Here is a 52880-nt window from a genome sequence, read left to right on the forward strand (position 1 = left end):
TTTTATTTTTGTTAAAATTTTTAAACCAGATAAAATCGACTTGACTCCGCGGCCTGTTTCACATAAATAAGTGTCTCCCGATGAGGGCAGTTAGCTCAGCTGGTAGAGCACCGCCTTCACACGGCGGGGGTCACAGGTTCAAGTCCTGTACTGCCCACCACGGAGCGGTAGTTAAGACGGTTATAACGCCGGCCTGTCACGCCGGAGGCCGAGGGTTCGAGTCCCTTCCGCTCCGCCAGCATATCAAGCGCAGTAATTCCGAGCAGTTTCGGTTTACTGCGCTTTTTCTTTTCCTCTTCCCCTGTTTGCCGGCCACCGGTATGGCGGCCCGCTCTTTGTTTTGCCCCTCCTCAAGCCCTGCCCGCATTTGTTTTTTTGCCGATGCTGGCGCGCGGGCTTCCCCCCCCCCAAAAAATTTCAGGGCATTTTGCATTTGAAGTACCGCGCCCGCGCCACCGCACGCGCCCTGAACATGGTGTCGCCGGTTCTTTCGTGCCCGGCTTCCCTTTTTCAGGGCTGTCGCGCAGGCGCCGCCGATTTCTGACAGGCAATGCGCTTTCATGTTGGCATTGCTGCGGGACGCTTTTTCTCGATTTTCATTGTTTTGTTGGCGGCAAGCGCTTGACGCGACTCGGCGTCAGGCGTATCAATCGGTAGCACGTTTTTATTTTTAGTAGCATATATTTCCCGTATAGTAGCATGATTTTTATTTTTGTATCACAAAAATGCAAGCGTGCTGTCCGGGTCGGGGCATAGACAGGAGGAATTTATGGGCAAAAAATTTGTTCTTGGGGCAAGCCTGGCCGCTGCTCTGACGCTGGCGGCGGGGCTGGCCTGCGCCGCCGCCCCGGCAACGCAGGGGGCTGGCGGCGACAAGCCCAATCTGACTGAAGGCAGCCGCACAGCATATACCTTGCCGCCGGTCACCGTATACGGCGTGGCGGATCAGCCCCCCGCAATCCCGGTGCTGACCCGATTCGGCACACAGTACAATGCCGTCACCGAAGAGCAGATAAAGCTGCAGGGCTCGCTGGATTTTTATGACGCTCTGCGCAATGTGCCCGGCGTCATGTTTCAAAAAAAGAACGTCATTGGCGGCCAGACCAGCCACAGTTTTTATATGCGCGGGCGCGGGGCCAGCCATCCCGGCCCGGATTTGCATATCCTTTTTGATGATGCGCCGCGCAGCGGCGTGCTGTACGGGCAGGCGCTGGCGGACGGCGTGCCCGTTTATGCCCTGGGCGGCATGGAGGTGTACAAGTCTCCCCAGCCTTCTCGTTTTGGCAGCGGCTACGGCATGGTCAATTTCATCCCCAAGTACATGGCCGAAGAAGGTTATGAATTTCGTGTGGGCTTTGAGGGCGGCAGCTTTGGCACCTTTGCCGAAAATGTGGGCCTGGGGGCCAAAAAAGACAATGTGGATATTTATGCGGCCCAGAGCTGGATAAGCACTGTGGGCCATGAGGAGCATACCGCCGCCCACCAGGCCAGCTATTACGCCAATCTGGGTTTCACCTTCAACGACAACTGGAACCTGCGCCTGCTGGCCAACAAGGTGGAGGCCAAAACCCAGTCGCCCACACAGCCCTATGATGACGGCAGGTATTGGCAAAATATCGAAAGTTTTGATACCAACACCAGTTTTGCGACCCTGACCCTGAACAACGATTATGGCGCGGCAAAGGGATATCTGAAAGGGTACTACAACGATACCCTGTTTACCCTGCGCGGAGAGGAGAACGGGGCTGCCAGATCTCGCCAGACCAATGTGCTTTATGGCCTGCGCGGGCGGGAGACCCTCAATCTCTGGCAGGGCAGCGAAATAGTCCTGGGGTGTGATCTGGACGTGAGCGATCTGCACAACCATCAAAAGAACAATGTTACCGGCAAGGATCGCTCCTGGGATTTTCCCACGCAAACCCTGGTGTCTCCCTATCTGGCCGTCAGCCAGACGTTCGGCGCGGATGACGGTTTTCATATCACCCCTTCGGCGGGCATCCGCTACTACGCCAGTGACCTTTTTCAGGATTACGCCTCGCCCCAGGCCGGTCTGGTGGTGGGCTACGACAAGACCAACCTCAGCTTCTCCTACGCCCGCGGCGTCAATTACCCCAGCCCCGTGGTGCTGCAAGGGTTTCTGGAAGACAAAGACCTGCCGGGCTGGCTGGACACCAAGGACATCAAGCCTGAAGTGGTGGATCATTACGAAATCAGCCTGAGCCATGTGCAGCCGGACCGGTTCAGCCTCAGCGCCACCTATTTTCATGATGACGGCCGGGACAGGCTGCGGGCGTATATGTTTGGCAATCTCTCTCCCGCCAGCTATGCCGACTTCTTCACCTCCTCCACAGCCGAATACAAGATTGACGGCCTGGAGCTGGCGGGCAGCCTGACGCCCCTGGAAGACCTGGAGCTTTTTGCCGGGGCCACCTGGCTCTGGGCCACAGCCAAGGGGGATGACGGCGTCACACGGCACAAGATGCCCTATATGCCCAGCTTCGCCTTGCAGGCGGGCTTCAAGTGGCGCTTTTTGGACGACTTTCTGCTGAGCGGCGATTATCAGCACCTGCAGGGCGTGTACGCCGGCACAACAGCTCGTACATCCCGCCCCAATGCGCCCGCCAGCAATTTCAGCGCACTCGCGGACAACGACAGACTGCCGGACATCAATGTGGTCAACCTGCGGCTGGATTACTTCTTCAGCTATGACGACCTCCATCTGGAAGAAGGGCGGGTTTTCGTGGCCGTCAACAATCTGCTCAACTGCCAGTATGGCTACGCCATGGAAAAGCAGGGCACTGACCATAAACTCTATTACATGCCCGGAACCTCCTTCATGGCCGGTTTTGAGCTCAAGTTTTAGGGTCTGTCGGGATTGGCCCGGCAGGCTCTGAATGGCGCAGACCCACGCCACATGGCCCCGCGGTTCCGCCCCGGACCGCGGGGCCCAATCGCAAGGATGCACTATGCTGAAAATGAACCCGCAGGATACGGCGCGCCGCGATTTTTTTGATGCGCATGCAAAGGGATGGGAAGAACGCAACTACCCGCCGCGGCTGCGCCTGCGCCTGGAAGCCATGCTGGAAAGAGTCAGTCTGAGCGAGGGCATGACCGTACTGGATGTCGGTTGCGGGCGTGGCGTCCTGCAGCCGTATTTGCGCCAGCGTGTGGGTGCGACAGGCCGCCTGGCGGCCCTGGATTTCTCATCGGCCATGCTGGAGGGCGCGGCGCAGCGGTATCCCTTTGTCTGGCCCTTGCTGGCCCGCGCCGAGCGCATCCCGCTACTGGACGGCTTTGTGGACGCGCTCATCTGTTTTTCAGCTTTTCCGCATATTGAGGACAAAAAGGCCGCCGCCCGCGAGTTTCACCGCGTGCTCAAGCCCGGTGGCCGGGCGTACGTCATTCACCTGGAAGGGCGGGAAAAACTCAATGCCATACATGATCGCCATGATGCCGTGCGCGGGGATCACATGCCCTGCATCAACGGCATGAGGAGCATCTTTGGCCAGGCGGGCTTTGGGCATATTGAGAGCGATGAAAGCGCGGATCACTATTACTTCTGCGCTCACAAAGAGGATTAAGGTCAGGCCCCATTACTGCGCTGTCGCTTAGGGGCGCTGCCGGTTCTGTTCCGCCACAATTATCCGTCAGAAACGGCCTTTTTACAAACAAAACCCATAACGCATTTTTTAATGAGGTCTGAGCCTGAAGATGCATATCAGAAACTTTTTGCCGTACGCGCTTCTGCTGCTGGCGCTTTGCTGGGGCGGCAACGCCGCCGCTGAAAAACCGCTGAAAATCATTGCCGGCACGTCGCTCATTGAGGATATAGCGCGCGACCTCAGCGGCAGTACGGCTGAAATACTCACTTTGGCGCAGGGTTCCAACTGTCCGGGCCATGAAAACTTCAAAACCGGCGACTTTGTTTTTGCCGCTGAGTCCGACATTTTGCTGCTTCATGCCTTCCAGCGCGACATGCCGCAGGTGAAGACCATGCTGGAGGCGGTGAAAAACAAAGGCTTGCGCGTGGTCTTTGTGCCTGTGCGCGGCAGCTGGCTTATCCCTGACAATCAGAAAGAGGCTTCGCGCCATGTGGCGGCGGCTTTGGCGAAGGCGGCGCCGCATGAGGCCGCCGTCTTTACGGCGCGCTTGCAAAAACGCCTTGCGCGGGTGGACAGCCTGGGCGCGGAGTGCCTGGCCATGCTTGCGCCCGTACGCGGCAAGGCCGTGCTGGCGTCGGCCATGCAGGCGGAATTCCTTGCCTGGGCCGGGCTGGATGTGCTGCGGACGTATGGCAGGGCCGAAGACGCCGGCACCGGGGCGCTGGCTCAGGTATTGCGGGCCGTGCGCGGCAAAAAGATTTGCGGCGTCATTGACAATAGGCAAAGCGGCGGCGAAGCCGGTCTGCCGCTGGCGCTGGAACTGAAGACGCCGCATCTGGTTTTGTCCAGCTTTCCCGGTTCCGGTCAGGACGTGCCGGATTACTTCAGCCTGCTGCGAGTCAATGCGCAAGCTCTCGCCCGCCTCTGACGCGCCTGTTCTGGCTGAGTTGCAGCATGTGATGGTCAGGTATGGGCAACGTCATATCCTGCGCAATGTCAGCCTGAGCATCCGATCCGGGGAGTTCTGGTCACTCATTGGCCCCAACGGCGCGGGCAAGTCCACCCTGCTGGGCCTGTTCAATGGTTTGACGCCCTGCCGGGAAGGGCATGTGACATATGCGGGGCAGCGCGTCACGCCGCGTAATGCCCGGCAGGCGCGCCTGAAAATTGCCCAAGTTTTTCAGGTGGCGGATATTGACCCCAAAATGCCGCTTTCGGTGTTTGAGTCCGTACTGGGGGGAACCTATGCGCGTCTTGGCCTCTTTCGCAGGCCGGGCGGGCGTGAACGCTCTTTGGCCCTGGCCGCGCTGGAGACTGTGGGGCTTGCGAAACTGGCGGGGCGGCCTTTGGGCCAGCTCTCCGGGGGGCAGCGCCAGCGGGCGGCCCTGGCCCGCGCCCTTGCGCAGGAGCCGGAACTGCTCTTGCTGGATGAACCCACCGCCGCGCTGGATTGGCAGGCGCAACGCGATATTCTTGACTCCATTGCCGCGTTGCGCCATGACCGCAGGCTGACTGTTCTGATGGTGACCCATGATCTCAATGCGGTTTTTCATCTGGCCGAAAAGGTCGCCATGCTGCGCGATGGAAGCATGCTCTGGCAGGGTGATGCCGCAGCCGCCATGCGGCCGGACTTGCTGGAGCAGCTCTACGGAGTGCCTATCGTCATAGCGGATTACGGCGAGCGTAAGGCGGCGCTTTTCTGAAAAGGACGCGAGCGGTATGGACGGTTTCCTGCAATACGAGTTTCTGCAACGTGGGCTGCTCATGGCGCTGCTGGGCGGCAGCGTGTGCGGGGTCATGGGCGTCTTCGTCGTCTTGTGGCGCATGAGCCTTGTGGGCATGTGCATCTCGCACGCGGCCTTTGCCGGCGCCTTGCTGTCCCTTGTGTTCGGCTGGCCCCCGCTGGCGGGCGGCGTGGCGGCCAGCCTGGGGGCGGCCGCCGCCGTGGGGCCGCTGGCTGAACGCCCGGGCTTCAGCCTTGATACAGCCATGGGCGTCATTTTTTCCGTAGTCATGAGCCTGGCCATGCTGGCCCTGGGCCTTTTGCCCGGCGCTCGTGCGGATGGCCTCAACCTCATCTGGGGCAGCCTGCTGACTGTTGCCATGGCTGATCTGTATATCATGGCAGGAACAGCCACCCTGCTCTTTTCCTTTATCTTTTTGTTTTTCAAGGAAATACAGGCCATCATCGGACAAAAGCAGTCCGCTCTTGCCTCGGGCATTCCCGTTCGCGGAATATATTACGCCTGTCTCATCCTCATGGGGCTTGTGGTTGTTTCCTCCCTCAAGGCCATTGGCGGTTTTCTCATCTTCTCGCTTATTGTCGCCCCAGCCGCCACATCCCTGCAACTGACATACAGCCTGCGGCGCATGTTCTGGTTATCGGCCGCATTGGGCGCGGCGGCTTCAGCATCCGGCCTGTGGCTGTCGTTTCATTTTTCCGTGCCGCCGGGCGCGAGCATTGTGCTGACAGCCGTGTCAGGTCTGATGGCGGCCATGCTTTTTTCTCCCAAAAAGCGCGACAGAGCCGCATGAAGCGCGCATTGCCGTGCCCCCCCGCGCTCTGGGCGGGGCATGAGGCGCCGCCACCTCGCGCGCGCCGGCAGGCTGACGTTTTGCCACTGGCGGAGGCAAATTCCCCCGCCGCTTTTGCCCATTGGCGGCGTGGTCTGCTGATTTCGTTTGTTCTGCACGTCGCGATACTGGCCTTTTGCCTCCCGCATGGCGACGTCAGCTCGGAAGATGGCGGGCCGGTTCATCAGCTTGCGCTTGTCAGTATCTCCGGCAAAGGCAGTCACGCCGCGTCTTCGGCGTCGCAGGCAAAAGCGCCACCAGAACCAGCGCCGGCAATGCAGCCTTCCCCTGCGCGCCACAGGCGGCAAAGCCCCTCGAAACAGAATCGCGTGCGCCGACAGGGGGCAAAGCCTTCCGCCGCCCTGCCCGAAACTGGCGCCACTTCCGCCAGCGGGGCATCCGCGCAGACAGCGGGGCGGGTCCCATCACAAGGCGATATCGGAGGAGGCGCGGGGGGCGGCGTGGATCATGAAGGCGTTTTCGCCCCCGGCCAGCTGGATCATCCTCCCACGCCGCTCAGGCGCGTGCGTCCAGAGTATCCGCCAGAGGCGAGAAAAAAGAGAACGGAAGGTCGTGTTCTGGTGCGCATGATTGTGGACAGCAAAGGGCTGCCCACGCAATGCGCCATACATGCCGCAGCCCCTCCCGGCTATTTTGAGGCCGCCGCTCTGGAGGCCGCCCGCAAGATGCGCTTTTCTCCCGGCAGAAAAGACGGGCGCGCCGTGCGCACAACCGTTTTGCTCCCTTTTGACTTCAAACTGCGGTAAGCGCTCTTCTGAAGCGGAGACGCCGGGTCAGCGCATTCGACGAACGGAGCGGGCTGGCATGAGCATTTCGCGGCGAGCTGCCTCGCCCTTCCCGTTGAACTTCCGGATTTTCCCCGGGGGCGGAATGGCCCGCGCCCGAGCGGCGAATGGCGGGGCCGCTTTCCGCCTCGAAAAGCGGCCCCGTCATGCCCGTGTCGTCTACAGGCCCTTGTCCTGCATCAGGCAGATCAGATCGCAGACCCGGTTGGAATAGCCCCACTCATTGTCATACCAGGCCACAACCTTGACCATGCGGCCGTCCTGCACCGTGGTATAGGAAGACTCCAGAATGGACGACGCCGGATTGCCCTTGAAGTCCATGGAAACCAGGGCCTTGTCGTTGTATTCCAGCACGCCCTTGAGATAGCCCTCGGCGGCTTCCCTGAGCTTGCCCAGCAGGGTTTCGGTATCGGTCCGCTTTTCCAGAATGCCGGAAAAATCCACCACCGACACCGTGGGCGTGGGCACGCGCAGCGAATAGCCGCTGAACTTGCCCTTGAGCTCCGGGATAACCTTGGCCACGGCCTGGGCCGCGCCCGTGGAGGTGGGGATGATGTTGCAGGCGGCGGCGCGGGCCCGGCGCAAATCCTTATGGGCCATGTCCAGAATGCGCTGGTCGTTGGTATAGGAATGGATGGTGACCATATTGCCGATCTGGATGCCGAATTCGCGTTGCAGCACCAGAGCCACCGGGGCCAGGCAGTTGGTGGTGCAGGAGGCGTTGGACACGATATGATGCCTGGCCGGGTCGTACTGCCCGTGATTCACGCCCATGACGATGGTGATGTCTTCTTCTTTGGCCGGGGCGGTGATGATGACCTTTTTGGCCCCGTTCTCCAGATGCACGCCCGCCTGCGGCGCGGTGCGGAAAATGCCCGTGCTCTCCACCACCACATCCACATCGTGCGCCCCCCAGGACAACTGCTTGGGGTCGCGCTCGGCAAAGCAGTGGATGTTCCAGTCGCCCACGCTCACTTCCGCGCCGTTGACCCTGGCGTCCAGAAAGGCCCGGCCATAGACCGAGTCGTATTCGGCCAGGTGGAAGTTGGTTTCAGCGTCGAAAAGATCGTTGATGGCCACCACTTCCACGCGATCCTTGTAACTCTTGTGCAGGGCGCGGAAAACCTGGCGGCCGATGCGGCCGAAGCCGTTGATGCCCACTTTGACTTTTTTCATATTCTGTATCCTCACGCTATAGAGGGAAGGTTCGGGATTGCCCGCCGCATGCGGAACGTTTTGCCGCTGACGGGGAAAAGCCCGCTTCATGCGGGATGCGCGGGTTCGCGCGCCCTGCGCCGCATGCGGCGCGTTCAGCGGCCCAGCAGACCGCCGCGGCTAGTCCTCGTAAACTGAATAGGCATGTTTCGCCATCAGCTCATAATTGTTTCGCAGGGCCTCATGCAGGCGCGCGTTTTCAATGGACAGGGCCGAAACGGCGGCCACGGCTTCCATGAAGGTCTGTTCGTCGGGGGTAAATTCCCGCTCCACATCGGAATAAACGCGAATCAGGCCGATGGCCTTGCCGCCCGCCATGAGCGGCGCGGAAAGCACCGAAACCAGGCCCTCCGCCTTGGCCGATTCGGGGTACTGAAAGCGACCGTCGGCCGTGGCGTCCTTGAGGTGAATGGTCTTGCCGGCCAGCACCTCGCTGTCCATGCCGCTGCGCTTGACCTCCACCGGGCCTTTGCGCATGTAGGTGGCGGAAAGGCCGAAGGCCGCGCTGGGCAGCAAAAAGCGGCCGGTGCTGTCCAGCAGGCGGATGGTGCTGGCCTTGCAGCCCATAGTGACGGCGGTCTGCTCCGTGATTTTATGCAGAACGTCCTTGGGTTCCAGACTGGAATTGATCACCAGCGCCACATCCCTGAGCGCGCGAAAATAGTCTTGTGCCATGTTTGCCTCCTTGAGGAAAACGGTGGGAACCGCGCCGCCCGCCGACGGCGGAACGGCGCGGACATGGTTTATGGTTCGGCGACAGCCGGAACATCAACAAGTATGTGCCATTTTTTTCAATCAGGCAACGCGGCGCATCCGTGCCGCCCCGGTCGGCGCATCCCGAAGCAGCGGCGCGGCGACAGGGGCCGCCCCCGACGCCAGCCCTGCCCGCGCCCGGGGTCAGGATTGCGCGTCGCCCGGCTGATTTTTGAGCGGGAGCTTGCCAGGGTTTTTCATGATCACCCGCCCTTCGATGACGCCGCCCTCTTCGGTGAGCAGGCTGGGCGTCTGCAAGGCTCCCTCCAGCACGCCGGAGGCATAGACCACCACCCGGCGCTTGGCCGTAACCTCGCCGGTGAAGCGGCCCGACAGCAGCAGTTCGCCCACATCCAGCGTGCCGTCCACCTGGGCGTCCTTGCCCACGTTCAGCGTGCCGTCGCTGGTTATTTCGCCGGTGTATCTGCCTTCAATGCGCACCGTGCCCTTGAAGGTGAGCTTGCCTTCATACACGGTGTCCGAGCCGAGATACGCTATTTCGTCCTTGCCCACGGGTACCCCCATTTCGCCATTGTTGCTTATCCTTTGAACATGAACCGCCGCATGGACACATTGAGCACAATGCCCAGCAGGGTGAAATTGACCAGCGTGGCGCTGCCGCCATAGCTGATAAAGGGCAGAGGTATGCCCACCACCGGCATCAGCCCGATAACCATGCCCATATTGATGAAAATTTGCCAGAAAAAATAAAAGAACACCCCCACCACCAGCAGGCTGCCGAAGCGGTCCTTGGCCTGTACGGCCGTGGAAAAGATGGAAAGCAGAAAAAGGCAGAACAGGGTGACCAGGGCCACGCAGCCCGCGAACCCCCACTCCTCGCCGAATACGGCCACGGCGAAGTCCGAATGGCGCTCCGGCAGAAAGCGGAGCTGACTCTGGGTGCCCTCTCCGAAGCCCTTGCCCCAGAGCTGGCCCGAACCGATGGCAATGCGCGATTGCAGGATGTGATAGCCCGTGCCGCGCGGATCGTTGCCGGGGTCCAGAAAGGTCAGGATGCGCTGGCGCTGGTAGTCGTGCATGCCCACGAACCACATGAAGGCCGCCGCGCAGGGCGCCGCCAGCAGGCAGGTTTTAAGCACATAGCCCTTGATTCCGTGAAACAGAATCATGCCGCCCAGAATCAGCAGTATCATCAGGGTGGTGCCCAGATCCGGCTGGGTGATGATCAGGGCCGAGGGTATCAGCCCCACGGCCAGCACGGCCATAAAATCCTTCCAGCCCAAAGCCCGTCCGTCGCGGGCCAGCAGACGCGCGGCCAGCACCAGCACGGCCAGCTTGGCCAGCTCCGAGGGCTGTATGCTCATAAAACCCAGCGAAAGCCAGCGCTTGGCCCCGTAAACGGTTTTGCCCGCCACGGGCACAAGAAGCAGCAACACCAGCGTGACCAGAAAAAAGGGCCAGGCCAGATTGCGCAACTGGCGGTAATCGAAGCTCATGGCCAGCAGCATGCAGGCCAGCCCGCACACGCCCCAGATCAGCTGCCGCTGGTAAAAGCCGGCGAGAGCCAGCCCATCCCCCAGCCGCGTGCCGCTGGCGGAGTACAGATTGCCCACGCCCAGAAAATAAAGCAGCAGCATGCAGGCCAGAAGGCCCCAGTTGATGTAGCTGAAAAGGCGCTTATCCATAGGCTTTCGCTATGTTCGGAGCACAGTAAAAAACTCCGCTTCGCGGTGTTTGCGCCGTCTAAGCCGCTTGCGCGGCTTGACGGAAAGACACGAAAAGCAGACGCCTAGCCCGGCTGCCGCTGAACGGCGGGAGGAGCCGCCGGGGGCGGCGCGCCCGCATCCGAACCAAAGAGATAGTCGTAAACCTTTTTGGCCACCGGCCCGGCCACGCTGGAACCGCCGCCGCCGTGCTCCACCATGACCACCACCACATAGCTTTTGCCGTTTTTGACCCCCCAGGTGGCGATCCAGGCATGGTCGCGCTGGGCGTACTCCATTTCAGAGGAGCGCAGCCGCCGGTCGCCGGCGGCCATCTTCAACTTGACCACCTGGGCAGTGCCGGTTTTGCCGCCCATGTCGGCGTCTTTGCGGCCCACCACCCGCGCCGTGCCCACGCCGGCGGTCTTGCGCATGGCGTCCACCACGAACCTGAAGGTTTCGGGCCTGGCCGGGACACGGCCGCGCACCTCGCGCGGGGCGTCGTCAAGCAATTGCGGCTTGAGCAGGTCGCCGCCGTTGAGCATGGCCGCCACATAGACGGCCACCTGCACCGGCGTGACCAGGGTGTACCCCTGACCGATGGAGACATTATAGGTTTCGCCGCGCACCCAGGGCCTGCCGAAGCGGCGTTTTTTCCATTGGCGCGAGGGCACCAGACCGGATTTTTCATGCGGCAGTTCAATGCCCGTGGGCTTCCCGAAGCCAGAAGCTTTGGCAAATTCCTCAAGTTTGTCAATGCCCAGGCGCTCGGCCATGAGGTAGAAATACACGTCGCAGGAATTGACCAACGCGCTTTCCATGTTCATGGAGCCGTGCCCGCCGCGTTTCCAGCAACGAAAAATCTGATTGCCCAGCTTGACCTGGCCGGGGCAGAACACGCCTTCGCGCGGGCTGATGCCGCGTTCCAGAAAAAGAGCGGCCATGACCAGCTTCCAGACCGAGCCAGGCGGGTAGACGCTCTGGATGACCCTGTTCTGGAGGGGAAAGCGGTTGCTGGTGCGCAGGGCGTCCCAATCCCGCTGGGAGATGCCCGCCGCGAAAAGATTGTTGTCATAGGCCGGGGAAGTGACCAGAGCGCGCAGCTTTCCCGAATCCGGCTCCATAACCACCACACAGCCCGCCGCGCCGTCCAGCGCGTCCCAGGCCGCCTGCTGCAAGCCCCTGTCCAGAGAGAGGCGCACTTCATGGCCGCCGCGCGGCTCTTCGCGCAGGCTTTTGCCCAGCACCCGCGCGTGGGCGTCCACCTCCACATCATACAGGCCCTTGCGGCCGCGCAACTGTTTTTCCAGCTTCAGTTCCAGGCCCTGCTTGCCTACCAGATCGCCCATGGTCAGCGCCGGATCATTGGCCATCTCCTGCTCGTTGGCTTCGGCCACATAGCCCAGCACATGGGCGAAAAGCTCTTTTTCGGGATAATTGCGCTTGGTTCGAACCACAATTTCCAGGCCCGGCCAGGCGTAAATTTCCGATTCAATGCGCGCCACCAGGTCAAAATCAATATCCGTGATCAACAGGAGAGGCTCAAAGGATTTCACCTTGAAGCGATCCTGCTGATATTTCTCCCATATCTGGGGCAGGGGAATGCCGGACCAGAGGCTGATCTGGGCCAGGGTGGCCGGGATGTCGCGGCAGTCTTCGCGCACCAGGGAAAGGCCGTAGGCCGTGCGGTTGTCGGCCAGCACCTTGTCCCTGTTATCCAGAATGCGGCCGCGCGGGGCGAAAATGCGCTCCAGACGCAGGCGGTTTTCCTGCGCCTGGCGGGCGAACTCCTCTCCCCGGTGAATCTGAAGATACCAGAAGCGAACCACAAAGACGAAGAAAAGCAGGCCCACCAGCACCTGCAGAAGTATGACGCCCCCGCGCGGCGGCTGATAGCCCTCGCTCTCCATCTGTATTTTCAGCCAGGAGCGGACGCCCTCTTTCTTGCGGGGCGGCGCGTCCGGCGTTTTGGGGGCGGAGGGGCCGTTATTTTTCTTCATCATCCCTGATCCAGTGCCGCGTGGCGATCAGCAAACGCCAGGCGAACGGCAGAAAGAGCGCCTGAAGCAGGCTTTTGTCCAGCGTGTCCCGCGCGTCGAAAGGCAGATCCTGCAGCGGGGCCATAAGCCAGGCGACGCCATAGCAGGCCGCGCCCAGACAGGAGGAAAGCAGAAAGATGAAAATAAAGTTTTCCACTTCAAAAAGCCAGCGGCCCAGCTTGAACAGCACGATGATCGTCGCGTACCAGACGATGACCCCGCCGAAAACCCTGGAACCCATGCCCTCTTGCAGCAGCACGAAGAGCGGCAGCAGCCAGAGCATATTTTTATAGTCCCGCTCCTGCAACAGCAGGATAACGCCCGCGGCCAGCACGTCCAGACCCGGCGCCAGGGCCTGCAGGCAGATGGCCGTGACCATAAAAAAAACCCACCAGCAGATATTGCGGAATTTGCTCATGGCGTTACGGCAAACGGCGAAGGCGGCCCCACAAAAACGGGCGGCGGCCCCTCGGGCTCGCCCGCCGGAGGCGCCATGCCCGTGGGTTCCAGCAGCAGCACTTCTTCAAGATGGTGAAGGTTCACCAGTGGTTCGGCGTCAATGGCCATGAACTGGGTATAGTCCGAAGGGGCGACGTTGAGCACGCGGGCCACGGGGATGCCCTTGGGATATTTGCCGTCCAGGCCGGAGGTGATCAGCACCTCGCCCTGCTTCACGTCGGCGTCTCTCCGAACGAAGTTCACTTCCAGCTTGCGGTTCGTGCCCTGGCCCACCAGAATGCCGGGCGCGCGGCTGTCTTGCGAGAACACCGCGATGCGGCTGCCGGGGTCTGTCAGCAGCAGGGCCGTGGCGGTATGGGCGCTGGCGCGCAGCACCCGGCCCACCAGCCCCAGATGCGTGACCAGCGGCGTGCCGGGCCGACCGCCTGTGGCATAGCCCCGGCTGATGGTGATGCTGTCCAGCACTGCGTTGGGGCCCATGCGCCCGGCCAGCACGCGCGCGCCCAATGGCCGCCAGCTTTCGTCCACCGGCAGCTGAATCAGGGCGCGCAGCCGCTTGAGCTCGGCCAGGTCTTCGCCATTGGCCAGCAGGCGCGACTCCAGCTCAGCCAGCCTGGCCTTGAGGCGTTCGTTCTCCTCGCGCACGCCCACCAGGTCGAAATAACGCGTCCAAAAGCCCGATGCCGTGTCCTCGACGGCGCGGGCGGCCTTGAGCACCGCGCCGCTCAGCTCCAGGCCGATGTTGACGGCGAGATTGTCCAGAGTGCGGGTGCGTTGATTCCAGGAATACATGCCCAGAAAAAGAATGAGCAAAACGCCCGCGAAAATCAGAATGCGCCGCAGTGTCACCAGATTGTGTCCGCCTCAGGCTGGATTGCATACGCGAACGACGTCACGCCGGAAGAGCTTCCGGCATGACGCCGCCCACGGAAAAAAAGTCGCGCGACCAGGCCCATGCGGCCGCGCCCGAACTCTGACTTCGCAAAAAAAAAAGCCAGAGCTACTTTGCTTTAGTCGATGCAGACTTCCTTGAGAATATGCAGATTGTCCAGGGCCTTGCCCGTGCCGACCACCACTGTGGAGAGCGGGTCGTCCACCACGGTGATGGGCAGGGAGGTTTCTTCCCGCAGCAGTTGATCCAGCCCCTTGAGCAGCGCGCCGCCGCCCGTGAGCACAATGCCGCGATCCACAATGTCGGCGGCCAGTTCCGGCGGCGTCTGTTCCAGGGCGATGCGCACGGCCTGCACAATGCTGTCCACCTGCTCGGAAATGGCCTTGCGCACTTCCTCGGAGGTGATGATGATATTCTGCGGAATGCCCGTGACCAGGTCACGACCCTTGACCTCGATCTGCTGCTCCGGGTCCAGGGGATAGGCCGAGGCGATCTTGATTTTGATCTCTTCCGCCGAGGATTCGCCGATGAGCATATTATACTTGCGCTTGACGTGGGTCATGATGGCTTCGTCCATCTTGTCCCCGCCCACACGCACCGAGCGTGAATAGACGACGCCGGAAAGGGAGATCACCGCCACTTCCGTGGTGCCGCCGCCAATGTCCACCACCATGTTGGAGGTGGGTTCCTGAATGGGCAGGTCAGCGCCGATGGCCGCGGCCATGGGTTCCTCGATAAGATAGACCTCGCGCGCGCCGGCGGACTGGGCGGACTCCTTGACGGCCCGCTTTTCCACCTGAGTGATGCCCGTGGGCACGCAGATGATGATCCGGGGCCGCACCAGACGGCGGGAATTGTGCACCTTGGCGATGAAGTGGCGCAACATGGCCTCGGTCACTTCAAAGTCCGCGATGACGCCGTCCTTCATGGGCCGGATGGCCCAGATGTTGCCGGGCGTTCTGCCCAGCATGCGCTTGGCGTCATGCCCCACGGCCAGCACCACGTTGTTGCCGCGCGCGTCCTTTTTGACCGCCACCACAGAAGGTTCGCGCAGCACAATGCCCTGCCCCTTGACGTAAACGCAGGTATTGGCCGTGCCCAGATCGATGGCCAGATCGTTGGAAAACAACCCCAGTGCGAAATCCAGAATCTTGGACATTATTCTTGCTTGCCTCGCTGTGCTGATATGCGCCCGCTCCCCACAAGAAGGGGAGGCGCCATTCCGAAACTGTAACTGTCGCCGCGGCAACCGTTCGGAGATGCTTTTATTGTCAGAGCTGAAAACTGTTCGGCTAAAACGGGCCTGAAGTCAAGATGAAGTGCGCGGGGTTCAAAATCTTTGTCCTGTCCGCCGGCTTCCGCGATCCGCCCTGAACAGCCTGCAACCCGCCTGCCGGGCGATGTATCATGCCGCGCCGGAATGGAGCGGGCGCGTATTTTTGCCGAAAATGCGGCGCGCGGGTGCAAAAAATTCCACCTGGCCCCGCCCCTGCCGAAATGGCCCGCCCCCGGAGCCGCCCCTTCGCTTGACCTTTCTTTTAGCCGGTACTATGCAGAAGCGCATCAAAACAGTGCGTTTTGCCACACGAGTTCACGGGGTTGCCGGGATGGGAATGGTCTGCTTTCTTGCGGCGCTGGGCCTGCTGGTTCTTGGCTATGCCGTATACGGCGCATTTGTGGAAAAGGTCTTCGGCATCGACCGCGCACGGCCGACCCCGGCGCAGACCAGGGCCGACGGCGTGGACTGCGTGCCCCTGCCCGCCTACAAGATATTTTTCATCCAGTTGCTGAACATCGCGGGTCTGGGGCCGGTATTCGGGCCCATTCTCGGCGCGGTGTACGGCCCGGCGGCCCTGCTCTGGGTGGTGTTCGGCAGCATTTTCGCGGGCGCGGTGCATGATTTTCTCACCGGGGCCATGAGCCTGCGCTACGGCGCGGTCTCCTACCCGGATGTCATCGGGCGCAATCTGGGCAAATACGCGCGCTGGTTCATGCTGATCTTCACCATCTGGTTCATGATTCTGGTGGGCGCGGTTTTCGTCAACGGCCCGGCAGGGCTGCTGGCCTTCAAGACCGGCGAGCTGCTGCGCTCCTGCGAGGGCGGCGCGGCGGCATTGCAATGGCTTGAGTCCTGCCCGGCGGCGGCCCTCTGCGCGGGGCCGGACGGCGCGGCCTCCACGGGCAAGGTGCTGGCCCTGCTCTTTTCCATCCTGATTTTCATCTACTATTTCATCGCCACCATTCTGCCCATTGATAAAATCATCGGCAGCATCTACCCCTTTTTCGCCATTCTGCTGCTGTTCATGGCCTTCGGCCTGCTGGCGGCCCTGCTGGTCAACCCCGACTACAGCATTCTGCCCCATCTGCGCCCGGCCGACTTCCTCACCAACATGCATCCCAGGGGCGCTCCGCTCTGGCCGCTGCTTTTCGTAACCATCGCCTGCGGAGCCATATCCGGCTTCCACGCCACCCAGTCCCCCATGATGGCCCGCTGCATGCGCTCGGAAGGGCAGGCCCGGCTCATGTTTTACGGCGTGATGATAGCCGAGGGCGCGCTGGGGCTGATCTGGGTGACCATCGGCCTTTCCTTTTACGGCGGCGACCCGGCGGCCCTGCTGGCGGCAGGAACCCCGGCCGTGGTGGTTTCCAGGGCGTCCGAGGGCCTGCTGGGCGGTCTTGCGGGCGGCACTCTGGTCTTTCTGGGCGTGGTCATTCTGCCCATTTCCACCGGCGACACGGCGTTTCGCACCGGGCGGCTGATTCTGGCGGATGTGCTGCATTGCGGGCAAAACTCGCTGGGCAGGCGCGTCCTGCTGGCTGCGCCCCTGTTTCTGCTGGGCATCTATTTCGCGGCGGGCGACTTCACGGCCATATGGATGGCCTTCGGCTGGACAAACCAGACGCTGGCCTGCGTGGCCCTCTGGGCCGCGGCGGTCTGGCTGCGGCGGCGAAAACGCCTGCACTGGGTGGCCACCGCGCCCGCGCTGTTCATGACAGCCGTCTGCGGCTCCTATCTCTTTTATTTTGACAAGTTCCCCTTCCGCTGGTCCATGACGGCTTCGCTCTGGGCGGGGCTGGCCGCGTCCGCCCTCTGTTTCGCGCTCTTCCTGCTCAAAGGCGGCGTCATGCCGCCGGGCGACGAGGCGAGATTCTGAGACCTCCGCATGACCTGAAAGGCCCGCGCGGCGGCAAGCCGCGCGGGCCTTTGTCTTTAGAGCATTTGTGCTTGAAAATATTCATCTTCAGTCACTTCGCCGCCATCATTTCGCGTCCGGAACGCGTCTGGCCGCTCATTCGGCGCGGGCTCCAGCCAGCGATGTCGCCAGGGCGGCCTGGATAATTTCATTACCAAACCGCTCTAGAAGCCGCTGCGTTGTTCTGCGGACAAATCGGCTCCATTTGGGGAAAGACGCGTCAGCTTCCCCATTAACCTGGAAAGGCAAATTCCCCTCTTCACGACTTGCGGCCGGCCTTGCTCCGCAAGGGTAAAAAAACGTTCTAATCAGCGTTTTCTTTACTTTCGCGCTATGCCGCTGTATTGAGTGCCGACAAACCCTGACGCGCCCGCATGGGCATAGAACACGCCGACAGGCGGCGCGCGTTTCGCGCCAGCCGTCAGCGGCGACATTTTCGCCTTGAAAATGCCCTGAACGGCCTTCTCTCACCTTAAATGCCGGTACGGTGTTATGCCACGCACGTCCGCCCCCGCGCTTGCTCAGTCCGGTTCAGCGCGCCGCCGCTGGTTCTGGGATGCATTGTGCCTGATGCTGGCGGCCTGCTATGCCTGGGCCGCCCTGCAGGGCGTACTGACCATTTCCGCCGGAGGCGCGCATCTGGACAGCGATCTTGCCACCTACGCCCAGGGCATGGCCGGGGCTGCCCATCCGGAACTGTTCGCCGCTGACCCCGTGTTGCGCGAAATCACGCCGGCCAACAGCATCTGGAATCTGGAACGCTTCGCGGCGGGGCTGCTGACTCCGGGCGACGATTATGTGCGGGGTCTGTTCCGGGCCGGGGCCCTGGCTGTTTTTGTTTTTTACGCGGGCTGGTATCTGGCGGGCCGCCGGCTGTTCGGCAGCCCGGCCTTGTCCGCTCTGCTGCCCCTGCTGATGGGCATCACCGTCTGGGTGGGTTGGGGCACATTCTGGGGCATCGCGCACTCAGATCCCATTCCGCGCGTTTTTTTCGCCTCGCTCTGGCCCTTTCTGCTGCTGGCGGCTCTGGCCGCGTGGGAGCGGCCGGTTCTGAGGCCACTGGCCATGCTGGCCGCTGGCCTGTGCATGTGGGTACACGGCATCAGCGCCCTGAATACCGGGGCCATGTTCTTTCTGGCTTTTGCCCTGCACCGCCCGCAAGGGCAAAGACTGCGCGCGCATCTGGGCAACTGCGCGTTGTGCCTGGCGGCCTATTTCACGCCGGTGCTGGCTTTTCTCTGGCCATCGCTGACTCAGGCCCAGGCCTTCAGCCCGGCGGACATGGCCGTTTTTCAGGAATTGTTCAGCCTGCGCTGGCAGGAGGATTACGGCCGCCTGGGCGAACGCCTGCTCCAGATGGTCAGTTTTTCCAATCCGGTATTGCCCCTGCTCTGCGGCGGGCTGGCGGGCTGGCTGATGGTGCGGCGGCGCGGCGGTGAACAGGCGCGGCGCCTGGCCGCCATGTATCCGGCCTTTGTGCTGGCCCTTGCGCTGGTTGTGCTTTTTTCATGGGCCGAATCCCGCTTTGCGCCGGAGATCGGCCGCCTGCCCCTGGGGCATGAGTTGGTGCGCGGCCTGCGTTTTCTGACGCCGCTTTCCTGGCTGATGATCGTGGGCGCGCTGGCCTGTTTCTGGCCCGGCCTGCCGCATGCCGGGCGCGCGGCGCTGGCCGGCTGCGCCATGCTGACGGTGCTGCTGCTGAGCCATGACCGCCAGCACATGGCCGCCCAGTATACGCTGTCGCGGCTGACCGGCCTGCCGCTGCCGCTGCGGGATGACGCGATGGACGCCCTGCGTGCCGCCGCCACACGCCGCGAGGCCCTGGACGTTCTGGCCCGGCTTGTGCCGCCTGGCGAAGCGGTGTTCAGCGACAACGACGCCGACGCCATGGCCGCGCGCTATCTGGCTCTGCGGCCCGCGGCGCATGCCTTCAAGGACGGCTATATATTTTTCTACAACAAGGATGTGCGGGGCTGCCGCGACTGGCTGCGTTACCATGCCCTGATGCGTCAGAGCCCCACGGGATATCTTGACGCCTGGCTGGCTTCGGGGGCGCCCTGGCTGTTGAGCCGCCGTCCGCAGGACAGACCGCTGGTGGAGCCCCACGGAGACGTGCTCTGGAAAAGCGGGGGCTGGTTCATCGCGCGGCGGCGCTGAACACGCGTTTCGCCTGCTCAGGCCTTGGGCTTGAGAATGGGCCCTGTGGCCTCGCCCAGCAGGCTTTTATCCAGCATGGCGCACATTTTCTGGTATTTTTTGTTCAAAAAGCGAAATTCTCGCAAGCGGGCCGCGAAAGCCGGGCCCGCCGCCCGCACGCGCTGCTCAAACAAATCACGCGCAAAGGCGTAAAGCTCCATGTCGGCGCTGTTCATATCAGCGGCCAGGGCGCGGTCCTCGTCGGTGATTTCCGCGGCGGCGCCCGGCCGCAGCATGTTCCTCCGTTCATAATAAAGCTTGCTCAGGCCGATTTCCCCGGCCAGCAGCAGAAGGCTTTCGTCAAAGCGCTCCTGAATGCCCACAAGGCAGAAGCTTTCCCGCAGGTGCTTTTTGGCCAGGGTCAGCACCTCGTCCATATCCCTGTCCTGCGCGAACACGCCCGCCAGGCAGTGACTGACGAAGTTTTTGCCCCGGAATTTCAGCAAGGGAGCGTCGCTGGCAAGATATTCCTGAAAGCTGATCCCGTTTTCATTGAGATAGGCGTAAAGATGATTGGAGGGCCAGGTTTTCTGAAAGACGTATTCCGAAACAAGGCGCTCCAGAGGGTCGCGCAACAGGGTGAACATGCGCAGCGGGCGGCCGTACAGCCGGGGCGGCTCGAAACTTTCAGGATTCAGATGCCCCTCAATGAGCCGGATGCGCTCCAGCACATCGGCGTCCAGCATGCGGCAGCGCTGGTAGTCCTCTCTGGCATAGACGCTCAGGACGGCTTCGGGCGGAAAATTTTCGCGCAGAATGGCGTTCAGCGTGGTGCCGGCCGTGCGCGGCAGGTGCAGAAAAAAGAGAATTTCATCCATGAGGGCTCTCCGAAAAACAGTATACGCCGCTTGCGGGCCGCCCCGCAAGCGCTCGGCCTTGCACTTGCCTCCGCCGCACGAATCCGGCATACTTTCGTTTCTGGAACGCCTTTCACGCTTCCCCCCTGGGCAACGCATGAAAGGTATTCGCAAAAACGCGGTTTTTTGACTCGTTCGCGGCGCTTTGCGCGCCTCGCCGGACTTTCATCCGGCGTGAGAGGTCATTTCAGACCAATTTATGAAATAACTTCTGCACTCCGGTTTTCACGCCGACGCGGAGGCGCCCATGCGGCCGGAACTTCTGCTCTTCGACATAGGCAACACCTCCATCAAGGTGGGGCTGGCCAATGAGCGGCGCGTGCTGACCTCCTACACGCTGCCGGCCAATATCGGACATACCCCGGACAGCCTGGGGCTCACCCTGCTTGGCCTGTTGCGGCATGCCGGCACGGAGGCGGCGAACCTTCAGGCATGCGTGGCCTCATCGGTGGTGCCGGGTTTTGACCCGCTGCTGCGCGAGGCCGTGGCCCGCTATCTGGACCGCCCCCTGCGCTGCGCGCCCGATGACCTGCCCATTCCGCTGGAAAACCGTTATGAACGGCCTTCCGAAGTGGGCGCGGATCGGCTGGTGGGGGCCTTCGCCGCCCGCCGTCTCTGCCCGGACGCCGCCTCTCTGCTGGTGGTGGACTTCGGCACCGCCGTGACGTTCGACTGCGTGAGCGGCCAGGCCTATCTGGGCGGGCTGATTTTTCCCGGCCCGGCCACGGCCCTGGCCGCCCTGTCGCGCGAGGCCGCCAAACTGCCCAGGGTCAATCTGGATATCCGCGCGCGGGAGCCCGCGCCGGGGCGGGACACCACCACCAGCATCCAGCACGGTCTGGTGTTTGGTTTTGTCTGCATGGTTGAGGGCCTGAGCCAGCGGCTCAAACGGCAGATGCCCGGCCCGGTCAAGGTGCTGGCCACGGGCGGTTTTGCCGCTTCCATCGCCAGGGTGAGTCCGGTCTTTGACCAGGTGCTGCCAGCCCTGCTGCTGGAGGGCCTGCGGCGTCTGTATTATGAGGAACGGGACAGTCTCTGAGGCCGCCGCGCGCCTTTGGCGCGCCCGGATCGACATGCGCATGCACCATAAAGATACGCAAAGGAGCTGATATGAGCAGCATTGCCTCTGTTTTCGGTCGTGAAATTTTGGATTCGCGCGGCAACCCCACCGTGGAAGTGGAAGTCACCCTGGAGTCGGGCATCAACGCCCGCGCGGCCGTGCCGTCCGGCGCATCCACAGGCAGCCGCGAGGCCCTGGAAATGCGCGACGGCGATAAAAAACGCTACGGCGGCAAAGGCGTGACCAAAGCCGTGGAGCACGTCAACGGCGAGATAGCCGAGGCGCTGCTGGGCATGGATGTCTTGCGCCAGGTGCAGATTGACAACAACCTCATAGACCTGGACGGCACGGACAACAAGTCCCGTCTGGGCGCCAACGCCATGCTGGGCGTGTCCATGGCCTGCGCGCGGGCCGCGTCCTCTTTTCTGGGCCTGCCGCTTTACAAGTATCTCGGCGGCATCAACGCCAAGGTGCTGCCCGCGCCCATGATGAACATCATCAACGGCGGCGCGCACGCGCCCAACAATCTGGACATTCAGGAATTCATGATCATGCCCGTCGGGGCCATGACCTTCCGCGATTCCCTGCGCATGGGCGCGGAAATCTTCCACGCCCTTCAGCAGATTCTGAAGGCCGACGGCCATGTGACCAGCGTGGGTGACGAGGGCGGCTTCGCCCCCAATCTGAAAAATCACGACGAGGCCTTCACCTACATCATGCGTGCCATTGAAGAAGCCGGCTACAACCCCGGCGCTGAAGTGGCCCTGGCCATTGACGCGGCCTCTTCCGAATTTTACCAGGACGGCAAATATGTGCTCAAGGGCGAGGGCAAAACCTTCACCAATGCCGAAATGGGCGAATGGCTGGCGGAATTTACCCGCAAGTATCCCCTGATCTCCATCGAAGACGGCATGGCCGAGGGCGACTGGGACGGCTGGGGCATGCTCACCGCCAGCCTGGGCGAAAGCGTGCAGCTGGTGGGCGACGATGTGTTTGTGACCAATCCCTCCATTCTGGCCGAAGGCATTGCCGAGGGCGTGGGCAATTCCATTCTGATCAAGCTGAACCAGATCGGCACGGTAACCGAAACCCTGGACACCATCGAGATGGCCAAGGAGGCGGCCTACACCACCGTGATTTCGCACCGTTCCGGCGAAACCGAAGACAGCTTCATCGCTGACCTGGCCGTGGGCGTCAACGCCGGGCAGATCAAGACCGGCTCGCTCTGCCGTTCCGAACGCATGGCCAAGTACAACCAGCTGTTGCGCATTGAAGAAGAGCTGGACGACGCGGCCGAGTTCTTCGGCCCCATGCTGGCCGAATATTACGCGCCGGGCGGCAACAAAGACTAAACTCCATCAGGCGTCCCGCGTCGCTGGCCGGCGCGGGCCGCCTCACCCTTCCAGGGAGATCGGTCGCGTGTGCGGAACTCTTGCGCCAGCGCAGGCGGCGGGGCATTTTCAGCGTGAAAATTTCCAGTATCATCCGTTTTGAACCCCAAGGCCGGAGAAAAGCATGCTTCTGATTGACGGCAAGGAGACGGCCCGCGTCATCCGCGCGGAACTCAGGGAAGAAATCAGCGCCGCCCGCGCCCGGGGCCGCCGCGCGCCGGGCCTGGCGGTCGTTCTGGTGGGCGCCGACCCGGCGTCGGAAGTCTATGTGCGCAACAAGGAACGGGCCTGCGCCGAGACGGGCATTGTTTCCTTTCCCTACCATCTGCCCGCGGGCGTCGGCCAGCATGAATTGCTGGCCCTGATCCATGAATGCAACGCCCGGCCGGATGTGGACGGCATTCTGCTGCAACTGCCCCTGCCAAAGGGGCTGGACGCCCAGGCTTGCCTGCTGGCCATTGATCCGGCCAAGGATGTGGACGGCTTTCACCCCGAAAACGTGGGGCGGCTCTCCCTGGGGCTGCCGGGCTTCATTTCCTGCACGCCCGCCGGCGTCATGGAGCTTTTGCGGCGCTACGACCTCTCGCCCGCGGGCAAAAAGGCCGTGGTGGTGGGCCGTTCAAACATCGTGGGCAAGCCGCTGGCAATGCTTCTGGCCCGGCCCGGCGACTACGCCAACGCCACGGTGACGGTTTGCCATTCGCACACTGACGATCTGGCGGCGGAATGCCGCAGCGCGGATTTTCTCTTTCTGGCTGTGGGCCGCCCCCGTTTCATCACCGCCGACATGGTGCGCGAAGGCGCGGTGGTCATTGACGTGGGCATCAACCGCACGCCCGGAGGGCTTTGCGGCGACGCGGACTTCGCGGGCGTGAGCGCCAAAGCCCGCGCCATTACGCCGGCGCCCGGCGGCGTGGGGCCCATGACCATCGCCATGCTGCTCAAAAACACCGTTCAGTCCTGGCGCGGCCGCACGGCCTGAAAGCCGCGGCCCGCCGCCGGAAGGAGGAATCATGACCTTTGTGGAGGCTGTCCGCGTCTGCCTGAAGGATAAATACTGCTGCTTCCGGGGCCGCGCTTCGCGTTCGGAGTTCTGGTGGTTCTCGCTCTGCATCGGCCTGATCAATTTCGGAGCCACGCTTCTGCTTTCGCCCTTGCCGCGCGAAACAGCCATGGGTCTGAACTTTCTGGTTTCCCTGGCCCTGCTGCCGCCCAATCTGGGGGTTACGGCGCGCCGCCTGCACGACCGCAATCTGCGCGGCTGGTGGCTGCTGATTCCCATCGTCAGCCTGCTGCTCTGGCTGCTGGGGCGGGGCGCGCCCGGCGGCGAGGCCGGCCCGACGTCGACGCTGCTCTCGCTGTCCATGTGTCTCTGTTATCTGGCCATTCTGTCCATGCCGGGCACGGCGGGCCCCAACCGCTTCGGCCCGGACCCCCTGGCGGCGGAAAAGCGCGGGGCCGAATAACCCGCGCGGCCTTGCCTTCCGGCCCCCTCTTGCCAGAACGGACGTCTTGGCGTATGGCCCGAAATCATCTCCATGCTGTGAGGATACCCATGTACCGCAATGCGAAAAATATCGGCTATTATATGATAGGCAAGGGCGCGCTGGCCCAGCTGGGCGATCTGCTGAACTCCCGCCGCGAAGCGCAGGACGGACCGGCCGTTTTTTTTCTGGATCATTGCTTTGAGGGCAAGAATCTGGCGGATCGTCTGCCCGTGGAACAATGGGATCTGGTGGTCTATGTGGACACCTCGGACGAACCCACCACGGACAGCGTGGACGGCTACGCCGCCAGGGTCAGAGAGTTTCTGGACGGCAAAACCCCCTGCGCCCTGCTGGCTTTCGGCGGCGGCTCCACGCTGGACACCTGCAAATGCGTGGGCAACCTGCTGACCAATCCCGGCAAGGCCGAAGACTATCAGGGCTGGGAGCTGGTCAGGCATCCCGCGCCCTACAAAATCGCCGTGCCCACCCTCTCCGGCACGGGTTCGGAAACCTCGCGCACCGGCATCATCTGCAACGAAGCCAAAAATCTCAAACTGGGCATGAACAGCGATTACACCATGTTCGATCAGGTGCTTCTGGACCCGGACCTGACCGCCAGCGTGCCGCGCAACCAGTATTTCTACACGGGCATTGACACCTACATGCACTGCTTTGAAAGCCTTTCCGGCTCCTACCGCAATGTGGTGGTGGATTCTCTGGCTGAAAAGGCCATCGACATCTGCAAGCGGGTCTTTCTCTCCAGCGACATGATGAGCGATGAAAACCGCGAACTGCTGATGATAGCCTCCTTCCTGGGCGGCATGGCCGCCGGTTTTGTGGGCGTGGTGCATCCCGTTTCGGCGGGCCTGAGCATGGTGCTGCGCATGCGCCACGGCCTGGCCAACTGTTATGCCCTGTCCGTGCAGGAAGACATCTATCCCGCGGAATACCGGGATTTCATGACCATGATCGAGCGTCAGGGCATCGACCTGCCCAAGGGCATCTGCCGCGGCCTCACCGACGCGCAGTACACGGCCCTGTATGAAGCCAGCATCGTTCACGAAAAGCCGCTGGCCAACCGTCTGGGGCCGGACTTCAAAAAAATTCTCACCAAAGAAAACGTCATTGAGCGTTTCAAAAGAATGTAGGCGGCGGCCCCCGGCGGGCGCAGCCGGCCATGACGCGGGAGCGGCGGCGTGCGCGCGCTGATGGTGCTGGGCAATTGCGTGGCGGAACGCCTGGCCGGGCTGCTGGCCGGGCACGAGGCGTTGCGCGGAAAATGGCATGTCCTCCCCGCGCCTGTGATCCAGCGGGTGCGGGTCGGGGCTGAAAGCGACGCGCTGGCCGCGCGGGCGGCGCGTTGCGATATGGTGTTCAGTCAGCCCCTGTTCAGCTATGGCGCGTGCAATACCGCGCGCCTGCGACCCCTGCTGAAAGAACGGCTGATCACCTTCTCCGCCCCCAACTTCGAGGCGTATTTCCCCGATGTGCTGCATGTGCCCGGCGGGGGCGCTGAAGAGCGTTTTCCGCCGCCGCTGGAATGGCACAGCCGCGTCATTGTGCAGTGCCGTTCCGCCGGCCTGCCCCTGGAAGAAGTGGCCGAAGTGTACATCAACCACGGGCTGTTCAGGGCCCCCGCGGCGCGCCGGGCCCTGGAGCGCACCTGGGAGGTATACGCCAGACGGGAACAGGACGTGACGCTGGGCACTCTGGAGCTGGCGCGCCGGGAATACGCCCGCGAGGCCCTGTTTTACACCTGGAACCACCCCGGCGAGCGCATGCTGGCCTGGCTGTTCGCCGGCATGCTGGGCGCGCTGGGGCTGGGCGTCACGCGCGAAGCGGCCCTGCGGGAAATACGCAACGGCCCCTGGAGCTTCGGCTTCAACAGATGGCCCATCATCACCCGTCATCACAACCTGTTTGCCTTTCCCGGGCGGGAATGCTTTCATGTGGGGGGAAAACAGGTAAGCATTGAGGACGCGGCCGCCGGCTATTACACCTATTATGATTTTCATCCGCATGTTTTTGAAGCCGCGTTGCGCGCCATGGCGGGAAAAACAGGCGAGCGCTCCGCCACATGAAATGTTTCGGAGCCACAGGCAGGCTCCGCCGGGCAGGGCCCGCCGCGGAACAGACGGCGCGCCTTCGTTCCCGGCATTATCCGGGAGGATTCGCATATGGACATCAAGGTCAATTTCAGCGGACGCGCCATCCGCTATACGGAAGAGGAAATCGCCGTGGTCGTGGAGGCCATGCGCAACGCCGATCCTCTGACCCAGGGGCGTTACATGCGCGAATTTGAAAGTAAATTCGCGCGCTACCAGGGTGTGGCCGAGGGCTCCTGCTTCACCACCATGAACGGCTGCGCGGCCCTTGAAATGTCGGCCCAGCTCTGCCGCTTCAAGCCGGGGGAGGAAGTGGTCATTCCCTCGCACACCTTTACGGCCTCGGCCTATCCCTATCAGAAAAAGGGGGCGCGTCTGGTCTGGGCCGATGTGGATCCGCTCACCCGCGTGGTCACCCCCGCGAGCATTGAAAAGGTTCTGACGCCCCAAACCAAGGCCGTGGTGGCGGTTCATCTTTACGGTTATGTGGCTGACATGCCCGCCATAGCGGCGCTCTGCAAGGAGCGCCGCCTGATTCTCATTGAAGACGCGGCCCAGGCCATCGGCGCGGAGGTGGACGGCAGAAAGGCGGGCAGCTTCGGGGACATGGCCGTGTTTTCCTTCCACTCGCACAAAAACCTGACAACCCTGGGCGAAGGCGGCATGCTCTATGTGCGCGACCCGGAGCTGGCCGCCGTGACGCCCGCCCTGCGCCACAACGGGCACTGCGCCTACGGCTTCGAGCGCCCGGACTACTGGAAGCCGGCCATGGGCAATGTGGATGTGCCCATGCTGGGCGGCGACATGCTCATGCCCAACAACTACTGCCTGGGCGAAGTGGAATGCGCGCTGGGCGCGAAACTGCTGGAGCGCATCGACCGGATCAACGACGAAAAGCGGGCCCGCGCCCTGCGCTTCATAGACGCTCTGGCCGACTTTCCCGAGCTGGAATTTCACCGCGTGGACAACCGCCGCCACAATTACCATCTGCTGACCGCGCGCATGACCGCCGGCCCGGAGATGCGCGACCGCTTCATGCGCGCCATGTTTGAAGAAAAAGGCGTCAAATGCGTGGCGCAGTATATTCCGCTTGACCGCTACGACTATTATCGGCGTCTGGGCTATGGCGCGGCGCATTGCCCCAATGCGGACGCCTTTTTTGACAGCATGGTTTCCTTCCCCTTCCAGCACTGGCTGAGCGAGGAGGATTTCAACTATATGCTGACGGCCACGCGCGAGGTTCTGACCGCATTGCGCCGGGGGTAGGGCCACGGTGAAAGAACGCTGCATCGTCATTCCGGCCGTCAAGAAAAACGCTGTCATCCCCGACCAGCTGGTCAAAAAGCTGGCCGGGGTCACGCTGATGGAGCGGGCCATCCACACGGCGCGCGCCGTGGCGCCCGGCGAGGACATCATCGCGCTCACCGACAGTCAGGAAATTTCGCTGATCTGCGAACGGGCGGGCGTGGGCTTTCACCGGAACAAGGACCTGCGCTTCACCAGTCTGGACATTGTGACCGAGATGCGCGACCTGCTGGACGAACTGGCCGGGCGCTACGAGCATTGCATCATTCTGCGCGCCTCCTGTCCGCTGCTGACCTGGGTGGATGTGGAAGACGCCTGGAAAAAATATCTGGAGGCCGGAGCCGACAGTCTGATCACGGTGAAGAGCGTGCGTCAGCGCATCTGGAATGTGCGCGGCGACAGCCTGGAAAGCCTGCTGCACAGCGCCGGCGGCGCGGACGGCGGCGAGGAACGGTTTCTGGTGGAAAGCCGGGCTCTGATCATTCTGCGCTTGGCCCTGCTGCGGGAAGGCGCGGGAACGGACGCCGCCCCGGCCCCTCTCCGGCCTCCGATCCGGCGTTCCGGCAAAATTATCCCCTATTTTCTCAATGATCGGTCCATTGAAATCCAGTCTTATCAGGACTGGTGGATCTGTGAGCGCCTGCTGCGGCGGCGGCATGTGGTTTTTGTGGTGGCCGGTTATCCGGCCATCGGCATGGGGCACGTCTTTCGCGCCCTCATGCTGGCCCACGAAATCACCAGCCACAAAATCACCTTTGTCTGCACCCGTGAAAGCGAACTGGCAGTGGAAAGCGTCGCCCGCAAGGAATACCGCATCGTCCGCCAGGGAGACGAAGACCTGGCCCATACGGTGCTGGCCCTGCGCCCTGACCTGGTGGTCAACGACTTTCTGAATACCGGCACAGCCTATATGGAGAGCCTGCGCGCGAGCGGCGCGCGTTGCGTCAACTTTGAGGACGAGGGGCCGGGCGCGGAACTGGCCCACCTGGTGGTCAACGCTCTGTACGAAAGCGGCCAGAGCACGGAGCGCCTGCGCTGCGGGCCGGACTATTTCTGCCTGCGCGACGAATTCGTGGGCGCGACGCGCAACCCTCTGCGGCCTGAAACGCGCACCGTGCTGATCACCTTCGGCGGCACGGATCAGCGGGACTGCTCGCGCCGGGCGCTGGACATCATCGAACCCATTTGCCGGGCCTACGGCATCGCCATCCGGGTGGTGGCCGGGCCGGGCTACGCCCACAAGGAATCCATGGAGGCCCACTTGCGCGCGCTGGAAAATCCCCTGGTGAGCTTCACCTGGGCCACCAACGTCATGAGCCGCATGATGGAAGGGGCGGACCTGGCCATCTGTTCGGCCGGACGCACGGTCTACGAGTTGGCGCACATGCGCGTGCCCGGCATGGTGCTGGCCCACCACGAACGCGAGGCGCGGCACACCTTTGCCCGGCCACGCAACGGCTTTGCCTTTCTGGGCCTCATGGACCGCGTGGATGATGCGAAAATTCGCAACGTCTTTCTGGCCATGCTCAAGCAGAACCGGCGGGCGCGCTTCTGGGCGCGCCAGAACCGGCTGAACTTCACGGCCAACAAGGCGCGGGTGGTGGATCTTATGCTGAACCTGCTGGACAGGGACGAGGCATAAGCGCCACGGCCCAATGCGGCGCGTTGGTCAGCGCCCCGCGCATGTTCCGTTTTCGCCCCGCCTCTGGCCGACCCGCGCCGGGAAAAGCCGGATGTTCCTGAATTTCCGGGTTGTGAGCGGCGTCCGCCTTCCGCCCGACGCGTTTCAAAGTCAAAAAATTCCCATCCATCCAGTCGCGCAGCTCAGAGAAATGCGGCAAGCCGGCCAGCAGCGCCATGTCGCGCTTGCATTACAATACGCCCAGGCTCACGCTTTTGGCGGCGACGCCGCGGAGTTCTGCGAACAAGCCGAGAGCCAATCAGGGCATGCTGCCGCCGCGCCCTTGTCGAGCGGGAGAAGCCGCTCAGTGACAGAGGGCAAGAGCGGCCTCATATACCGAGCGTATTCTCCGTTCAAGGACAACGGTGCCCATTCTTTCCATCGGCTATTCGGCCGAAAATTTTTTCGAGACGCTGCTTCCATACCAAAATACCGGACGGGCCGTGGGCCATCTGTGCTTTCCCGGACAGGGCGGCAAGTTCGACAAGATCGCCCGGCTGCTCGGCATCAAGGGGTATCGGCTTGAGGTGGAGGATCGGGATGAGCTGGACGATGCCCTGGACGAGGCGCGCAGGCTCGGCATTGAGCTGCTCATCGGCGGCATCGGGCTCATCGGCCGCGCGCGGAAAAAGGGCTTTCAGGGCATCCCCCTGCTGGCGGAAAACCGCGAGGTGGTCTGGCAGACCTTCGCGGACGCCAGGTCCATGCTCGCCATCCACAGCATCAGCGCGGCGCGCAATGACTTCATCCGCACCATTCTGGACACCAATCCCAATATCATCATGTATTGCGACGCCGATCTGACCATCACCTACGCCAATGCTTCCGCCGCCCAGACCTTTGCCGCCGTTGCCTCGGACCTGACCGGCACGGCGCTCTCCGAGCTTTTCCCCGACATTGACCCTGGCTGCTGCTTTGCCTGTCCGGGCGAGCGTTGCGAGCCGACCCTGCTCACGGACGCCCTGGGACGGGAATTTCTTTTTGAACAGCGCAAAATCACCATTCAAAACGATCTGCACGGCTTCATCGTGTCACTCAGCACGGTGGCCGATATCCAGAAAAAGGAGCGCAAGGTGCGCCAGAAACATCTGGTGCGCGAATTGCGTTCCGTCTTCACCCTAGAGGACATCCTCGGCGAAAGCGCGGCCCTGCGCGAGACGCGCAACCGCGCGGCGCGTTTCGCCGCCAGCGAGGCGCCGGTGCTCATTGTGGGCGAAACCGGCACCGGCAAGGAGATGTTTGCGCAGGGCATCCATGCCCAAAGCGCCAGGGCGCAGGCGCCGTTCATTTCCATCAACTGCGCTTCGCTCTCGGAGCATCTCCTGGAAAGCGAGCTTTTTGGGTATGAGGAGGGCGCGTTCACCAGTGCCCGTCGTGGCGGAAAGCCCGGCCTTTTTGAGTTGGCGGACAAAGGAACCCTCTTTCTTGACGAGATCGGCGAAATGGCGCCCGCGGTGCAGGCGCGGCTTCTGCGCGTGCTTCAGGATAAGGTGGTCACCCGGCTTGGGGGAGCGCATTTCGTAGCCGTGGATGTGCGCGTGATCTGCGCCACCAACCGCAACCTGCTGCACATGATGCGCGCCGGGACGTTTCGCGCGGATCTGTTCTATCGCATCAATACGCTCATTCTTGTTCTTCCGCCCCTCGAACGACGCGAGGACGATGCGGCTCTTATCGCGCGTTCCTGGGCCGCCAAAGTAGGAGCGCGCCTTTCAGCCGACGCCCTGGAAGCGTTACGCCGCCGCACCTGGCACGGCAATGTGCGCGAAATGCTTCATGTGCTGGAGCGGGCACACACCATGTGCTCCGGCGCGCTTATCAGGGAGAGGGATCTGCTGTCGGACGAAGCGTTGCTGACAGGCAGTACGGGGCGGGGAGAAACGCGGAACGACCCGGGGAACACAGCGGAAGGCGAGGAGCTTGTGGCCGCGCTGCAGCGGCACCATTGGCACAGGGGCAGAACCGCGGCGGCGCTGGGCATTTCCCGCGCCACCCTCTGGAAACGGATGCGCCGTCTTGGCCTTGTATCCGCCGGGAGCATCAGATAATATCGCAAAATTACAAGAAGTTTGCGCGATATTTCTGATTGGTTTTGGAAAAACATGCAAGCTCACTGTCAGGCGAGTAAAGGCTTGTTGGCCGCCCTGAAAGGGATAACAGTCTGTTTATTATACTTTTTGGGGATATGAAGAACTGGCGCTCCGTGGCGGAACCTGCCCCAGATTATGGGGATTGAAAAAATTCTCATCGCCGATTTTGTCGCTGGAAAGATCGCGGAGTTTGGGAGCGTCTTCTGGAAGCGATCATTGCTGAGCCTGATTTTGAATGGCTTATGATAGATACAAGCCACCGCAAAACTTATCCGCCATATATACTGGCAGTGCTCGTAAAATGCGACTCCCGATCGAACTTCCGGCGGCATCGGCATGCCCTTGCGCGACATGACGTTTGACCGGGCAATGAGCGGGGCGGAAAATCCGCGCAAGCCCGGCGGCCCTGTTTGAGTCGGGGCGAAGACTTGCGCAAAGAGCGCCGACATGCGAAAATAAGGCCGCCCTGTCAGAAATACTGTCACCGGGGCAAACAAGGAGTAAGCATGTACAAGAAAATTCTTTTGCCGGTGAGCGGCAAAAAACACGGCCAGCGCGCCCAGAAGGCGCTCAAGCACGCCATGGGCCTGTGCTCCGGCGAGATCATCCTGCTGCACGCCACGGAGCCGCTGTCGCAGATTGTGGGCGGCGAAGCCCATGCCGAGATGAAACGCGAGGAAGCCGCCAAGGGTCTGACCCTGCTTTGCCCGCACATTGAAACGCTGGAAAAGGCCGGAATCAGCTTCCGCACCCGCGTGGAAGAAGGCAACCCGGCTGAAGCCATCGTGCGCGTGGCCCATGAGGAGAACGCGGACCTGATCGTCATGTTCACCGACGGGCGCGACGGTCTGGGCGATATGCTGATTGGCTCCATTACCGAGCGCGTGCTGCGCAATACGGATGTCGCTCTTCTGGCCGTGCGTCATTCGGCTGAGCGATGAGCAATGAACCTCGTCGTTCATTGGCGACATGTCCCCAAACATGAATTGTGCTGATACGGCGTCGCGACGGCGGCGTGGCCGCGCCTGTCGCCCGCTCCGGCCCGCCGGCGGCGACGGCGCGAAAACGGTGCGCGCCCCGTGATGCTTTTGCTGGAAACGCTGGCCCTGCTGGCGGCGCACGTTCTTTCCTGGGTGGCGGTTTGTCATGCCCTGCTGACCAAGCGCGATCCGCGCTCGGCCCTGGGCTGGATCGTCACGGCCCTGCTGCTGCCCGTGCTGGGGCCGTTGCTCTATATGCTTTTCGGCATCAGTCGCGCCCAGAGCCGGGCCGAAAAAATCATGCGCCAGCGGGCCGCCCGGGAGCCGGAATACGCGCACCCGGCCTGCCCCGCGGAGCCGCCGGAACGGGTGCCGGAACATATTGTCCGCATGGCGCATCTGGGCCACAGCCTGACCCATCAGCATCTTTGCGGCGGCAATGCGCTCAGCCCCCTGCTCAACGGCGACGAGGCCTACCCGGCCATGCTGGACGCCATAAACGCGGCGCGCAGCCATGTGTTTCTGGCTACCTACATCTTTAACGCCGGGCATACAGGCTCGGCCTTTATTGAAGCGCTGAGCGCCGCCGCCGCGCGCGGCGTGGATGTGCGCGTGCTGGTGGACGGCATCGGCGCGCTTTACTCCTGGCGCAAACCCTGGAAAAAACTCGCGGCTCGGGGCGTCAAGGCGGCGCTGTTCCTGCCGCCCAAGCTCCTGCCGCCCAATCTGGGCATCAATCTGCGCAACCACCGCAAGGTTCTGGTCTGTGACGACATGGGCTTTACCGGCGGCATGAACATTTCCGACGACAATATTCAGAGCGGCCGGAAAAGCTGCGTGCGCGACATGCATTTTCGCTGTCTGGGGCCCATCGTCAATCATTTGCGGCGCGCCTTCCTGCTCAACTGGGGCTTCTGCACCGGCGAATACACGCCGTTGCCGCCCGGCTCCTGCCAGGCCAGAGGCAAAAGCCACTGCCGCATCGTCATGGACGGCCCCGGCAACGATACGGATACGCTCAACGACCTTTTTTGCGGTGCCGTCAACGAGGCACGGCGCAGCGTGCGGATCATGACTCCGTACTTCCTGCCCACGCATGAGCTCACGGCCAGCCTGCGCTCGGCGGGTCAGCGCGGCGTGGATGTGCGCGTGACGCTTCCGGCCAGAAACAACCTGCCCTATGTGCATTGGGCCACCTTTCGCCTGCTGCCGACGCTGCTCAACGCCGGCGTGCGGATATGGCATCAGCCGCCGCCCTTCACCCATACCAAGCTGCTGGCCGTGGACGGTTATTACAGCCAGATCGGCTCGGCCAATCTGGACGCCCGCAGCCTGCGCCTGAATTTTGAGCTGAATATGGAAGTTTTTGACCCGGAGTTTCATGATCTGCTGGCCGGGCATATGGACGAAGCCATCAGCCTCGGCCATGAAATCACGCTCGACACTCTGAAACGCCAGTCTCTGCCGGTCAAGCTGCGCAACGCGGCCTGCTGGATTTTTTCGCCCTATCTGTAGCCCGGGGCGCTTGCGGCCCCCGTTTCTTCTTCAAAATGTCCCTGTGGCATGCCGGATTCCCGCCGCCGCGCGCCATCATGTCCCGGCTGTAGCCGGCGCAGGAGCCGAGCCTGACGCCTTGCCCCTCAGGGCCGCGATGGCTTCCACGCGGCCCGGCGCGGGCATGCGGCAGCGCCCGCCCAATCCATAATAACGGCCCGCACAGGCCCGATATGGGCTGTGCGGCGCAAAAAGGGCTTCATGCGGCGTCCCCGCCCTGAGGGCGGGGACGCGTTGCGTCAGTCAGATGTGGGGGAAGTACTTCTTGTCCAGCTTTTCGTACTTGGGCAGGAAGCGGGTGGGCAGCGCCAGAGCGTCGCGGCGGAAGGGCGGCGCAAGGCGTGTGCCGTCGGTCATGATTTCGATGACGGCCGGGCGGCGGTTCTTATAGGCGGTTTCCAGCGCGTTGGCCAGGTCGGCCTGGGTATTGACGGTATAGCCGTCGGCGCCCATGGCTTCGGCGATCTTGGCGTAGGATTTGGACCAGATGTCCGCGCCCACAAAACGGTTATTGTAGAAGTCCACCTGATTCTTCTTTTCCGCGCACCAGGCCCCGTTGTTGTACACGGTGGCAATGACCGGCAGGTTGAACTGGCAGGCGGTGGGCACTTCAAACAGGCTCATGCCCCAGGCGCCGTCGCCGGCGATGGAGACTACCGGCTTGTCCGGGCAGGCGAGCTGCGCGCCCAGAGCGGCCTGATAGGCAAAGCCGGTGTTGCCGAAGGTCAGCGTGGCGATATCGCGTTTCGGATTACGGAAGCGCAGGTAGCTGTTGGCCGTGGAGGATGTGTTGCCGATGTCGGTGGTGGCGATGGCGTCATTGTCGTAAATGAACTTGCCGACCACTTCCAGGGCCTTGCGGGGATGCAGGCGGCCTTCCATCACGGGCTCGTTGGCGATCTCGTCGATTTCTTTCCGCCAGATGGCCAGCTCTTCCTTGACCTTGTTGGCAACGGCGGTGATGTCCTTCTTGGGCATGGCGTCACGCAGTTGCTTGTACAGCTCTTCGGAGGCGTCCCTGGCGTCGGCGCACAGGCCCACGGTGATGGGGTGGGTCTTGGCGATGTGCATGGGGTTGATGTCGATCTGGACAATCTTGGCCGTCTTGGGGAAGTAGTTGATGCCGTCCTGGGGCAGAGTGCCAAAGTAGGACAGGCGGCTGCCGATGGCCAGGATGACGTCGGCCTTTTCCATAAGGCGCATGGCGGCATGGGAGCCCATGTAGCCGATGGGGCCGCACCACAGCGGATGATCCGCCGGGAAGGCGTCGTTGTGCAGGTAGCTGCAGGCCACGGGCGCGCCGATGTGCTCGGCCAGGGCTTTCACCGTCTCCACGCAGTCGGCGTCCACCACGCCGCGACCGGCCACAATCACGGGGTTTTTGGCGTTCCTGAGCACTTCAACGGCGTGCTTGAACATTTCCGGGTTGCCGATGCCGCCGGGGGCGACGCGGTACTGGGAGGGTTTCAGAATTTCTTCATTGAGCTCGCCGTAGAAGTAGTCGCGGGGCACGTCCACCAGCACGGGGCCGCGCATGGCGTAGGCGGCGCGGAAAGCGGTGCGCAGAATGTCGCCGGCGCGGTTGGGGTGCGGCACGCGCAGGGAAGCCTTGGTGATGGGCTTGAACAGGTTCCAGGTATCGCATTCCTGAAAGCCGTCCCAGCCCACGGAGGCGGAACCGGCGCTGGGCGAAATGATGATCATGGGAGTGTGGGCCATGTTGGCGGTGGCCACGGCGGTCACATAGTTGGTGATGCCGGGGCCGTTCTGGCCGATGACCACGCCGGCCTTGCCGGTCATGCGGCAGAAGGCGTCTTCCATGTGACCGGCGGTCTGCTCGTGACGCACGGAGATGAAGTCGATGCCCGCGGCCGGAAAGAGATCCAGCAGATCCATGTAGGCGGAACCGAGAATGCCGCTGACGTGTTTGACGCCTTCTTCCACCAGAACTTCGGCCATCGCCTCGCTGGGAGTCATTTTAGGCATGGGCGCTCCTTTGCTTTCGCGCTGTTTGAATGCTTGCGATTCGTGGCCGCTGCCCCTTTTGCCCCTTGCCGCGGCATGTCGGAGAAAGCGGCAAAAGAAAAGAGCGGCCACTGGGCCTTGAGAACACATAATTTGTGATGAAGTCAGCAAATTGCGTGCCGGTGGAATTGATTTTATATCCTATTATAATATATGATTTTTTTGATAACTTTAGGCTGACTTGCGTCAGAAGACTCCAAAAAGCGTCCGGATATTCATACACTGTCCGTCAGAACTGTCCGAAATTTCAAACACTCTGACAGCGCTCGGAGCTTTTTAGGCTCAAACCTTGCTAAAAAATGCGTTATGGCTTTTGTTTGTCGGTAAAAAAGGGAGATTTTCGCGCTCGCCGTCCGAAACGCAGCGAAGGGCGGGGGCTGTCGGCACAAGAACCCAAAAAACAGGCATTTTTTGCGCCGACAGGCAAATGGGCGCTTTGGGGAGGGAGCGTACTCATGCACATGACCGACAAAAATCGCGCGGTGACGCGGCCAGCGCGAAAAAGGCCGTTTTTGACGGGTAATTGTGGCGGAACACAACCAGCGACACCCCTGACCAACAGCCCATTGACAGGGTCTGACCCGAACAAGGCCCGGGGGAGCAAAGCGGGCCGATGCCAGGCGCAAAGGCTGTCCGGCCGCTTCTACGGGGTTCGTTTTTTCCCGGGAAGCGACATCCACAACAAGCCTCCGGCGATGCACGCGCAGGTCGCTCCCATAATGCACAGCACCCAGACAGGGTGCAGGACATGGGAAAGCGCCTTGTACAGCGCCGCCACAAGAAAAGCCAGCGCCGCCGCGCCGAAGAGCAGGCCCAGCGCAAACAGCAGCGCCATGCGCAGAGTGCGCAGGATATTGCGCCGCAAAAGCCGCCCTTCGGCCTCAAGCAGGCCCAAAAAGCTGATGATGAGTTCAGTGATATCCTTCACGGGCTATCTTACCTGTGCCTGCGGGACACCCGGCAAACCGCGCGGCCCGCGCCAGGGGCGGCGCAGAAGAAAACTCCCGCCTTTTTCGCTGATGGTTTTTCGCCAGTGATTCCACCTGATCGCCCAGCGCGCCGGCTTCATTGCGCGCTTTCCGCGCTTGCCTTGTATTTCGGGCACAGCTGCATGTTTCGCCGGGCGGCGTCCGATGGTTAGCCCATTGTCGCGCGCATTGCAAATCGGCGAAAAGTCTCTTCCATTGCGGCGCGCCGGTGCGGGGCCATTGTCAAAAGATGCGAAAGCGGCCCGTGACGTTCAGCCACGGGCCGCGATCATATCCGCCCGGAAGCGGAGAGGGCTGGCCGCGCTGCCAGCTCTTGCAGCCGGCGGAACGTTTTCAATGCAAAAAATGTCCTATTTCACGGAGGGCAGCACCGCCCCCCCGTATTTCTTTTTCATGAAGTCGGCCACTTCGGGGCTGGTGAGGGCCTTGTACAGGGCCTGAAGCTCAGGACGCTTTTCGTCCCCCGCGCGGATGGCCAGCACATTGGCATAGGTGGCGGCGGCCATGGAGTCGGCGGCTTCCACGGCCAGGGCGTCGGCCACTTTCAGGCCGCCAAGAATGGCGTAATTGCCGTTGATGATGGCGATATCCACATCAGGCAGCGAGCGCACCAGCTGGGCGGCCTCGATTTCCTCAATCCTGAGTTTTTTGGGGTTTTCCACAATGTCGCGGCGGGTGGCGGTCAGGCCGGCGTCCTTTTTCAGCGTGACAAGGCCCTCGTCCTGCATGAGCAGCAGGGCGCGGCCCTCGTTGGTGGCGTCATTGGGCACGGCCACCATTGCGCCGTCCCTGAGGTTCTTGAGGCTCTTGCTCTTGCCCGCGTAAATGCCGAAAGGCTCATAGTGCACCGGCCCCAGGGAGCCGAGGTTGACGCCTTTCTGGGCGTTGAAGTCGTCCAGATAGGGTTTGTGCTGGAAGTAGTTGGCGTCCAGCTCCTTGCTGTCCAGAGCCATATTGGGCTGCACATAGTCGGAATATTCCACGATCTTGAGTTCATAGCCCTGCGGCTTGAGCAGCTTGGCGGCTTCGGCGAGGATTTCCGCATGGGGTGTGGGGGAGGCCCCCACCGTGATGGTGGCGGCGGCCTGCGCGACGCCGGTCAGCGCAAGCGCGCCCAGCAGGGCGACGAACGTCAGAAGCAGTTTTTTCATGGATGCTGTCCTTGTGTAAAAGGTTGAAAGCGTGGAGCCGCGCGGAGCGGGGGGCTACGAGCCGCGCTTGTCGCTGCGGCGCGTGGCCCAGTTGCCGAAACTCTGGAAGGCCTGCACGATGATGATCAGCAGCGCCACCGTGATGATCATGATGTCGGTCTGATAACGGTTGTAGCCGTACATGATGGCCAGCTTGCCCAGCCCGCCGCCGCCCACGGCCCCGGACATGGCCGAATAGCCGAGAATGGTGATGGCGGATACGGCGCTGCCGTTGATCAGCGAGGGCCGCGCTTCGGGCAGCAGAACCTTGACGATGATCTGCCAGGCGCTGGCGCCCATGCTTTGGGCCACCTCCACCACGCCATTGTCCACTTCCAGCAGGGAGGATTCCACCAGGCGGGCCACAAAGGGCGCGGCGGCCAGCACCAGCGGCACCACGGTGGCGTTGTTGCCTATGGTGGTGCCCACCAGAAAGCGCGTGAAGGGAATGACCGCGATCATCAGAATCAGAAAGGGGAAAGAGCGCGTGAGGTTCACCACCACATCCAGCACGCTGTACACGAAGGCGTTGGGGCGGATGCCGTCCCTGCGGCAGGCGACCAGCGTCACGCCCATGACCATGCCGAAAACATAGGAAAAAAATGTGGCGACCACAGTCATGTAGAGCGTGTCCCACACGCCCACAAGCAGCATTTCAATCGTCTGCTGGTCAAACATGCTTCATCTCCTCCAGCATGATGGAGCGCGCTTTGGCATAGGCCATGATCCGCGCGCGGGATTCCTCCCGGTCGGGCAGTTGCAGCACCATCTGGCCAAAAGCCACGCCGTTGATGTCGCGGGTGTCGGCGTACATGATGTTCACCGGACAGCCGCATTCCAGCACCATGTTGGCGATGACCGGCTCAAAGGAGGAGCGCCCGTTGAAAATCAGGCGGTACAGATGGGGCTGCGGCAGCCTGCGCAGGGCGTCAGGCAGCACCAGACGGCGGGCCGCCTCGGTTTGCGGATGAAAAAAGACCTCTTCCACCAGGCCCTGCTCGACGATGACGCCCTTGCTGATGATGGCCACATGGCTGCATATCTTTTCAATGACGCTCATTTCATGGGTGATGACCACGGCCGTGATGCCGAGCTGGGTGTTGATGTCCTTGATGAGCGCGAGAATGGAATCCGTGGTGGCCGGGTCCAGCGCCGAGGTGGCCTCGTCGCAGAGCAGCACGCGCGGCCTGGTGGCCAGGGCGCGGGCAATGGCCACGCGCTGCTTCTGGCCGCCGGAAAGCTGGGAGGGGTAGGCGTGCATGCGGTTGACCAGACCCACCATTTCCAGCAGCTCCTCGGCCCGTTTGCGGCTTTCCTCTCCGGGCGCGCCCGTCAGTTCCAGAGGAAAGCAGACATTCTGCAGGGCCGTGCGCTGCATGAGCAGGTTGAACTGCTGAAAAATCATGCCCATGGAGCGCCGGACCTCGCGCAGCGCGGCGTCGGACAGACGGCAGAGGTCTCTGCCTTCAAAGAAGACGCTGCCGCCCGTGGGGCGCTCCAGCATGTTGATGCAGCGCACCAGGGTGGATTTGCCCGCGCCGCTTTTGCCGATAATGCCGAAAATCTCCCCCCGGCCGATGGCAAGATCAATGCCGCGCAGGGCGAATACATCGGTATTTTTGCCGGAAAAGCGTTTTTCCAGCCCTTCTATACTGATAATGGGATCGTCAGCCATAGTGCCTCCGCCGTGGCGCTGCCGTTCCGGAAAACGGGAGCGCGCAGCCCCGTCGGAATGGAGCGAGCAGAATAGCATATTTCGCCGCGGGCGCAAAGAGGCGACGGGGCGCTTCCGGCCCCCCGCCGCGCTTCGCAAGGCAAAAGAAAGACGCCTTTCTACCGCACCCGCAGCAGCTCTCCGGCTTCGCGGGTCAGCGGAATCAGGTCGTCCGGCCCCAGCAGATTCACGTCAAACTTGCGGTTCAGGGCCGCGAAATGGCGCAGCCCCAGGGCAATGCGGTTGAGATAGGAGAACACGCCGATGGCCCCGGCGGAAAAACTGTCCGCCTTCTTGCCGTAAATGTGCCTGAGGTCCGGCAGATCCGCGAAAAGCTCTTCCCTGCTCTCTCCGAACTTTTTGAGATGCGCGGGCGTGTGGCCCACCGCCACGAGTTCGCCCACCTTTTTGGCGCTGTTGGCGGCGGCCATGGCCGCGCGGCAGAGGCCCACAGCCTGAAAATGCGGCGCGCCCAGCGCCAGCGCCTTGAATACCTGATCCTCGGTGGCGAAGCCGCCGGCAATGACCAGGGAGGGCGGCTCCAGACCCTCCCTGCGCAGGCGGCTCGCTATGCCGCAGACCACGCTTTGCAGGGGCGCGGCGGGCAGCCCCCATTCATTCATCATCTTGCAGGGGCTGTAGCCCGAACCGCCGCCCGCGCCGTCAAAGGTGACCACATCCACTTCCGCCGCCGCAGCCATGCGCAGCACGCGTTCAATATCCACGGGGTCAAAGCCGGTCATCTTGAAGTAGACGTTCTTCAGGCCCATGTCCCGCAGGCGGGCGATGCGCGGGATCAGGCATTCCTCATCCCACATGGGCAGACGGCCGTAAACATAGAAATTCGGCGCTTCGCCCCGCTCCGCCGCGGCCCGGATGGCCGGGTCGGTCGGGTCAGGGTGCACCAGGGCCCCGGCCTCTTTTTTTTGCAGGGCGGCCGCATAATCCTTGAGCCGGCTTACGGGCTGGGTGCCCTTGGCGGACTGGCCAAACTTGAATTCAATGGCCTCCGCCCCGCAATGGCTGATGGCGTATTCGGGCAGGCCCTGGGCGTCCTCTTCAAAATTGGCCTGCAGGACTATCTGGCCGTAGCCCCGATAATAGCGGCGGAAGGCGTCCATAATTTCATTCAGGTAGGGAAATTCCGCAATTTTTCCGTCGCGCGTCTTCAGCGCGGGATCTTTGGAAGGCGAACCCTCGCCGATGACGCAGCACACCCCGGCCATGGCGGCCCCGGCAAAATAATCCTGCCAGTTCATTTTCAGCAGGGCGGGCAGCAGCACGGGCAGGGCGATTTTGACCGGATGCCGCCGCCCCAGCGCGCGCTCAAGGCTGACGTTGAAAATGGCCGCCTGATCCGCCCCGGCCGGGACGCCCCGCGCCCCGAAGACGCGCCCGTTGATGTTGAAGTGGGAATAGTCCAGCGGATAATCCTTTTCCGAGGCGATCTGGTTGTTGCCCGTGGTGGTGGGGTAAACGCTTTGCGCGCCCAGCACGGCGGACAGCCCGATTTCGCAAGTGCCGGGGCAGTCGGCGTCGCAGAAGGCGCACATGCCGCTTTGCGGCGACAGGCTGCGGCTGCGGTTTTTGGTTTCGTTAAAGCTGGAAGCGATGCCGGGATGAAAGGACATGGCGCGTCTCCTTGCGGTTGGGGGAAGAGAAATGCGGCTCGCGACGCGAAAGGCAGCATACGCTATCTTTTCCTTACAGGAAACCGGGGTTTTGGCGAAATTACCCGGAATTTCAGCCTGCTACTCCCCTTCCCGCCTGGGCGGCTTGCCCGCCCGCCGTCCCGGCGGGCGGGGGCCGGCGGCCATTTCGGCTTCAATCAGGTGCACAAGTTCCGCCGCCCCCATGCGCAAAGCCGAGGCTATATGCATTATGGCGGTCAGCGAGCCGCACTGGATGCCGCGCTCCATGCCGGAGATGTAGTCTTCGGAAAGCCCGGCCAGGCCGGCCAGCTGGCCTTGCGAAAGACCGGCCCTGCGCCGCAGACGACGAACCACGGCAGCCGTCGCCCAGTGCAATGTGGGAATCTTTTCCATAGCTGAACCATAGCGCGGCCCTTGACAGAATATCCGTATGATTATACGGATATTAATCAGGCGGACATGAACTTCAAACCGGCATTGGCCGCAGTGCGCCCGGCTGAAAACGCGCGCCGCGAACAGGCCCGCCAGCGAAAATCGGATGTTCCGCCTGACGGGGTGCGAGCTTCCGCGCGGATTCGGGCAACTCCGCGTCATTGCATGACGCCAGGGCGCGGCATTCCGGGCCGCCGGGCGTGCCGCCGCGATATTTCAGACAAACCCGCAATGCGCGAAGCGGGCGTTGCGCGGACCTGGCAATGCAGACGCGCTTCTGCTCCCTTCATGGGCGCATCGAGATCATGACTTGCATAAAGGGCTAATGTTCTATAAAAATGCTGATGCAACTGAAAGGGTTGCGGAGAAAGATGGCATAGCGAACCTTTTGCGCAGAACTCTGGTCCGCTGGAACAGAACACCACAACAAGGATTTATCCATGTCCACGCAGCCGGTCGCATGCCTTATCCCGCTGACCTCCAGTGAGCCGCTCTGGGAATGGGACATTGCCTCGGACACTCTTTTTCTGAGTCTGGGCGCGTGCAGCCTCCTGAAGCTGCCCAGCGCGCCCGCAAGCATGGCGCATTTTCTCGAACATATTCCGCCCCGCGCGCTGCCCCGGCTCAGCAAACTGCGCGAAGGCGTGCTCAGCGGTCTGGCCGGTTCCAGCCTGCAATGCGATTATCTCTTCAACAATACTCAGATTCAGGAGCACATGCTGGTTCTGAGCCGCCATGAAAACGGCCGGGCCACCAGGGCCATCGGTCGGTATGACGTCGTCCCGTCCCGGCCGGCGGTCAAGGCCGAAGCCTTTTTCGGGGAGCGGCAGGATGTTCTGCCTGATGTGGGCATCTGGCTGTACTCCATCACCAACAAGTGCGTCTGGCGGGACAGCGCCTGCGCGGCTCTGCTGGGCGCTCCGGCATCGAAAAGCTGCTTCATCGCCCATGACGCCAGTCTGCCGAACGTTCACCCCGAAGATAAAGAAGCCCTGCACCAGGGCTATCGCCTGTTGATTGAACGGAAGTCCCAGGGCGACAGCCGGGACGACATCGTCAGAATTCTGTCTGGCGGCGGGCAGTATGAGCACATGCTTCTGCGCGGTTCCGTGCTGGAGCGCGACAGTCACGGCCAGGCCACGTTGCTGGCCGGCACCCTGCAGCACGCGAAAAGCGCGGCCCTCCATAACCTGTATTTCTCGGAAGGCCGCCTGAGTTACGTCCTGGAAGCCGTGGGCGACGGCCTGTGGGAATGGAACCTGCAAAACAATCGAATGCATTGCAACCCCCGCTATCTGACCATGCTCGGCTATACGCGGGAGGAATTCCCCTTCACGGTCAATTCCTGGAAAGAAAAAATTCATCCAGACGACTGCGAAAAGATCGTCAACAGCCATCTGGCCATGATAGCTTCGCCGAGTCATGGCGATTCCATTGAATGCACCTACCGCATGCGGCGCGCCGACGGCAGCTGGGTATGGATTTTCCGGCGCGGTTGCGTGACCTCGCGGGATGCCGACGGACGGGCGCGCTATATGGTGGGTTTCATCACCAATATTACCTCGGTTCAGAACGAGAGGGACAAGCTGGAGGATATGGTCAAAAATGACGCGCTCACCAGCTTGCGCAGTCGGAGTTACTGCAATCTGGAGATCGAACGTATTGAACGGGAGGGCATACGGCCGGTCTGCGTGATCTACAGCGACATCACCGGTCTGAAGATGATCAACGACAATCTGGGTCATAGCGCCGGCGATGCGGTGCTGTCGGAGGCCGCCACGCTGTTGCGCAAAAACCTGCGGGCCTCGGATTGCGTGGCGCGCATGGGCGGGGACGAATTTGTGGTGCTGCTGCCGCACTGCGCGCCAGGCGATGGTCTCAAAAAGCTCAAAGCCATTGAAGACTGCTTTATTGAACGCAACCGGCATACCAGGCGTCTGCCCATTCTGGCGTCCTTCGGGCTGGCCCACAGTGAAAGCCTGGACACGCCTTTGGCCAAGGCCCTGGTGCAGGCGGATACATGCATGCTGCGCAAAAAGAAAGCCCAGCGCGAATCAGCGCAACAGCAGCTCAAGAGCTGGATTGAGGCTCATACCGGCAAAAGCGTCAGCGACGACGACCGCCTTCCCTCCAGATAAGTCTTTCTCTCACGCCGCCCTGTCCGCCGGGCCCCGTCGGCCTCTGCCCGGCGCCTGGCCCGTGTTCATGGCCCGGATCGCGGGCCTCGCCAAACAGTGTGAAAGCGCGCGAACGCGAACATTCCGCACCGTTTCTCCCCGCTTCAGTCAGGCCCGCAGCAGCAGTCGGGCGCACAGGCCCCCGCCCGCCCTGTTGAACAGGGCAAGATCGCCGTTATTCAGGCGCGCCGTGGCCCTGGCAATGGACAGGCCCAGACCGCAGCCGCCGGTATGACGGGCGCGCGCCGGGTCCAGCCGGTAAAAAGGCTCGAAAACCCGCTGCAATTCCTCTTCGGGAATGCCTGGCCCCCGATCCAGCACGTCGATGCGCAGCCCGTCCGGTTGCCGTTCAAGGCATATTTCCGCGTGGCCCGCATGGCGCAGGGCATTATCCAGCAAGTTTTCCAGGCAGCGGCGCAGGGCCTTCTCCCTGATGGGAAAAGCTTCCGCGCACTGGCCGGAGAAGCGGACATCCTGCCCCATCTCCTGACGGTCCGCCGCCATGCTTTCCAGAAAAGCGGCCATATCCGTGGGTACGGGCGCTTCCCGCGCCGCGGCGTCGCCGGTGAGTTCCGCGCTGCCGGCCATGATGGCGCCCAGGGCGTCCAGGTCCGCCAGCAGCTTGTCCCGCGCCGCCGCCGGGCGCACCTGCTCCACCCGCAGGCGCAGGCGGGTCAGGGGCGTGCGCAGATCGTGCGCCACCGAGGCCAGCATGCGCTCATGCTGGGCCATGGCCGCGCGCACCCGCTCCCGCATGCGGTTGAAGGCCCTGGACGCTTCGCGAACCTCTTCGGGGCCTTCCTCCGGCAGGGGTTCGCGGCATTCCACATCGCGCCCGAAATGCTCGGCGACGGAGGCCAGCCTGTGCAGAGGGCGCACCAGGCGGTGCACCAGCCACAAGGCCAGCGCAATCATGACCAGCGACCCCGCGCTGAGCGTCAGCAGCGCAATATGCGGGGACGGCCCGGCGGCCACGCCGGTCTGGATGAGGGAATACCAGCAGCCGTCATGCAGAAGCACGGCCACCTGGCTCTGATAAATCATGCCGCCGCGCGCCTCGGGGGTAACGGCGCCGTCCACACCGCGCGAAGCGGGAACGCGCCGCACGCTGGTGCGCAGATGGTCGGCCTGAAAGGGCAGGCCGTAAAGGTTGGCCAGGCTGTCCAGCAGGCGGAAGCGCAGGTACAGCGAAAGATCGTCCCCGCTCTGCGCCTCCGGTTCCGGGCCGGCCGTCAGGCGGATATCAAGGGTATCCAGACGCTCCAGGCGACGCACAAGCTCAGCCCGCGCCCCCTGTTCCCGCACATGATCCAGAAGGCGCAGGCACAGGGCCAGAGAACCCGCCTGATCCGCCACTTCGTTGCGGGCGGCCTGCCGGTCTGTAAAAAAGCGCACCGTAAACAGGGTAACCAGATGCAGAAGAAGAAAGGCGGAGACCAGAAGCAGCGCCAGCCGTCCGAAAAGCCCGCCGGGCAGACGCCGGGCCGTCAAGGGGCCTCCCCGCCGCCCTCCGGCAGGGCGGCCGGAAAAACATCCGCGGCCAGCACATAGCCGTCGCCCCTGACCGTCTTGATGATGCGCGCTTCGCGCCCGTTATCCCGCAGGCGGAGCCGCAGCCGGCTGACCTGCACATCTATGCTGCGGTCAAAGGCCGTGGCGTCGCGTCCCTGGGTGTGTTCCAGCAGTTCGTCGCGGCTGAGCACCTGCTGGGGATGCTCCAGAAAAACCCGCAGCAGGCGCAGTTCCGCGCCGCTCAGATGCACCACCACGCCGTCCGGGGCTATCAGCTTTCTGGCCGCGCGATCCAGCAGCCAGCCCGCGAAGCGCAAGGCCCTGGCCGTGGCCGCGCCGCCCCCGCCGGGCGCGCCCGCGCGGCGCAGCACGGTTCGGATGCGCGCCAGCAGTTCGCGCGGTTCAAAGGGCTTGGCCAGATAATCATCCGCCCCCAGTTCCAGCCCCACCACCCGGTTGGTGATATCGCCCAGAGCCGTGAGAAAGATGACCGGCACAGCGGAAAGCGCGCGCAATCGCCTGAACGTCTCATAGCCGTCCGCGCCGGGCAGCATGATGTCCAGCACCGCCAGATCGCAAGGCCTGCCGGACAGCAGACGGAAAAACTCGCGGGCGTCTCCCGCCGTGGAGGCCGCGAAACCGTGACGGCGCAAATAGTCGGACAGAAGCTCCCGGATGTCAGGATCGTCGTCCACCACAAATATATGCTGTTTTCGGGTCATAGTTTGCCAACGCCGCATGGGAAGCGCATTTTTTGCCAGCATAACAGGCGCGTCGGGCAAAGGCGAGTCCCGCTTCTGTAACAAAGTATTGCAAAATTTCACGGCGGCAACACTTTGTTGCCTTTTCCCATGCCGTCCACATATTTCCGGCGACGCGCCGTGCTAGCTTCATCCCGAAATGACCACGGGGAGGAGCAATGCTGACGAAAGTGAAAAACTATGTTCGGGACCGCTGGCCCTTTGGGCATGATCTGGGTATTCCCCCGGCGTCGCTGGAGCGGCTGGTAAGCGCATCCGGGGCCGAGCCCTGGCATCTGTACGCCATTCAGAACCGGAAATGGCGGCGGCATGTCTGTGTCGCCTGCGCATGGCTGGCCGAGGTTCTGCCCGGAAACGCCCTGATCTTTGAACCGGGCTGCGGCAGCGGGGCCAATCTGTTCTGGCTGGCGGCACGCGGCTTCCGCCGTTTGCAGGGCAGTGATCTGAGCCTGGAGGCCCTGCGCCTGTGCCGCGACCTCGCGGAGCTTCAGAAATGCGAAGTGGAGGTCTGGCGTGACGACGGCATGCGACCGTTGCACCCGCCAAAAGGAGCGGACGCCATCATTTCGGTCAACTGGCTCTATCATATCCCCGGCGCGAGCCTGGCGGCCTTTCTCGCCGCCTACCGGCCCAGCCTGCGCGCCGGCGGGCTGATTGCCTGCGATGTGGTGGACAGGGCCTACGACAATGTTCCCGGCAATCATTGGCACAGCGCAGACCTGCGCCTGCCCGAAGCGCGCCGCCGGCCCTCGGAATACACCTTTCGCCTGAGCGCGGCGGAAGTGGAAAGCATTGCGCGGGCAGAAGGCTTTCGGGTGAGGCGTTCCGCCCGCTTTGCCCTGGGGCGCCCGCAGCGCGCGGTCTACCTCCTGCAACGCGTGGAGAGCGCATCGCAATCCATGTGGTTCAGAGGCTTCCCTCCAGGCGCAACAGGCATTTCTTGACTGGCAGCCCGCCGCCATAGCCCACCAGAGAGCCGTCGGCGCCAATGACCCGGTGGCAGGGTATCACAATGGAAATGGGGTTGCGGTTGTTGGCCATGCCCACGGCCCGGCAACCTCCGGGGCAGTTCACAGCCTCGGCGATCTGCCTGTAGCTGCGCGTCTCGCCATAGGGAATGTCGCGCAGCGCCCGCCAGACTCTGTGCTGAAACTCCGTGCCCCGTGGGGCCAGCGGCAGGTCAAAATCCCGCAGGCGACCCTCCAGATAGGCTTCAAGCTGGCGGCGGGCCTCGCGCAGCAGGGGCGTTTCTTCGCTGGCGGCGTCCGCCGCCAGCCAGGCGGGCGGGCCGCCAGCCTCCTTGCGGCCCAGCGCCAGGGCCAGAATGCGACCGTCCTCCTCCAGCAGAGATACGCCGCCGATCAGGGGCAGGTCATAGCGCTGCATGCGTCTCATGCCTCTTCTCCCCGCGCCTGTTCGCCCGTTGCGGATGAGGAAAGCAGAAAGGCAAACAGCATTCCCAGCAGGGCCACCAGGCCCAGGCACTGAATGGCGCGCGGCAGGCCGTGATTGTCGGCGATCCAGCCCAGGCAGGGCGCGGCCAGACCGCCCATGCTGGTGGCCAGCCCCAGGGTGACGCCCGAGGCGAAACCAATGTTGCGGGCCAGCAGCTTTTGCCCCAGCACCACCAGCGAACTGAAGGGCGCGTAAAGCACAAAGCCCAGGAAGGGCAGCAGGGCATAGGCCGCGTAAGGGTTGTCCGCCAGGCTGAAGGCGAAAACCACCGGAACCATGAGCACAAAGGCCAGCCGGATGATTTTGATGCAGCCGTAACGGTCGGACAGCAGGCCGCCGATGATGTTGCTGATCACTCCGCAGGCGCAGAACACGGTGAGGGCCGCGGCTCCGGCGGCCTTGGACTGCCCGAAGGCGTTGATCCAGTACAGCGGGATAAAGGTGTTGAAACCCACAAAAAGCGTGGAACGGGCCACAATGGAGACAACCAGCTTGAAAAACTCCCGCCAGTTGTTGACGCCGGGCGTTTCAGCCGCCTCGTCCGCATTGGCCGCGTTGGCCGCCGGAGCGTCGGAAAGCGGCGCGGAGGCGGGAGCGGAGGTTTTGAGGGCGCTCATGCGCGCGATCTGCCAGAGCAAAATGGAGGCCATGCACGCGGCGATGCAGGCGAAAACCGCTGTGCCGCCCATGCCCCAAAAGCCCACGCAGCCCGTGACCAGCAGCGGCCCCAGCACAAAACCGCTGTTGCCGCCAATGGAAAAGATGCTCAGGCCGACGCCCTTGCTTTGGCCGGAGACCTTGTTGGCAAAGCGCGCGCCTTCGGGGTGAAAGAGCGCCGCGCCGATGCCGCTGAGCATAATGGCCGCGAAAATGGCCCAGTACTCGCGCATGTAGCCCACGGCGGCCAGTCCACAGCCGGCCAGCAGCACGCCCAGAGGGATGAACCAGGGTTTTGAGAAACGGTCCGCCAGCCAGCCGAACAGGGGTTGAATAATGGACGACAGGCAGGAAAAGGCGAACATCAGGCCGCCGGTGGCCTGATAGCTCAGACCGTAGCTGGCCCTCACAAAAGGCAGCAGCGCGGGCAGCGCGCCGCCGTTGACGTCGCAGGAGAGATGCCCCAGCGAAAGAAGAAGAATTTTCTTTTTGTCCATGCCCGGACGCTACACCAAAGAGCGAACAAATCAAGAGGAACGCCGGGCGCGGCAAAAGGTGAGGCAAAACATGCCGCCCCCGAAAAGGCCAAAATGAAAATGGTCAGGCTTCAGAAGAGCCATGCTCTGGCATATTCTCACTTGTCGTGTGGAAGATTCTCATTTCTCTTCCCCTCCACAGCCAAGGGATCGGAAGGCTATAAACATATCCAAATATTATATATCCATGTGTAATTATTAAATTAATATTTTATTTTATGCCGCTTGGCATCGAAAAGCAGAGCAGGTATAGTCTTGGCATGGACAAGGTGAGTCCTGAAAAACGCAGTTGGACGATGGGCCGGGTTAAAGCGCAGGATACCGGCCCTGAAAAACTTGTGCGCTCTTTGCTGCACCGCATGGGCTATCGCTTCCGGCTGCAACGGTCAGACCTGCCAGGAAAGCCTGACATTGTACTTCCCAAGTTCAAAACCGCGCTGTTTGTCCATGGTTGTTTCTGGCATCGGCACCCAGGCTGCAAACGCGCGACAACGCCAGCATCCAATACAGCCTATTGGGATGGGAAATTTGGCCGCACTGTGCTCCGTGACGCCAAAAACCAAAAAGAGCTTGAGGCCCTGGGTTGGCGCGTTTTAATAGTCTGGGAGTGCGAACTGAAAAATTTGCCGGCATTGCGGACAAGATTGTCAAATTACTTTAACGTGTCGCGCAGTTGCGGCGCATGACGGCTATGAACGCAGCTTATGAGGCTCCGCAATACGGTCTTTCCCGCTCGGCATCCGAACCGCCGAAGAAAGACGCCCGCCCGTCATTGCTGGAATTTTTTGCGGGCAGCGGCCTGGTAAGCCACGCCCTGGCTCCATATTTTCGCGAAGACTGGGCAAATGACATTTGCTCCAAAAAAGCCGCCGTCTTTTGGGCCAATCATAAAGGCGTTCCCTTCACTCTTTGCTCCATAACCGATGTAAACGGCAGGCGTCTTCCGCCAGGCGTTCTTTCCTGGGCCAGCTTTCCGTGCCAGGACTTGTCTCTTGCCGGCAATGGCGAGGGCATCAGGGCCAGGCGCAGCGGCCTTGTCTGGGAATGGTTGCGTGTCATGGCTGAAATGCCGCAGAGTCCGCCGCTTCTGGCGGCTGAAAATGTGGTCGGTCTTGTTTCCACCGATGGCGGCGCGCACTACCGGGAACTGCATGCGGCCCTTGTGAAACGCGGCTACAAGGTCGGCGCCATGCTGCTTGACGCTGTTCACTGGCTGCCGCAGTCCAGGCCCAGGATATTTGTTGTCGCGGTTGACGCCCGCGTGCGTATTCCGCGAAGCCTTACATCGGAAAAACCGACTTGGGCGCACTCGGCCGCGATTCAGAAAGTCGCGGCTGGCCTTGATGGCTGGATATGGTGGAACCTTCCCAAACCAGAAAAACGGACTATGACCCTTTCTGAACTTGTGGATTTCTCATTGCCCTGCCAGGATGCGGCGGCCAGCGGGAAGAATCTGGCAATGATCCCACCCGCGCATATGCGCAGGCTTCAGGAAAGCGGACTTCCGGTAGTCCCTGGATATAAGCGCATTCGGAACAAGAAACAGGTTCTTGAACTGCGTTTTGACGACATTGCCGGATGCCTGCGCACCCCGGCGGGCGGCAGCAGCAGGCAGTATCTTGTGATTAAGCAGGGTAAAGAGTGGAGGACGCGCATCCTGCACCCCCGTGAAGCGGCAAGGCTTATGGGAGCGCCGGAAACCTTCAGGCTTCCCGGCGCCTTCAACGATGGATACAGGGCCATGGGCGACGCGGTAGCCGTTCCTGTGGCCGCGTATTTGGCAAAACACCTTCTTGCGCCTCTTGCGGCGGTTTGCGATGACCTCTCTTGAAAAACGTCTGACAGAATTTCGTGATGCGAACTCCCTGAGAAGCAAAGGCCAACTGGCCGTCATGTTGCACATCACTCGGCTTGCTGCCGAAAACGGCCTTCCCATTGATCCGGAAACCTTGCGGACTGACAGGGAAGGCCAGGTCAAAGGGCTGGGCAAGGGGCGAGTGCAGAATATTTTGAAAGGCCACGGCATTACTCGCGTGCTCGCCGAAGAAGGCGGACGCACCAGCCGGGGAAGCCTTGGCAACGCCTCTGATTATGCGATTTTTTTGAACGCGCTGCATACAGAAAAGATGGACGACTTAGCCGCCATTGAAAAGTGGTGGATCGCCCGCGTTCAGGACTATTTCAGCAGCAAACCCTTCACTCTCAAGTTTGATCCGAGCAAATCTTTGCGCTCCATCGTTAGCGACCTGCTCGCCCAGGCCGTGAAGCGCCAAAAAGACAATCCTGGCACTACCTATGCTGGCACTGTGCTACAACACCTTGTCGGCGCCAAGCTCGACTTGATTCTGCCCAAAAATAAAAGAGTCGCCCACCACGGCGCGAATGTGGCGGACTGCCCCACCTCGCGCGCTGGGGATTTTGTACTTGATGACGTGGCCATCCACGTTACGACAGCCCCTTCTGAAGCGCTGATTCGTAAGTGTAAAGATAATATTGACGCTGGAATACGTCCGATTATCGTGACAATAACTGAAAGTAGAAGTGGCGCAGAATTTAATGCCAAGAGGTTTGAACTTGAGGGGCGGATTGATATTATTGAGGCTGAACAGTTTATTGCCACAAATATTTTAGAATGGGGAGAATTTACTGAAAAGTCTCATCGTTCAGAAATTACACGTCTCATTACACGATATAACGCAATCGTTCAAGAATATGAGACAGACCCCTCATTGTTAATCGAATTATAGTGCTATATATTCAATTCCTTATCTGCTAATTCCATTGTAAAGGTATCTGCATGTGGCAATAGCTTATTAATAGGCGCATCAAGCTTCGACGCGATATCTCGACATTTTGTTGCATTTCTAAACAGGTGTGCCAAATAGCTTCCTCCATAGTCTTTTTCTCCAACAAAATAAACAGCAGCAAACACAATGGCTGATTGCTTTTGTATATGCTCAGAAAGTTGCGCTTCATCGCAATTATTCGCAAAATAATCATTCAAATTTAATCGCTTATATATTTGCATAGCAAGAAATATATTGCCATGCACTGCATAGCCCTTGCCGCGTCCATCATAGAATGTAGCAGCATTAGCAACCTCAGATTCAATTTTGCGGAATATTTTTACAAGCTTCCATAGTCTTGTGGCATCAACGCTTGTATTAAAGAGACTTGTGTAGTTTTTTCCATCGAGCTTTTCCCATATTTTTCCAATTTCTCTTTTGGCCAGCGAAGCCAAGTCAATGTCTTGTTTTTGAACTATTAATGCGTGCGTAGCCTCTTCAAGGGTCAAGGAGTCAGCTTTTGACTTACTTGTCTCACCGGATTTAATCAGATAGTCAACGCCAAACAAGGAAAATGAAATTCTAAGATTTTTTTGTACATCATCTAAGGAAACAAAATCTTTTCTCTCGATTTTATTTTGAGTGTTTGTTGCTCTTGTAATAAGATCAGCGAGGCTATCATCATCGCCAACTTCAATGATCTTGCTCATGACAAATACTGTAGATATATCCGTATTGTCTTTATATCTTGCCTTATGGCATGCCCCAACAGTTTGGGCTCCATTGACAATTTGCACTCCATTGCAAATTAGACGCTTATGAGTGCGGAGCCCTGCCCCCGCAAGGCTATCGTTTATCTCGTCGCAAATTATTGTGATGCCATTATTGAGTACTATAAAATCTTCTTGATTTTTCCGTAATGACTCTATTATAGACGAATTTATTGTTGTATCCCCCAAAAATGTTCTTATATTTTTATCAAATAGTGCGGTAGCGTTTTTTTCCTTCCATTCTGCAATTGCAGCAGCAGAAATTTTACCATAAAAGACCTTCCTGTTTCCCGATGAGATGCCAAAATCGTATAAATCTA

General features: G+C 61.5%; 44 protein-coding genes, 2 tRNA genes and 2 pseudogenes. 27 read left to right on the plus strand and 21 right to left on the minus strand.

Going from position 1 to position 52880, the window contains the following annotated elements:
* The first annotated feature begins 84 nt into the window (after window positions 1-84).
* The 8 genes and pseudogenes from ACQRA4_RS09670 to ACQRA4_RS09705 all read left to right on the plus strand — a co-directional run bounded on the left by ACQRA4_RS09670 (window position 85) and on the right by ACQRA4_RS09705 (window position 6943).
* A tRNA-Val gene (locus ACQRA4_RS09670) sits at window positions 85-160 on the plus strand.
* Window position 161: 1 nt separating this feature from the next.
* A tRNA-Asp gene (locus tag ACQRA4_RS09675) sits at window positions 162-238 on the plus strand.
* A gap of 531 nt (window positions 239-769) precedes the next feature.
* On the plus strand, window positions 770-2863 hold the full coding sequence (locus tag ACQRA4_RS09680; RefSeq protein ID WP_427822871.1) for a TonB-dependent receptor: 2094 nt from the start codon (window positions 770-772) through the stop codon (window positions 2861-2863).
* Window positions 2864-2966: 103 nt separating this feature from the next.
* Window positions 2967-3581 carry a class I SAM-dependent methyltransferase gene (locus ACQRA4_RS09685; protein ID WP_427822872.1) on the plus strand — a complete coding sequence of 205 codons (615 nt, stop codon included), beginning with the start codon at window positions 2967-2969 and terminating at the stop codon, window positions 3579-3581.
* Between the two features lie 130 nt (window positions 3582-3711).
* Entirely contained in the window at window positions 3712-4530 is an 819-nt protein-coding gene (locus tag ACQRA4_RS09690) for a metal ABC transporter solute-binding protein, Zn/Mn family (RefSeq protein ID WP_427822873.1), read from the plus strand.
* A 70-nt stretch (window positions 4531-4600) separates the two neighbouring features.
* Window positions 4601-5305, plus strand: a pseudogene (locus tag ACQRA4_RS09695) (metal ABC transporter ATP-binding protein); the annotation flags it as partial.
* Window positions 5306-5321: 16 nt separating this feature from the next.
* Window positions 5322-6137, plus strand: a complete 816-nt coding sequence (locus ACQRA4_RS09700; protein WP_427822874.1) for a metal ABC transporter permease — start codon at window positions 5322-5324, stop codon at window positions 6135-6137.
* A 500-nt stretch (window positions 6138-6637) separates the two neighbouring features.
* Entirely contained in the window at window positions 6638-6943 is a 306-nt protein-coding gene (locus ACQRA4_RS09705) for an energy transducer TonB (protein ID WP_427822875.1), read from the plus strand.
* Between the two features lie 198 nt (window positions 6944-7141).
* On the opposite strand, the gene gap is transcribed toward ACQRA4_RS09705, so the two are convergent.
* From gap to ACQRA4_RS09745, 8 genes are all read right to left on the minus strand, one after another.
* Window positions 7142-8158: a type I glyceraldehyde-3-phosphate dehydrogenase gene (gene gap / locus ACQRA4_RS09710; RefSeq protein ID WP_427822876.1), complete on the minus strand. Its 1017-nt coding sequence runs from the start codon at window positions 8156-8158 to the stop codon at window positions 7142-7144.
* Between the two features lie 159 nt (window positions 8159-8317).
* A complete protein-coding gene (locus ACQRA4_RS09715) occupies window positions 8318-8872 on the minus strand; it encodes a GAF domain-containing protein (RefSeq protein ID WP_427822877.1) in 555 nt (184 codons plus the stop codon).
* Window positions 8873-9094: 222 nt separating this feature from the next.
* Window positions 9095-9463: a bactofilin family protein gene (locus ACQRA4_RS09720; RefSeq protein WP_427822878.1), complete on the minus strand. Its 369-nt coding sequence runs from the start codon at window positions 9461-9463 to the stop codon at window positions 9095-9097.
* Between the two features lie 26 nt (window positions 9464-9489).
* Window positions 9490-10596, minus strand: coding sequence for a rod shape-determining protein RodA (rodA, locus tag ACQRA4_RS09725; RefSeq protein ID WP_427822879.1), 1107 nt, complete (start codon window positions 10594-10596; stop codon window positions 9490-9492).
* A gap of 104 nt (window positions 10597-10700) precedes the next feature.
* On the minus strand, window positions 10701-12614 hold the full coding sequence (gene mrdA / locus ACQRA4_RS09730; RefSeq protein ID WP_427822912.1) for a penicillin-binding protein 2: 1914 nt from the start codon (window positions 12612-12614) through the stop codon (window positions 10701-10703).
* The gene (locus tag ACQRA4_RS09735) at window positions 12601-13071 is read right to left on the minus strand and encodes a hypothetical protein (RefSeq protein ID WP_427822880.1); all 471 of its coding nucleotides are present in this window, start codon (window positions 13069-13071) and stop codon (window positions 12601-12603) included. The genes mrdA and ACQRA4_RS09735 overlap by 14 nt, the downstream gene beginning before the upstream one ends.
* A complete protein-coding gene (mreC, locus tag ACQRA4_RS09740; RefSeq protein ID WP_427822881.1) occupies window positions 13068-13961 on the minus strand; it encodes a rod shape-determining protein MreC in 894 nt (297 codons plus the stop codon). Before mreC ends, ACQRA4_RS09735 begins: the two co-directional genes overlap by 4 nt.
* Window positions 13962-14122: 161 nt before the next feature.
* On the minus strand, window positions 14123-15163 hold the full coding sequence (locus ACQRA4_RS09745) for a rod shape-determining protein (protein ID WP_427822882.1): 1041 nt from the start codon (window positions 15161-15163) through the stop codon (window positions 14123-14125).
* 448 nt (window positions 15164-15611) lie between these two features.
* Between ACQRA4_RS09745 and ACQRA4_RS09750 the strand changes: the two genes are divergently transcribed.
* Both ACQRA4_RS09750 and ACQRA4_RS09755 read left to right on the plus strand, forming a co-directional pair.
* A complete protein-coding gene (locus ACQRA4_RS09750; RefSeq protein WP_427822883.1) occupies window positions 15612-17159 on the plus strand; it encodes a carbon starvation CstA family protein in 1548 nt (515 codons plus the stop codon).
* Between the two features lie 531 nt (window positions 17160-17690).
* The gene (locus tag ACQRA4_RS09755; RefSeq protein WP_427822884.1) at window positions 17691-19355 is read left to right on the plus strand and encodes a translation initiation factor 2; all 1665 of its coding nucleotides are present in this window, start codon (window positions 17691-17693) and stop codon (window positions 19353-19355) included.
* Between the two features lie 17 nt (window positions 19356-19372).
* Here ACQRA4_RS09755 and ACQRA4_RS09760 read toward each other — a convergent pair whose 3' ends face one another.
* Entirely contained in the window at window positions 19373-20212 is an 840-nt protein-coding gene (locus ACQRA4_RS09760; protein WP_427822885.1) for a sulfotransferase family 2 domain-containing protein, read from the minus strand.
* A gap of 286 nt (window positions 20213-20498) precedes the next feature.
* Here ACQRA4_RS09760 and ACQRA4_RS09765 point away from each other — a divergent pair, with 286 nt between their 5' ends.
* The 12 genes and pseudogenes from ACQRA4_RS09765 (at window position 20499) to ACQRA4_RS09820 (ending at window position 33865) form a co-directional block, all read left to right on the plus strand.
* On the plus strand, window positions 20499-21290 hold the full coding sequence (locus ACQRA4_RS09765; RefSeq protein WP_427822886.1) for a type III pantothenate kinase: 792 nt from the start codon (window positions 20499-20501) through the stop codon (window positions 21288-21290).
* A 71-nt stretch (window positions 21291-21361) separates the two neighbouring features.
* Window positions 21362-22663 (plus strand): phosphopyruvate hydratase, encoded by a 1302-nt coding sequence (eno, locus tag ACQRA4_RS09770; RefSeq protein WP_427822887.1) that lies wholly within the window; start codon window positions 21362-21364, stop codon window positions 22661-22663.
* A 163-nt stretch (window positions 22664-22826) separates the two neighbouring features.
* Window positions 22827-23684 carry a bifunctional methylenetetrahydrofolate dehydrogenase/methenyltetrahydrofolate cyclohydrolase FolD gene (gene folD, locus ACQRA4_RS09775; protein WP_427822888.1) on the plus strand — a complete coding sequence of 286 codons (858 nt, stop codon included), beginning with the start codon at window positions 22827-22829 and terminating at the stop codon, window positions 23682-23684.
* A gap of 31 nt (window positions 23685-23715) precedes the next feature.
* The gene (locus tag ACQRA4_RS09780; RefSeq protein WP_427822889.1) at window positions 23716-24168 is read left to right on the plus strand and encodes a DUF805 domain-containing protein; all 453 of its coding nucleotides are present in this window, start codon (window positions 23716-23718) and stop codon (window positions 24166-24168) included.
* Between the two features lie 89 nt (window positions 24169-24257).
* Window positions 24258-25337, plus strand: a complete 1080-nt coding sequence (locus ACQRA4_RS09785) for an iron-containing alcohol dehydrogenase family protein (protein WP_427822890.1) — start codon at window positions 24258-24260, stop codon at window positions 25335-25337.
* A gap of 48 nt (window positions 25338-25385) precedes the next feature.
* Window positions 25386-26270, plus strand: coding sequence for a WcbI family polysaccharide biosynthesis putative acetyltransferase (locus ACQRA4_RS09790; RefSeq protein ID WP_427822891.1), 885 nt, complete (start codon window positions 25386-25388; stop codon window positions 26268-26270).
* 96 nt (window positions 26271-26366) lie between these two features.
* Complete coding sequence (locus ACQRA4_RS09795) at window positions 26367-27560, plus strand: DegT/DnrJ/EryC1/StrS family aminotransferase (RefSeq protein ID WP_427822892.1); 1194 nt, start codon at window positions 26367-26369, stop codon at window positions 27558-27560.
* A gap of 7 nt (window positions 27561-27567) precedes the next feature.
* Entirely contained in the window at window positions 27568-29241 is a 1674-nt protein-coding gene (locus ACQRA4_RS09800; protein ID WP_427822893.1) for a cytidine 5'-phosphate N-acetylneuraminic acid synthetase, read from the plus strand.
* Between the two features lie 383 nt (window positions 29242-29624).
* Window positions 29625-31328 carry a sigma 54-interacting transcriptional regulator gene (locus ACQRA4_RS09805; protein WP_427822913.1) on the plus strand — a complete coding sequence of 568 codons (1704 nt, stop codon included), beginning with the start codon at window positions 29625-29627 and terminating at the stop codon, window positions 31326-31328.
* A 141-nt stretch (window positions 31329-31469) separates the two neighbouring features.
* Window positions 31470-31645, plus strand: a pseudogene (locus ACQRA4_RS09810) (transposase); the annotation flags it as partial.
* Window positions 31646-31876: 231 nt separating this feature from the next.
* Window positions 31877-32311 carry a universal stress protein gene (locus tag ACQRA4_RS09815; RefSeq protein WP_427822894.1) on the plus strand — a complete coding sequence of 145 codons (435 nt, stop codon included), beginning with the start codon at window positions 31877-31879 and terminating at the stop codon, window positions 32309-32311.
* A 141-nt stretch (window positions 32312-32452) separates the two neighbouring features.
* Entirely contained in the window at window positions 32453-33865 is a 1413-nt protein-coding gene (locus tag ACQRA4_RS09820) for a phospholipase D-like domain-containing protein (RefSeq protein WP_427822914.1), read from the plus strand.
* Window positions 33866-34147: 282 nt separating this feature from the next.
* On the opposite strand, the gene xsc is transcribed toward ACQRA4_RS09820, so the two are convergent.
* From xsc to ACQRA4_RS09855, 7 genes are all read right to left on the minus strand, one after another.
* Complete coding sequence (gene xsc, locus ACQRA4_RS09825) at window positions 34148-35890, minus strand: sulfoacetaldehyde acetyltransferase (protein WP_427822895.1); 1743 nt, start codon at window positions 35888-35890, stop codon at window positions 34148-34150.
* 682 nt (window positions 35891-36572) lie between these two features.
* A complete protein-coding gene (locus tag ACQRA4_RS09830) occupies window positions 36573-36857 on the minus strand; it encodes a hypothetical protein (RefSeq protein ID WP_427822896.1) in 285 nt (94 codons plus the stop codon).
* A 411-nt stretch (window positions 36858-37268) separates the two neighbouring features.
* Window positions 37269-38069: a MetQ/NlpA family ABC transporter substrate-binding protein gene (locus ACQRA4_RS09835; protein ID WP_427822897.1), complete on the minus strand. Its 801-nt coding sequence runs from the start codon at window positions 38067-38069 to the stop codon at window positions 37269-37271.
* A 54-nt stretch (window positions 38070-38123) separates the two neighbouring features.
* Window positions 38124-38786: a methionine ABC transporter permease gene (locus ACQRA4_RS09840; RefSeq protein WP_427822898.1), complete on the minus strand. Its 663-nt coding sequence runs from the start codon at window positions 38784-38786 to the stop codon at window positions 38124-38126.
* Window positions 38779-39783: a methionine ABC transporter ATP-binding protein gene (locus ACQRA4_RS09845; RefSeq protein ID WP_427822899.1), complete on the minus strand. Its 1005-nt coding sequence runs from the start codon at window positions 39781-39783 to the stop codon at window positions 38779-38781. Before ACQRA4_RS09845 ends, ACQRA4_RS09840 begins: the two co-directional genes overlap by 8 nt.
* A 158-nt stretch (window positions 39784-39941) precedes the next feature.
* Window positions 39942-41453, minus strand: coding sequence for a glutamate synthase-related protein (locus tag ACQRA4_RS09850; protein WP_427822900.1), 1512 nt, complete (start codon window positions 41451-41453; stop codon window positions 39942-39944).
* Between the two features lie 120 nt (window positions 41454-41573).
* Window positions 41574-41867, minus strand: a complete 294-nt coding sequence (locus ACQRA4_RS09855) for a helix-turn-helix domain-containing protein (RefSeq protein WP_427822901.1) — start codon at window positions 41865-41867, stop codon at window positions 41574-41576.
* Between the two features lie 479 nt (window positions 41868-42346).
* Here ACQRA4_RS09855 and ACQRA4_RS09860 point away from each other — a divergent pair, with 479 nt between their 5' ends.
* Window positions 42347-44044: a sensor domain-containing diguanylate cyclase gene (locus ACQRA4_RS09860; RefSeq protein WP_427822902.1), complete on the plus strand. Its 1698-nt coding sequence runs from the start codon at window positions 42347-42349 to the stop codon at window positions 44042-44044.
* A gap of 147 nt (window positions 44045-44191) precedes the next feature.
* Here the strand turns inward: ACQRA4_RS09860 and ACQRA4_RS09865 are convergent, their stop codons facing one another.
* Window positions 44192-45574 (minus strand): sensor histidine kinase, encoded by a 1383-nt coding sequence (locus tag ACQRA4_RS09865; protein ID WP_427822903.1) that lies wholly within the window; start codon window positions 45572-45574, stop codon window positions 44192-44194.
* Window positions 45571-46317, minus strand: a complete 747-nt coding sequence (locus tag ACQRA4_RS09870; protein WP_427822904.1) for a response regulator — start codon at window positions 46315-46317, stop codon at window positions 45571-45573. Before ACQRA4_RS09870 ends, ACQRA4_RS09865 begins: the two co-directional genes overlap by 4 nt.
* A 197-nt stretch (window positions 46318-46514) precedes the next feature.
* On the opposite strand from ACQRA4_RS09870, the gene ACQRA4_RS09875 reads away from it, so the two are divergent.
* On the plus strand, window positions 46515-47300 hold the full coding sequence (locus ACQRA4_RS09875; RefSeq protein WP_427822905.1) for a class I SAM-dependent methyltransferase: 786 nt from the start codon (window positions 46515-46517) through the stop codon (window positions 47298-47300).
* On the opposite strand, the gene ACQRA4_RS09880 is transcribed toward ACQRA4_RS09875, so the two are convergent.
* Together ACQRA4_RS09880 and ACQRA4_RS09885 are read right to left on the minus strand one after the other, a co-directional pair.
* Window positions 47263-47751, minus strand: coding sequence for a methylated-DNA--[protein]-cysteine S-methyltransferase (locus ACQRA4_RS09880; protein WP_427822906.1), 489 nt, complete (start codon window positions 47749-47751; stop codon window positions 47263-47265). The two genes, ACQRA4_RS09875 and ACQRA4_RS09880, sit on opposite strands and share 38 nt — an antisense overlap.
* The gene (locus ACQRA4_RS09885; protein ID WP_427822907.1) at window positions 47748-48965 is read right to left on the minus strand and encodes an MFS transporter; all 1218 of its coding nucleotides are present in this window, start codon (window positions 48963-48965) and stop codon (window positions 47748-47750) included. Before ACQRA4_RS09885 ends, ACQRA4_RS09880 begins: the two co-directional genes overlap by 4 nt.
* A gap of 299 nt (window positions 48966-49264) precedes the next feature.
* Here ACQRA4_RS09885 and ACQRA4_RS09890 point away from each other — a divergent pair, with 299 nt between their 5' ends.
* The 3 genes from ACQRA4_RS09890 to ACQRA4_RS09900 are packed head-to-tail and all read left to right on the plus strand — an operon-like array spanning window position 49265 to window position 51751.
* The gene (locus tag ACQRA4_RS09890) at window positions 49265-49690 is read left to right on the plus strand and encodes a very short patch repair endonuclease (protein WP_427822908.1); all 426 of its coding nucleotides are present in this window, start codon (window positions 49265-49267) and stop codon (window positions 49688-49690) included.
* A 5-nt stretch (window positions 49691-49695) separates the two neighbouring features.
* Window positions 49696-50835: a DNA cytosine methyltransferase gene (locus ACQRA4_RS09895; protein WP_427822909.1), complete on the plus strand. Its 1140-nt coding sequence runs from the start codon at window positions 49696-49698 to the stop codon at window positions 50833-50835.
* The gene (locus ACQRA4_RS09900; RefSeq protein ID WP_427822910.1) at window positions 50822-51751 is read left to right on the plus strand and encodes a DUF4928 family protein; all 930 of its coding nucleotides are present in this window, start codon (window positions 50822-50824) and stop codon (window positions 51749-51751) included. Before ACQRA4_RS09895 ends, ACQRA4_RS09900 begins: the two co-directional genes overlap by 14 nt.
* Window positions 51752-51753: 2 nt before the next feature.
* Here the strand turns inward: ACQRA4_RS09900 and ACQRA4_RS09905 are convergent.
* On the minus strand, window positions 51754-52880 hold a 1127-nt coding region (locus tag ACQRA4_RS09905), incomplete at its 5' end, for an AIPR family protein (RefSeq protein WP_427822911.1).

The sequence above is a fragment of the Desulfovibrio sp. SGI.169 genome (genome assembly GCF_050313595.1).
Lineage (GTDB): Bacteria > Desulfobacterota > Desulfovibrionia > Desulfovibrionales > Desulfovibrionaceae > Desulfovibrio.

Coding starts and splice junctions, on each gene's coding strand:
- ACQRA4_RS09840 (WP_427822898.1), bottom strand. CDS start 38,786: ATGTTTGACCAGCAGACGATTGAAATGCTGCTTGTGGGCGTGTGGGAC.
- ACQRA4_RS09750 (WP_427822883.1), top strand. CDS start 15,612: ATGGGAATGGTCTGCTTTCTTGCGGCGCTGGGCCTGCTGGTTCTTGGC.
- ACQRA4_RS09880 (WP_427822906.1), bottom strand. CDS start 47,751: ATGAGACGCATGCAGCGCTATGACCTGCCCCTGATCGGCGGCGTATCT.
- ACQRA4_RS09795 (WP_427822892.1), top strand. CDS start 26,367: ATGGACATCAAGGTCAATTTCAGCGGACGCGCCATCCGCTATACGGAA.
- ACQRA4_RS09870 (WP_427822904.1), bottom strand. CDS start 46,317: ATGACCCGAAAACAGCATATATTTGTGGTGGACGACGATCCTGACATC.
- ACQRA4_RS09900 (WP_427822910.1), top strand. CDS start 50,822: ATGACCTCTCTTGAAAAACGTCTGACAGAATTTCGTGATGCGAACTCC.
- ACQRA4_RS09690 (WP_427822873.1), top strand. CDS start 3,712: ATGCATATCAGAAACTTTTTGCCGTACGCGCTTCTGCTGCTGGCGCTT.
- ACQRA4_RS09835 (WP_427822897.1), bottom strand. CDS start 38,069: ATGAAAAAACTGCTTCTGACGTTCGTCGCCCTGCTGGGCGCGCTTGCG.
- ACQRA4_RS09780 (WP_427822889.1), top strand. CDS start 23,716: ATGACCTTTGTGGAGGCTGTCCGCGTCTGCCTGAAGGATAAATACTGC.
- ACQRA4_RS09860 (WP_427822902.1), top strand. CDS start 42,347: ATGTCCACGCAGCCGGTCGCATGCCTTATCCCGCTGACCTCCAGTGAG.
- ACQRA4_RS09685 (WP_427822872.1), top strand. CDS start 2,967: ATGCTGAAAATGAACCCGCAGGATACGGCGCGCCGCGATTTTTTTGAT.
- gap (WP_427822876.1), bottom strand. CDS start 8,158: ATGAAAAAAGTCAAAGTGGGCATCAACGGCTTCGGCCGCATCGGCCGC.
- ACQRA4_RS09765 (WP_427822886.1), top strand. CDS start 20,499: ATGCGGCCGGAACTTCTGCTCTTCGACATAGGCAACACCTCCATCAAG.
- ACQRA4_RS09850 (WP_427822900.1), bottom strand. CDS start 41,453: ATGTCCTTTCATCCCGGCATCGCTTCCAGCTTTAACGAAACCAAAAAC.
- ACQRA4_RS09875 (WP_427822905.1), top strand. CDS start 46,515: ATGCTGACGAAAGTGAAAAACTATGTTCGGGACCGCTGGCCCTTTGGG.
- mrdA (WP_427822912.1), bottom strand. CDS start 12,614: ATGAAGAAAAATAACGGCCCCTCCGCCCCCAAAACGCCGGACGCGCCG.
- ACQRA4_RS09820 (WP_427822914.1), top strand. CDS start 32,453: ATGCTTTTGCTGGAAACGCTGGCCCTGCTGGCGGCGCACGTTCTTTCC.
- ACQRA4_RS09785 (WP_427822890.1), top strand. CDS start 24,258: ATGTACCGCAATGCGAAAAATATCGGCTATTATATGATAGGCAAGGGC.
- eno (WP_427822887.1), top strand. CDS start 21,362: ATGAGCAGCATTGCCTCTGTTTTCGGTCGTGAAATTTTGGATTCGCGC.
- ACQRA4_RS09885 (WP_427822907.1), bottom strand. CDS start 48,965: ATGGACAAAAAGAAAATTCTTCTTCTTTCGCTGGGGCATCTCTCCTGC.
- ACQRA4_RS09680 (WP_427822871.1), top strand. CDS start 770: ATGGGCAAAAAATTTGTTCTTGGGGCAAGCCTGGCCGCTGCTCTGACG.
- ACQRA4_RS09845 (WP_427822899.1), bottom strand. CDS start 39,783: ATGGCTGACGATCCCATTATCAGTATAGAAGGGCTGGAAAAACGCTTT.
- ACQRA4_RS09715 (WP_427822877.1), bottom strand. CDS start 8,872: ATGGCACAAGACTATTTTCGCGCGCTCAGGGATGTGGCGCTGGTGATC.
- ACQRA4_RS09700 (WP_427822874.1), top strand. CDS start 5,322: ATGGACGGTTTCCTGCAATACGAGTTTCTGCAACGTGGGCTGCTCATG.
- ACQRA4_RS09745 (WP_427822882.1), bottom strand. CDS start 15,163: ATGTCCAAGATTCTGGATTTCGCACTGGGGTTGTTTTCCAACGATCTG.
- ACQRA4_RS09855 (WP_427822901.1), bottom strand. CDS start 41,867: ATGGAAAAGATTCCCACATTGCACTGGGCGACGGCTGCCGTGGTTCGT.
- ACQRA4_RS09815 (WP_427822894.1), top strand. CDS start 31,877: ATGTACAAGAAAATTCTTTTGCCGGTGAGCGGCAAAAAACACGGCCAG.
- folD (WP_427822888.1), top strand. CDS start 22,827: ATGCTTCTGATTGACGGCAAGGAGACGGCCCGCGTCATCCGCGCGGAA.
- ACQRA4_RS09760 (WP_427822885.1), bottom strand. CDS start 20,212: ATGGATGAAATTCTCTTTTTTCTGCACCTGCCGCGCACGGCCGGCACC.
- ACQRA4_RS09890 (WP_427822908.1), top strand. CDS start 49,265: ATGGACAAGGTGAGTCCTGAAAAACGCAGTTGGACGATGGGCCGGGTT.
- ACQRA4_RS09755 (WP_427822884.1), top strand. CDS start 17,691: ATGCCACGCACGTCCGCCCCCGCGCTTGCTCAGTCCGGTTCAGCGCGC.
- rodA (WP_427822879.1), bottom strand. CDS start 10,596: ATGGATAAGCGCCTTTTCAGCTACATCAACTGGGGCCTTCTGGCCTGC.
- ACQRA4_RS09895 (WP_427822909.1), top strand. CDS start 49,696: ATGAACGCAGCTTATGAGGCTCCGCAATACGGTCTTTCCCGCTCGGCA.
- xsc (WP_427822895.1), bottom strand. CDS start 35,890: ATGCCTAAAATGACTCCCAGCGAGGCGATGGCCGAAGTTCTGGTGGAA.
- ACQRA4_RS09735 (WP_427822880.1), bottom strand. CDS start 13,071: ATGAGCAAATTCCGCAATATCTGCTGGTGGGTTTTTTTTATGGTCACG.